50 protein-coding genes (1 of these 50 running past the window's edge) are annotated in these 57671 nt (G+C 69.6%); 35 read left to right on the top strand and 15 right to left on the bottom strand.

Annotated features, from left to right (window positions below):
- Positions 1–399, top strand: the end of a protein-coding gene (locus ACFO6S_RS16545) for an ABC transporter permease (protein WP_378418822.1). The gene continues 441 nt to the left of window position 1, outside the view; 399 of the gene's 840 nt are visible here — the last part of the coding sequence; the start codon falls outside the window, past its left edge; its stop codon occupies positions 397–399.
- A gap of 63 nt (positions 400–462) precedes the next feature.
- Here ACFO6S_RS16545 and ACFO6S_RS16540 read toward each other — a convergent pair whose 3' ends face one another.
- Positions 463–1341, bottom strand: coding sequence for a class I SAM-dependent methyltransferase (locus ACFO6S_RS16540; RefSeq protein ID WP_378418820.1), 879 nt, complete (start codon positions 1339–1341; stop codon positions 463–465).
- 357 nt (positions 1342–1698) lie between these two features.
- Between ACFO6S_RS16540 and rpsA the strand changes: the two genes are divergently transcribed.
- Positions 1699–3180, top strand: coding sequence for a 30S ribosomal protein S1 (gene rpsA, locus ACFO6S_RS16535; protein ID WP_378418818.1), 1482 nt, complete (start codon positions 1699–1701; stop codon positions 3178–3180).
- A 215-nt stretch (positions 3181–3395) separates the two neighbouring features.
- Here the strand turns inward: rpsA and ACFO6S_RS16530 are convergent, their stop codons facing one another.
- Positions 3396–3581 carry a hypothetical protein gene (locus ACFO6S_RS16530; RefSeq protein ID WP_378418816.1) on the bottom strand — a complete coding sequence of 62 codons (186 nt, stop codon included), beginning with the start codon at positions 3579–3581 and terminating at the stop codon, positions 3396–3398.
- 161 nt (positions 3582–3742) lie between these two features.
- On the opposite strand from ACFO6S_RS16530, the gene coaE reads away from it, so the two are divergent.
- On the top strand, positions 3743–4960 hold the full coding sequence (coaE, locus tag ACFO6S_RS16525; RefSeq protein ID WP_378418814.1) for a dephospho-CoA kinase: 1218 nt from the start codon (positions 3743–3745) through the stop codon (positions 4958–4960).
- Between the two features lie 2 nt (positions 4961–4962).
- On the opposite strand, the gene ACFO6S_RS16520 is transcribed toward coaE, so the two are convergent.
- Entirely contained in the window at positions 4963–5472 is a 510-nt protein-coding gene (locus ACFO6S_RS16520; RefSeq protein WP_378418813.1) for a ribonuclease FAU-1 family protein, read from the bottom strand.
- A gap of 80 nt (positions 5473–5552) precedes the next feature.
- Between ACFO6S_RS16520 and uvrB the strand changes: the two genes are divergently transcribed.
- Positions 5553–7715, top strand: a complete 2163-nt coding sequence (gene uvrB / locus ACFO6S_RS16515; protein ID WP_378418811.1) for an excinuclease ABC subunit UvrB — start codon at positions 5553–5555, stop codon at positions 7713–7715.
- A 20-nt stretch (positions 7716–7735) separates the two neighbouring features.
- Complete coding sequence (locus ACFO6S_RS16510) at positions 7736–8602, top strand: SCO6745 family protein (RefSeq protein ID WP_378418809.1); 867 nt, start codon at positions 7736–7738, stop codon at positions 8600–8602.
- Positions 8603–8605: 3 nt separating this feature from the next.
- On the opposite strand, the gene ACFO6S_RS16505 is transcribed toward ACFO6S_RS16510, so the two are convergent.
- Positions 8606–9487, bottom strand: a complete 882-nt coding sequence (locus ACFO6S_RS16505; protein WP_378418808.1) for an ABC transporter permease — start codon at positions 9485–9487, stop codon at positions 8606–8608.
- The gene (locus tag ACFO6S_RS16500) at positions 9484–12291 is read right to left on the bottom strand and encodes an alpha/beta fold hydrolase (protein ID WP_378418806.1); all 2808 of its coding nucleotides are present in this window, start codon (positions 12289–12291) and stop codon (positions 9484–9486) included. The genes ACFO6S_RS16505 and ACFO6S_RS16500 overlap by 4 nt, the downstream gene beginning before the upstream one ends.
- 205 nt (positions 12292–12496) lie before the next feature.
- Between ACFO6S_RS16500 and ACFO6S_RS16495 the strand changes: the two genes are divergently transcribed.
- Positions 12497–12949, top strand: coding sequence for a universal stress protein (locus tag ACFO6S_RS16495; protein ID WP_378418804.1), 453 nt, complete (start codon positions 12497–12499; stop codon positions 12947–12949).
- 64 nt (positions 12950–13013) lie between these two features.
- Here the strand turns inward: ACFO6S_RS16495 and ACFO6S_RS16490 are convergent, their stop codons facing one another.
- The 3 genes from ACFO6S_RS16490 to ACFO6S_RS16480 form a co-directional block, all read right to left on the bottom strand.
- On the bottom strand, positions 13014–15242 hold the full coding sequence (locus ACFO6S_RS16490) for a HelD family protein (RefSeq protein ID WP_378418993.1): 2229 nt from the start codon (positions 15240–15242) through the stop codon (positions 13014–13016).
- 2507 nt (positions 15243–17749) lie between these two features.
- Positions 17750–18868, bottom strand: a complete 1119-nt coding sequence (locus ACFO6S_RS16485; protein WP_378418802.1) for a trypsin-like serine peptidase — start codon at positions 18866–18868, stop codon at positions 17750–17752.
- Positions 18869–19523: 655 nt separating this feature from the next.
- Positions 19524–20213, bottom strand: coding sequence for an MBL fold metallo-hydrolase (locus ACFO6S_RS16480; protein ID WP_378418800.1), 690 nt, complete (start codon positions 20211–20213; stop codon positions 19524–19526).
- A gap of 137 nt (positions 20214–20350) precedes the next feature.
- On the opposite strand from ACFO6S_RS16480, the gene uvrA reads away from it, so the two are divergent.
- Positions 20351–23314 carry an excinuclease ABC subunit UvrA gene (gene uvrA / locus ACFO6S_RS16475; protein ID WP_378418798.1) on the top strand — a complete coding sequence of 988 codons (2964 nt, stop codon included), beginning with the start codon at positions 20351–20353 and terminating at the stop codon, positions 23312–23314.
- A 112-nt stretch (positions 23315–23426) separates the two neighbouring features.
- Here uvrA and ACFO6S_RS16470 read toward each other — a convergent pair whose 3' ends face one another.
- Both ACFO6S_RS16470 and ACFO6S_RS16465 read right to left on the bottom strand, forming a co-directional pair.
- Positions 23427–23558: a hypothetical protein gene (locus tag ACFO6S_RS16470; protein WP_378418796.1), complete on the bottom strand. Its 132-nt coding sequence runs from the start codon at positions 23556–23558 to the stop codon at positions 23427–23429.
- A 265-nt stretch (positions 23559–23823) separates the two neighbouring features.
- Positions 23824–24168 (bottom strand): DUF1844 domain-containing protein, encoded by a 345-nt coding sequence (locus ACFO6S_RS16465; RefSeq protein WP_378418794.1) that lies wholly within the window; start codon positions 24166–24168, stop codon positions 23824–23826.
- A 337-nt stretch (positions 24169–24505) separates the two neighbouring features.
- Between ACFO6S_RS16465 and infC the strand changes: the two genes are divergently transcribed.
- From infC to ACFO6S_RS16425, 8 genes are all read left to right on the top strand, one after another.
- Positions 24506–25174, top strand: a complete 669-nt coding sequence (gene infC, locus ACFO6S_RS16460; protein WP_378418992.1) for a translation initiation factor IF-3 — start codon at positions 24506–24508, stop codon at positions 25172–25174.
- 68 nt (positions 25175–25242) lie between these two features.
- Positions 25243–25437 (top strand): 50S ribosomal protein L35, encoded by a 195-nt coding sequence (gene rpmI, locus ACFO6S_RS16455; RefSeq protein WP_378418792.1) that lies wholly within the window; start codon positions 25243–25245, stop codon positions 25435–25437.
- Positions 25438–25504: 67 nt separating this feature from the next.
- A complete protein-coding gene (gene rplT / locus ACFO6S_RS16450) occupies positions 25505–25894 on the top strand; it encodes a 50S ribosomal protein L20 (protein ID WP_378418790.1) in 390 nt (129 codons plus the stop codon).
- Between the two features lie 23 nt (positions 25895–25917).
- Positions 25918–26730 carry a TrmH family RNA methyltransferase gene (locus ACFO6S_RS16445; protein ID WP_378418989.1) on the top strand — a complete coding sequence of 271 codons (813 nt, stop codon included), beginning with the start codon at positions 25918–25920 and terminating at the stop codon, positions 26728–26730.
- Between the two features lie 71 nt (positions 26731–26801).
- Positions 26802–27872: a phenylalanine--tRNA ligase subunit alpha gene (pheS, locus tag ACFO6S_RS16440; RefSeq protein WP_378418788.1), complete on the top strand. Its 1071-nt coding sequence runs from the start codon at positions 26802–26804 to the stop codon at positions 27870–27872.
- A gap of 28 nt (positions 27873–27900) precedes the next feature.
- Complete coding sequence (gene pheT, locus ACFO6S_RS16435; RefSeq protein WP_378418787.1) at positions 27901–30387, top strand: phenylalanine--tRNA ligase subunit beta; 2487 nt, start codon at positions 27901–27903, stop codon at positions 30385–30387.
- Between the two features lie 160 nt (positions 30388–30547).
- Positions 30548–30853, top strand: a complete 306-nt coding sequence (locus tag ACFO6S_RS16430; RefSeq protein ID WP_378418785.1) for a hypothetical protein — start codon at positions 30548–30550, stop codon at positions 30851–30853.
- Positions 30854–30904: 51 nt separating this feature from the next.
- Complete coding sequence (locus ACFO6S_RS16425; RefSeq protein ID WP_378418783.1) at positions 30905–31075, top strand: hypothetical protein; 171 nt, start codon at positions 30905–30907, stop codon at positions 31073–31075.
- Positions 31076–31136: 61 nt separating this feature from the next.
- Here ACFO6S_RS16425 and ACFO6S_RS16420 read toward each other — a convergent pair whose 3' ends face one another.
- Both ACFO6S_RS16420 and ACFO6S_RS16415 read right to left on the bottom strand, forming a co-directional pair.
- A complete protein-coding gene (locus tag ACFO6S_RS16420) occupies positions 31137–32801 on the bottom strand; it encodes an acyl-CoA dehydrogenase family protein (RefSeq protein ID WP_378418781.1) in 1665 nt (554 codons plus the stop codon).
- Positions 32802–32840: 39 nt separating this feature from the next.
- Complete coding sequence (locus ACFO6S_RS16415) at positions 32841–33461, bottom strand: TetR/AcrR family transcriptional regulator (RefSeq protein ID WP_378418780.1); 621 nt, start codon at positions 33459–33461, stop codon at positions 32841–32843.
- Positions 33462–33585: 124 nt separating this feature from the next.
- Here ACFO6S_RS16415 and ACFO6S_RS16410 point away from each other — a divergent pair, with 124 nt between their 5' ends.
- The 18 genes from ACFO6S_RS16410 (at position 33586) to ACFO6S_RS16325 (ending at position 52932) form a co-directional block, all read left to right on the top strand.
- On the top strand, positions 33586–35109 hold the full coding sequence (locus tag ACFO6S_RS16410) for a class I adenylate-forming enzyme family protein (protein ID WP_378418778.1): 1524 nt from the start codon (positions 33586–33588) through the stop codon (positions 35107–35109).
- A 267-nt stretch (positions 35110–35376) separates the two neighbouring features.
- Positions 35377–35769, top strand: coding sequence for an STAS domain-containing protein (locus ACFO6S_RS16405; RefSeq protein WP_378418776.1), 393 nt, complete (start codon positions 35377–35379; stop codon positions 35767–35769).
- Between the two features lie 69 nt (positions 35770–35838).
- Positions 35839–36495 carry an STAS domain-containing protein gene (locus ACFO6S_RS16400; protein ID WP_378418774.1) on the top strand — a complete coding sequence of 219 codons (657 nt, stop codon included), beginning with the start codon at positions 35839–35841 and terminating at the stop codon, positions 36493–36495.
- A gap of 125 nt (positions 36496–36620) precedes the next feature.
- Complete coding sequence (locus ACFO6S_RS16395) at positions 36621–37328, top strand: GAF and ANTAR domain-containing protein (RefSeq protein WP_378418772.1); 708 nt, start codon at positions 36621–36623, stop codon at positions 37326–37328.
- Positions 37329–37621: 293 nt separating this feature from the next.
- Positions 37622–38122, top strand: coding sequence for a DUF420 domain-containing protein (locus ACFO6S_RS16390; protein WP_378418770.1), 501 nt, complete (start codon positions 37622–37624; stop codon positions 38120–38122).
- A 66-nt stretch (positions 38123–38188) separates the two neighbouring features.
- Positions 38189–39262 carry an N-acetyl-gamma-glutamyl-phosphate reductase gene (argC, locus tag ACFO6S_RS16385; protein WP_378418768.1) on the top strand — a complete coding sequence of 358 codons (1074 nt, stop codon included), beginning with the start codon at positions 38189–38191 and terminating at the stop codon, positions 39260–39262.
- Entirely contained in the window at positions 39259–40497 is a 1239-nt protein-coding gene (gene argJ / locus ACFO6S_RS16380) for a bifunctional glutamate N-acetyltransferase/amino-acid acetyltransferase ArgJ (RefSeq protein ID WP_378418766.1), read from the top strand. The genes argC and argJ overlap by 4 nt, the downstream gene beginning before the upstream one ends.
- Positions 40494–41408 carry an acetylglutamate kinase gene (argB, locus tag ACFO6S_RS16375; RefSeq protein WP_378418764.1) on the top strand — a complete coding sequence of 305 codons (915 nt, stop codon included), beginning with the start codon at positions 40494–40496 and terminating at the stop codon, positions 41406–41408. Before argJ ends, argB begins: the two co-directional genes overlap by 4 nt.
- Positions 41405–42610, top strand: coding sequence for an acetylornithine transaminase (locus ACFO6S_RS16370; protein WP_378418762.1), 1206 nt, complete (start codon positions 41405–41407; stop codon positions 42608–42610). The genes argB and ACFO6S_RS16370 overlap by 4 nt, the downstream gene beginning before the upstream one ends.
- On the top strand, positions 42607–43575 hold the full coding sequence (gene argF / locus ACFO6S_RS16365) for an ornithine carbamoyltransferase (RefSeq protein ID WP_378418760.1): 969 nt from the start codon (positions 42607–42609) through the stop codon (positions 43573–43575). Before ACFO6S_RS16370 ends, argF begins: the two co-directional genes overlap by 4 nt.
- On the top strand, positions 43572–44081 hold the full coding sequence (locus ACFO6S_RS16360) for an arginine repressor (RefSeq protein WP_378418987.1): 510 nt from the start codon (positions 43572–43574) through the stop codon (positions 44079–44081). The genes argF and ACFO6S_RS16360 overlap by 4 nt, the downstream gene beginning before the upstream one ends.
- 84 nt (positions 44082–44165) lie before the next feature.
- Positions 44166–45365, top strand: a complete 1200-nt coding sequence (locus ACFO6S_RS16355; protein ID WP_378418758.1) for an argininosuccinate synthase — start codon at positions 44166–44168, stop codon at positions 45363–45365.
- 3 nt (positions 45366–45368) lie between these two features.
- Entirely contained in the window at positions 45369–46805 is a 1437-nt protein-coding gene (argH, locus tag ACFO6S_RS16350) for an argininosuccinate lyase (RefSeq protein ID WP_378418756.1), read from the top strand.
- A 65-nt stretch (positions 46806–46870) separates the two neighbouring features.
- Positions 46871–49846 (top strand): AMP-binding protein, encoded by a 2976-nt coding sequence (locus ACFO6S_RS16345; protein WP_378418754.1) that lies wholly within the window; start codon positions 46871–46873, stop codon positions 49844–49846.
- A 140-nt stretch (positions 49847–49986) separates the two neighbouring features.
- Positions 49987–50826 carry a hypothetical protein gene (locus ACFO6S_RS16340; RefSeq protein ID WP_378418752.1) on the top strand — a complete coding sequence of 280 codons (840 nt, stop codon included), beginning with the start codon at positions 49987–49989 and terminating at the stop codon, positions 50824–50826.
- 100 nt (positions 50827–50926) lie between these two features.
- A complete protein-coding gene (locus tag ACFO6S_RS16335; RefSeq protein WP_378418750.1) occupies positions 50927–52309 on the top strand; it encodes an MFS transporter in 1383 nt (460 codons plus the stop codon).
- Between the two features lie 13 nt (positions 52310–52322).
- Positions 52323–52493, top strand: a complete 171-nt coding sequence (locus ACFO6S_RS16330; RefSeq protein WP_378418748.1) for a hypothetical protein — start codon at positions 52323–52325, stop codon at positions 52491–52493.
- 220 nt (positions 52494–52713) lie between these two features.
- Complete coding sequence (locus tag ACFO6S_RS16325) at positions 52714–52932, top strand: Trm112 family protein (RefSeq protein WP_378418746.1); 219 nt, start codon at positions 52714–52716, stop codon at positions 52930–52932.
- A 25-nt stretch (positions 52933–52957) separates the two neighbouring features.
- Here the strand turns inward: ACFO6S_RS16325 and ACFO6S_RS16320 are convergent, their stop codons facing one another.
- The 3 genes from ACFO6S_RS16320 to ACFO6S_RS16310 are packed head-to-tail and all read right to left on the bottom strand — an operon-like array spanning position 52958 to position 55118.
- Positions 52958–53596: a TetR/AcrR family transcriptional regulator gene (locus ACFO6S_RS16320; protein WP_378418744.1), complete on the bottom strand. Its 639-nt coding sequence runs from the start codon at positions 53594–53596 to the stop codon at positions 52958–52960.
- The gene (locus ACFO6S_RS16315; protein ID WP_378418743.1) at positions 53593–54348 is read right to left on the bottom strand and encodes an ABC transporter permease; all 756 of its coding nucleotides are present in this window, start codon (positions 54346–54348) and stop codon (positions 53593–53595) included. Before ACFO6S_RS16315 ends, ACFO6S_RS16320 begins: the two co-directional genes overlap by 4 nt.
- Positions 54345–55118: an ABC transporter ATP-binding protein gene (locus tag ACFO6S_RS16310; RefSeq protein WP_378418742.1), complete on the bottom strand. Its 774-nt coding sequence runs from the start codon at positions 55116–55118 to the stop codon at positions 54345–54347. Before ACFO6S_RS16310 ends, ACFO6S_RS16315 begins: the two co-directional genes overlap by 4 nt.
- Before the next feature lie 163 nt (positions 55119–55281).
- Here ACFO6S_RS16310 and ACFO6S_RS16305 point away from each other — a divergent pair, with 163 nt between their 5' ends.
- Both ACFO6S_RS16305 and tyrS read left to right on the top strand, forming a co-directional pair.
- Positions 55282–55914, top strand: coding sequence for a DNA-3-methyladenine glycosylase (locus ACFO6S_RS16305; RefSeq protein ID WP_378418741.1), 633 nt, complete (start codon positions 55282–55284; stop codon positions 55912–55914).
- A gap of 8 nt (positions 55915–55922) precedes the next feature.
- Positions 55923–57197, top strand: coding sequence for a tyrosine--tRNA ligase (tyrS, locus tag ACFO6S_RS16300; RefSeq protein WP_378418740.1), 1275 nt, complete (start codon positions 55923–55925; stop codon positions 57195–57197).
- The last annotated feature ends 474 nt before the right edge of the window (positions 57198–57671 follow it).

The raw sequence follows: 57671 nt of genomic DNA, 5'->3' as shown, positions 1-57671 counted from the left end.
GCGTTCGCGATGGGCTACCGTCCCGACGCCGGAGCGCTCGACTGGCTCGCACTGCTGGGGCTGTTCGTGCTCCTGGGGCTCGCCCTCAGCTGGCTGTGCGTCGCCATGGGGCTGAACGCGCGGAGCGTGGAGACGGCCAGCAACACGCCGATGATCCTGCTGCTCCTGCCGTTCCTGGGCAGCGGCTTCGTGCCGGTGGAGACCATGCCGACCGCGGTGCGCTGGTTCGCGGAGTACCAGCCGTTCACGCCGATCATCGAGACCGTGCGCGGCCTGCTCGCCGGTGGTGTGGGGCTCGAGGTCGCGGTGGTGGCACAGGCCGTCGGCTGGTGCCTGGCGCTCGGCCTTGCCGGCTACGCCTGGGCACGCTCGCTCTACCGGCGCGAGCGTCGCCTCTGAGCGGCGCGTCGCACGGGGCGACCGGACGGCAGCAACCTGCCGCCCGGTCGCCCCCGCGTCGAATCAGCAGGCAGCGGGCCGGTCGGGCTTGCGGCAGACGAAGATCGCGGTACCCGGGAACAGCTGTCCACGCAGCGGACTCCACTGGCCCCACTCTCGGTCCAGCCACTCCGGCCAGTCCGGCTCGACGATGTCCTGGAGCTCCAGGCCGGCGGCCACGATCTCCCGTACCCGGTCGCCGATCGTGCGGTGGTGCTCGACGTAGGTCGGCACCCCGTCGGTGTCGACCTCGACGTAGGGAGTGCGGTCGAAGTAGGGGATCGTCGCGGTCAGGCCCTTCGGACCGGGGTCGTCGGGGAAGATCCAGCGCATCGGGTGGTTCACCGAGAACACCCAGAGGCCGCCGGGCCGCAGCACCCGGGCCACCTCGCGCATCACCAGTGCGGAGTCGGCGACGAACGGGACACCGCCGAACGCCGAGCAGGCGATGTCGAAGCTCGCGTCGGCGAACGGCAGCGACTCGGCGCCTGCCTGCACCAGCGGGACCCGCGGTCCGCCCGCGGCCATCGCGTCGAGCCCGCGCGCGAGCATCCCCTTGGACAGGTCCAGGCCCACCGCCCGGGCGCCCTGGCCGGCCAGCCAGCGCGCGCAGGGTGCCGAGCCGCAGCCGATCTCGAGCACGTCCTTGCCCGCGACGTCGCCGAGGAGGTGCACGTCGCCCTCGTGCAGGCCCTCCGGGCACCAGACGAACTCGCCGCCTGCGGACCCGACGCCGAGGAAGTCGCCGTGGGTCCGGTGGTAGTCGTCCGCGTCGGCGTCCCACCAGGCGCGACTGGCGCGCTCGCTGTCGGCGGAGCCGACCCGGGCGCGGCTGACCCCGGAGGTGCCGAGGGCGGCGTTGGCGGCGGCGTGCCGGTCGTCGGGTACGGGTGTCTCGCTCATGTGGTCAGCCCCTGGCAGGTGTGCGGTGGTCGGGAACATCATCCAACGGCGCGACGCCGCGGCCACCACCGCCCGGTCGTCGCGGGTGCGGCCCGGCCGCAGGGCCGCCCATGCTGTGAGATCGGACACATCGGACGGGGTGGTGGGGGGGTGCGGAACCGCGGGGTTTGCCCCTCGGTGACGGGCCGTGGGATGGCCCGCATCCGGGCCAGGTTTGCCCAGCTAGCCACCGGCCGCGTACCCTAATCCACGCGAGTGTCCGCGGTGGCGCACCGAACCTGGAGCGCAATCGCAAATCTCGTTAGTCCGACAGAACACCATCAACCGACTGCCTATCCCTCCGGAGCAACCCACCAAATGCCCACAACCACTCATACCTCGCCGCAGGTAGCCATTAATGACATTGGCTCCGCCGAGGATTTCCTCGCCGCCATCGATGCCACGATCAAGTACTTCAACGATGGCGACATCGTTGAGGGCACCATCGTCAAGGTCGACCGCGACGAGGTGCTTCTCGACATCGGTTACAAGACCGAAGGTGTCATCCCTTCTCGTGAGCTCTCCATCAAGCACGACGTCGACCCCAACGAGGTCGTCTCCGTGGGAGATGCGGTTGAGGCTCTCGTCCTCACCAAGGAGGACAAAGAAGGCCGACTGATCCTGTCGAAGAAGCGCGCACAGTACGAGCGCGCCTGGGGCACCATCGAGGAGCTCAAGGAGAAGGACGAGGCCGTCAAGGGCACCGTCATCGAGGTCGTCAAGGGTGGTCTCATCCTGGACATCGGTCTCCGTGGCTTCCTCCCCGCCTCGCTCGTCGAGATGCGTCGGGTCCGCGACCTCCAGCCGTACGTCGGCAAGGAGATCGAGGCCAAGATCATCGAGCTCGACAAGAACCGCAACAACGTGGTCCTGTCGCGTCGCGCATGGCTCGAGCAGACCCAGTCCGAGGTCCGCAGCGAGTTCCTGCACCAGCTCCAGAAGGGCCAGGTCCGCAAGGGCGTCGTGTCCTCCATCGTCAACTTCGGTGCCTTCGTGGACCTGGGTGGCGTCGACGGCCTGGTGCACGTCTCCGAGCTGTCCTGGAAGCACATCGACCACCCGTCCGAGGTTGTCGAGGTCGGCACCGAGGTCACCGTCGAGGTTCTCGACGTCGACCTGGACCGCGAGCGTGTCTCCCTCTCGCTCAAGGCGACGCAGGAAGACCCGTGGCGTCAGTTCGCCCGCACCCACGCGATCGGCCAGATCGTCCCGGGCAAGGTCACGAAGCTGGTTCCGTTCGGTGCCTTCGTGCGCGTCGAAGAGGGAATCGAAGGCCTCGTCCACATCTCCGAGCTGGCCGAGCGCCACGTGGAGGTTCCGGACCAGGTTGTCGGCGTCGGCGACGATGCCCTCGTCAAGGTCATCGACATCGACCTCGAGCGTCGTCGTATCTCCCTGTCGCTGAAGCAGGCGAACGAGGACTACAGCGCCGAGTTCGATCCGTCCAAGTACGGCATGGCGGACTCCTACGACGAGGCCGGGAACTACATCTTCCCGGAGGGCTTCGACTCGGAGACCAACGAGTGGCTCGAGGGCTTCGACAAGCAGCGTGAAGAGTGGGAGTCCCGGTACGCCGAGGCTGAGCGTCGCCACAAGATGCACACCGCTCAGATGGAGAAGACGGCTGCCGACGAGGCCGCCGAGGCTGTTGCCGGCGCCGCCGGTACCAACTACTCCTCCGAGACCGGTGCCGCGGACGAGGGCGACGAGGTTGTCGCCTCCTCGACCGAGGCGAGCGGATCCCTGGCCAGCGATGCACAGCTCGCTGCGCTGCGGGAGAAGCTGTCCGGCAACGCGTAACCTGACGACCCGCTAGTCGGGTCCGACACGAGAGCCCCGGTCCTACTACAGGACCGGGGCTCTTGTCTGTCATCTGTCGTCGGCGGGGGGTCACCGTCGAGGCGCCGGACAGCACAGCAAGGCCCCGCCCGATCTCGGGCGGGGCCTTGCTGTGTTTGACGGTGTCGGCCGGTGCGAGTCGGCTCAGTCGGCCGCGGCTTCCGGTCGGGTCGGGGTCAGCTTGCCGCGGCCACGGTGCCGGAGACGGGGGACCAGGAACTCTGCCGCTCGGCGGAACGCTTGCGCATGCCGGCAATGCTGTGCCGCGCGGGACTGAGCATCTGGGCGAACCAGCCGCGGCGCTGCTCGGTCAGTGCGAGCGCGACCTCCGGGATCAGGATGCAGTGAACGCCGTCGACCATGCCAAGTCGGTGCCGACCGTGGGAAGTGAGGCTGCTACGCATGGCGGTCCTTTGTGTAGAGAAGAGGCCTGGTCGTCGTCGTCGAAGATATCCCGAAAGCTTCGAAAGCCGACGTATTTGGCCTGGATGTGCATGGGCGTGTTTGGTGACAGACTGTGGCGGTGTTGCGAATCGGCCTCACTGGAGGCATTGGAGCAGGAAAGTCCACCGTGTCGAGGATTCTCGGCGAGCTCGGGGCGGTGGTCGTCGACGCGGATCTTATCGCACGTGAGGTCGTGGAACCCGGGACCCCCGGATTAGCCGCTCTGGCAGCGGAATTCGGCGACGGAATTGTCAATTCGGACGGTTCGCTCGACCGTCCGGCGTTGGCTGCCAAGGCTTTTGGTGACGACGAGGCCCGGGCCCGGCTGAACGCCGTCATGCACCCGCTGGTGGGCGCGCGTACCGCGGAGGTCGTCGACGCGGCTCCGGCGGATGCCGTCGTGCTGCAGGACATTCCGTTGCTCGTCGAGGGCGGCATGGGCGCGCTGTTCCACCTCGTCGTGGTGGTGGACGTGGATGCGGAGGAACGGATCCGACGCCTCGTCGAGTTGCGCGGCATGCCGGAGGCCGACGCCCGCGCGCGGATGGCGGCCCAGGCCACCGACGAGCAGCGTCGGGCCGCGGCGGACGTGCTGCTCGACAACAACGGCCCGCAGGGCCGACTGGACGCCGAGGTCAGGGCGCTGTGGGACCGGCTGACGCGGTACGCGGAGAACGTCAGGACCGCGACAGTGGTCCGCACGCCGCCGGTACTGGTGTCGGCGGATCCGTCGTGGCCGGACCAGGCCCGGCGGCTGACCGCCCGGCTGCGGACCGTCTGCGGGGCGTCGGCACTGCGCGTCGACCACATCGGGTCGACCGCGGTCCCCGGCCTCGAGGCCAAGGACGTGCTCGATGTCCAGGTGACGGTGCCCAGCCTCGCGGTCGCCGACGAGCTGGCCGGGGTGCTGGCCGCGGCAGGCTTCCCACGCGTCGAGTCGGTGACCCGGGACGACCCGAGGCCGGCCTACGATATCGGTGGCGAGGCGGATCCGGCCCTGTGGGACAAGCGGTTCCATGCCGCCGCCGATCCCGGACGGCCCGCGAACGTCCACCTGCGGGTGGACGGCTGGCCGGGCCAGCGATTCGCGTTGGTGTTCCGCGACTGGTTGATCGCGGACGAGCAGGCGCGTGCGGAGTACGTCGAGGTGAAGCGCGCGGCCGCCGCCGAGGTGGCGGGCGAGGCCGACATCGAGACGGCCGTCGAGCGGTATGCGGCGGCCAAGACGCCGTGGTTCGACGGCGCCGCGGTGCGGGCCGAGCAGTGGGCCGAGCGGACCGGCTGGCGGGCCGGCTGAGTTCAGCGCCAGTCGACGGCCATGCCCAGCGACGCCAGCCAGGCGTCGAGGTCGTGGCCGTGGGCGGCGATGCCGTCGACGGCCACCGCGGCGCGGCTGATGGCGCGTTCGGTGGTGGCCGAGTCCAGCAGGCCGGCGGCGTGCGCGGCCACCAGCTCGTCCACGTCGAGCAGTTCGGTGTCCCGGCCGGTGCGGACCACCAGGTCCAGGTAGTGGTCCTGGGAGCGCCACAGTCGCCCGGCGTCGGTGAACTCGCCGACGTCGACGTAGCGGTCCTGGTCGCGGTCGTGGAACGGGTGGTAGTGGAAGATCGAGGCCCGCAGCCCGAGCGTCGGCAGCAGCCAGGACTCCAGGTAGTGGAAGCGCGGGTGGTCCGCCGGGCGGGCCATGTACAGGCCCCAGGACTCGACCCGGTAGTGGTCCACGGGCCGGACGTACCCCTTCGGGTCGGTGTTGGTCCGGTCGTCGAGGTTGAACGACTCGACCTTCGGGGGGTGCACCGCGTTGTCCATAGCTGCTGAAGCTACCAACGGAGGCCACCGGGCCGTGGTTCGTCGGCGAACATGTCGGACCCCCGGCCTACCCTGGTGCCATGGCGTTTGCATCCGAACATCCCGTGGTGGCGCACTCCGAGTTCCGTCCCGTCGGTGAGATCGAACGATCCGACGGTCGGTTCGAGGTGGTCAGTGAGCACGTGCCGGCGGGCGATCAGCCCGCCGCCATCGCGGACCTGGAACGACGGATCCGGGCGGGGGAGCAGAACGTGGTGCTGCTGGGCGCCACCGGCACCGGAAAGTCGGCGACGACGGCCTGGCTGATCGAGAAGCTGCAGCGGCCGACGCTGCTGATGGCACCGAACAAGACGCTCGCCGCGCAGCTGGCGAACGAGCTGCGGGAGATGCTCCCGAACAACGCGGTTGAGTACTTCGTCTCCTACTACGACTACTACCAACCCGAGGCGTACATCGCCCAGACGGACACCTACATCGAGAAGGACTCGTCGGTCAACGACGACGTCGAGCGCCTGCGGCACTCCGCGACCTCGAGCCTGCTCTCGCGCCGCGACGTGGTGGTGGTCGCGTCCGTGTCGTGCATCTACGGCCTCGGCACCCCGCAGTCCTACCTGGACCGCTCCATCCAGCTCGACGTGGGCGTGGAGGTGCCGCGCGACGCGTTGCTCCGCCTGCTCGTCGACGTCCAGTACAACCGCAACGACGTGGCGTTCACCCGCGGTTCGTTCCGGGTCCGGGGCGACACCGTCGAGATCATCCCGTCCTACGAGGAGCTCGCCGTCCGGATCGAGTTCTTCGGCGACGAGATCGAGGCCCTGTACTACCTGCACCCGCTGACCGGTGAGGTGGTCCGGCAGGTGGACTCGGTGCGGATCTTCCCGGCCACCCACTACGTCGCCGGGCCGGAGCGGATGGAACGCGCGGTCACGGACATCGAGGCCGAGCTCGAGGCGCGGCTGGCGGAGCTGGAGGGGCGGGGCAAGCTGCTCGAGGCGCAGCGCCTGCGGATGCGGACCAACTACGACCTCGAGATGATCAAGCAGGTCGGCTTCTGCTCCGGGATCGAGAACTACTCGCGCCACATCGACGGCCGCGGACCCGGAACCGCCCCGGCCACCCTGATCGACTACTTCCCCGAGGACTTCCTGCTGGTCATCGACGAGTCGCACGTGACCGTCCCGCAGATCGGCGCCATGTACGAGGGCGACATGTCGCGCAAGCGCAACCTGGTGGAGTTCGGGTTCCGGCTGCCCTCGGCCACCGACAACCGGCCGTTGACGTGGGAGGAGTTCACCCAGCGGATCGGGCAGACCGTCTACCTCTCGGCCACCCCGGGCAAGTACGAGCTCGGTCAGTCCGGCGGTGAGTTCGTCGAGCAGGTCATCCGGCCCACCGGACTGGTGGACCCGGAGGTGATCGTCAAGCCGACCAAGGGGCAGATCGACGACCTGATCCACGAGATCCGGGAGCGCACCGCGAAGGACGAGCGGGTGCTGGTCACCACCCTGACCAAGAAGATGGCCGAGGACCTCACCGACTACCTGCTCGAGCTGGGCATCCGGGTGCGCTACCTGCACTCGGACATCGACACGCTGCGCCGGGTGGAGTTGCTGCGTCAGCTCCGGCTCGGCGAGTACGACGTGCTGGTCGGCATCAACCTGCTGCGCGAGGGACTCGACCTGCCGGAGGTGTCGTTGGTGGCGATCCTGGACGCGGACAAGGAGGGCTTCCTGCGCAGCTCCACCAGCCTCATCCAGACCATCGGCCGCGCGGCCCGAAACGTCTCCGGCCAGGTGCACATGTACGCGGACCGGATCACCGACTCGATGCAGCACGCCATCGAGGAGACCGACCGTCGCCGCGAGAAGCAGATCGCCTACAACAAGGAGCGGGGCGTCGACCCTCAGCCGCTGCGCAAGAAGATCGCCGACATCCTGGACCAGGTGTACGAGGAGGCCGAGGACACCGCCGCCGGGGTGGAGGTCGGCGGATCCGGCCGCAACGCCAGCCGCGGCAGGCGGGCACAGGGCGAGGCCGGCCGGGCCGTCAGCGCGGGCGTCTACGAGGGCCGCGACGTCAAGTCCATGCCCAGGGCCGAATTGGCCGACCTGGTCAAGGAACTGACCGATCAGATGATGAACGCGGCCCGCGATCTGCAGTTCGAGCTGGCCGGCCGGCTGCGCGACGAGATTCAGGACCTGAAGAAGGAGCTGCGGGGGATGGACGCGGCGGGACTGAAGTAGCCGCCCGCTACGGTTGGGGCATGGACGCCCCCACCGCAGGCCGGAACGCGAAGATGTTCGAGCCGATCCACAGCATGAGCTACTTCGCACCGGAGGTCTCCGAGCACCTGGTGGCCGTGGGCCTCGAGGTCGGCGGGATGACCTACTTCGCGGGACGGTCCGCCGCGATGGGTGCGGTCGCACCGTCGGTGGTCGCGGCGACGTTCTACACCTTCAACCCGGAGGTGGTGGCCGGCTACCTGCCGCGGGCCTGGGAGCTGGCGAGTCCGGAGGCGATCGTCGCGGCGCGCTACGCGGGTGCGGGTGCGGCGCTGCGCCGACTGCTCGGCGATGCCGTCGTCGGGTCGGTCGAGATGGCGGAGGCGGCGGACATCGCGGCCATCGCCGCCCGCGCGACGCGCCCCGAGGGGCGGCCGCTGTTCGCCGCGCACGCCGCCGTCGAGCAGCCGGCCGAGCCGCACCTGTCGCTGTGGCACTCGTTGACGCTGCTGCGGGAGTACCGCGGCGACGGTCACATCGTGGCGCTGCAGGCGGCCGGGCTGTCCGGGATCGAGGCCCTGATCACGCACACCGCGACCGGCGCCGGCTTCACCGAGAAGGCGGCCCTCTCGCGTCGCGGCTGGAGCCGCGAGCAGTGGGATGCCGCCAGCAACGACCTGCGCGACCGCGGCCTGCTCGCCGACAACGGAACCCTCACCGAGCTCGGCACCGAGATCCGGGAGGTGACGGAGGACGTCACCGACGACCTGGCCTTCGCGCCGTGGGCCGAGCTGGGCGACGCCGGGCTCGACCGGCTCACCGAGCTGCTCACGCCGATGCGGGCCGCGATCGTCGACGCGGGCACCTACCCGCCGAACCTCTTCGGCCCGCGCTGGGGCAAGTGGTGAGCCTCAGCTGGTGATGTCCTTGACCGCGAACCGCTGCCAGGCCAGCACGCCGAACACCGCCGCGTAGGCCAGCGCGGAGAACGACCCGACCACGATGTCGTGCCAGTCGACGGTCGGCGCGAGCAGCCGCGTCCAGGCGAACGAGAAGTGGCCGGGCAGCAGGTCCCGCCAGCCGCCCAGCGCGGTGATCTGGTCGAGGATCTGCACGAGGATCGAGACCATCACCGTGCCGCCGACCGCGCCGAGCGGCGCGTCGGTCAGGACCGAGAGCAGCAGGGCCAGCCCGGCCACCCAGGTCAGGTTCACCGCGATGTACCCCAGCGCCAGCGCCAGCCGCCCGACGGCCTCGCCGTAGCCGAGCGAGTCGCCGAACGGGGTCACCAGCGGGCCGGTCCCGTACAGCGCGGTGCCCAGGGCCAGCCCGACGCCGAACAGCAGCAGCAGGGCCAGCAGCGACAGCGCCGCCGACACGATCGCCTTCTGCCGCAGCAGTCGGCCGCGGGGCACCGGGATGGCCAGCAGGTACCGCAGCGACGACCACGAGGCCTCGCTGGCCACGGAGTCGCCGAAGAACAGCGCGACCACCACGATCAGCAGGAAACCGACGGACATGAACAGGCAGAAGACGGTGAAGTTCGCGCCGCCGCTGGTGCCCAGGTCGATCAGGTCCACCGCGCCGGGCGACGACGCCCCGGAACTGCCGACCGCGAACGCCGTCGAGAGGATCACCGGCAGCAACGCCAGCAGTCCCAGCGCCAGGTGGGTGCGCCTGCGCCGGAACTGGCGGACGAGTTCGGTGCGCAGCGGCAGGGTCCCGCCGGGTCGGTAGCCCGCCGCCCGGCCGTCGGCGGGCATCGCCCCGCGGCCTCGATCCGTCGCGGTCACGGCGCCTCCACCTGCTCGTTGTTCGAACTCGACCGGTCGCGGTGGTCGGAGACGTGCACCAACCGCAGGAACACGTCCTCGAGCCGGGTGGTGCCGGACAGCCCGCGGACCGCGATGCCGGCCTCGACCAGGGTGCGGACCACCACGGCGGAGTCGGTGCCTGCGAGGTCGAGGCGGACCGTGGGCGGATCGCCCTCGGCCACGTGCACGCCGGTCGGGCCGTCGAGCCCGGCGAGCACCGCGACGGCCCGTGCCGCGTCGTCGACCCGCAGTTCGGTGGCGCCCTCCGCCGAGGTGAGCTCCTCGACGGTGCCCGCGGCGATCACCCGTCCGTGGTTCATCACCACCACGTCGGTGCAGGTCTGTTCCACCTCGGCGAGCAGGTGGCTCGAGACCAGCACGGTCCGCCCGGTGCGTGCGTACCCGACGAGGACCTCACGCATGGTCCGGATCTGCGGCGGGTCCAGGCCGTTGGTGGGCTCGTCGAGCACCATCAGGTCCGGCAGGCCGAGCATCGCCTGCGCGAGGGCCAGCCGCTGACGCATCCCCTGACTGTAGGAGCGGACCTTCCGGTGCACGGCGTCACCGAGGTCGGCGATCTCGAGTGCCTCGTCCATCCGGGCGTCGGCGGCGGGCCGGCCGGTGGCCTCCCAGTACAGCCGCAGGTTGTCCAGCCCGCTCAGGTGCGGCAGCAGCCCGGAGCCCTCGACGAAGGAGCCCAGCCGGGAGAGCACCGGCGCGCCGGGTGTCACCAGGTGCCCGAACACCCGCATCTGGCCGCCTGACGGCGTGATCAGACCCATCAGCATGCGCAGTGTGGTGGTCTTGCCCGCGCCGTTGGGGCCCAGGAGCCCGAGCACCTGGCCGCGGTGCACGGTGAAGCTGACGCCGTCGACCGCGCGGAAGCCGTTGGCGTAGGACTTGTGCAGGTCGGTGACCACCAGCGGGGTGTCGAGCAGCGCCGGGTCCACCGCGGCTACCGCGCGCCGCCGCGACCGGACGACGCCGACGACGCCGAGCACGGCCACCGCGGCGAGGATCGCGACGATGCCGACCAGCGGCGCCACCGGGAGGGCCCGGCTGTTCGTCGTCGCGGGGACACTCGGGACGGTGAGGGTCGGGTCGGTGAGCCCGACGGTGAACCTGGCCGGGGAGACCGGGTTCGCGTAGGCCTGGTCGGTGGCGGCCAGCACCAGTTCGAGGTGGTGTCCCTCGGGCACCTGGTGGGCAATCCCGGGAAGCGTGACCGAGATCGGAACGGCTTGTCCCGCAGGTGCGTCCGGGATCCTGATCGCCGACACCGCGCCGCCGGGCAGGGTGCGGCTGCCCTGCGGGCTGACGTCGTAGAGCTTGGCGAAGAGCAAGGCCTGGCCGGGCGCGGCCTCGCTGGACACCTCGAGATTGACCGTGCTGGTGCCGGTGACGGTCAGCGGGTGGGCGACCGGGGCGGTGGCGAACCGGGCGGACTGGCCCGGGGGATCGGCTGCCAGGTCCAGCGCGGCGCCGGCTGCGGCGCCAAGGGCCGCAGCCGCGGAGCCGAGTCCGGGCACGGAGGAGATCCCCGCCGGTGACGCGCCCGGCGGACGGAAGAGGGTCTGGACGGGCCCGAACAGCGGCATCGACTCGGTTGGTGTCGGCGTGGCCGTCGCGCCCAGGCCCGGGTACGACGGCGCGGTCATCCGACGTTGGGACACCCGACCCTGGTCGCCGGGCGCACCGGCCAGGGTGAAGACGAACCGCTGGTCCGGCTCGTCACCGCGCAGGCGGTCGGACAGGAACGACGCGACCGCGCGATGGCCGGACGCGGACTCCCCGCCGGCGTCGTGACCGCCGGGAAACCAGCGGACCTGCACCGGTGTGCCCGCGGCCGCGATCTGGCGGGCGTTCGCGTCGGCCTGGTCGAGGCCGAAGAGGGTGTCCTGCTCGCCCTGGAGCAGCAGGGTGGGCGCGGTGATGTCGGCGGCGACCGCGGCGGGGGAATGTGCGGTCAGCATGGCCAGCAGGTCCGGGCCGGGGATACCGGTCTCCGCTGCGGCGGCGTAGGCCCGGCAGATCTCGGGGGAGAACCGGCCGCAGGCCCCCGACTTGCTCGCGGTCTCGGGTCCGACCGGCATGCCGCCGGCGCCGACCCCGAAGAAGATGCCCGCCCAGCCCCGTTTGAGCACACCGGGCCCGCCGTAGCCGGCCGCGGCGGGCGTGGTCCGGTCCACCGGTTGCGTGGTCCCGAAATTGGGGAAGAGCGCCTGGCCCAGGTCGTTCCAGGTGATCGAGGCGGCGACGGCGTCGACGCGGTCATCGGTACCGGCGAGCATCAGCGCCAGCGCCCCGCCGTAGGACCCGCCCGTGACCCCGACCCGGGGGTCGTCGGGGCAGTCCAGAGCGACCTCGGCGCGCCCGGCCAGCCAGTCCACCAGGCCGCGGGCGTCGGCGACCTCCCGGTCCGGGTCGTTCAGGGTGATCGACCCGGTGCTGCGGCCGAATCCGCGGGCGCTGTAGGCGAGCACCACGAAGCCGTCCGCGGCGAGATCGTTTGCCTGCGCCGCGACGGTGTCCTTGTCGCCGCCGAACCCGTGGGCCAACAGCACCGCCGGGGCCGGGAGTCGATCCGGAAGGTAAAGGCGGGCATCGATTTCCACGCGCGCATCCGAACCGGGGTTCTCCGGCAGCGTGATCTGGACCTCGTCGGCGGACACCGTCTGCGTGGCCCTGGACGTCCACGTCACGAGGGCAGCCGTGACGAGCAGGATCGCCACCGTCACGAGGGCGATCCAGGCGCGGGTACTGCGCGGCCGCGGCAGATGCATGAGACTCAATCTAGTCAGAAACCGCGCATGTGCGTTGTGCCGCAATTCCCACAACCCCGGTGCTCGCCGGACTAGGGTTTCGCTCAGTGGCCGGGGTTTCAGGTGTGGGATTCCGTGCGTGCCCCGGTGATCGAGACAATGCATGACGACGCTCGCTGTAACGAAATACCATGCACCACCACCCGTATGCATTTTGGAGGAAGAAATGACCGCCTACCGCACCATCGTCGTCGGAACCGATGGCTCGGATTCGTCTCTCAAGGCAGTGGAGAAGGCCGCGGCGTTGGCGAAGGACGCCGGCGCCCAGTTGGTCCTCGCCTGCGCCTACTACCCGTCCGACCCCAAGGACATCGAGGTTGCGTCGGACACCCTCCGTGAGGACGCGTACCAGATCACCGGCTCCGCACCGACCTACGACATCCTGCGGACCGCCCGTGAGCACGCGCAGGCGAAGGGTGCGACCGACATCGTCGAACGGGCGATCGTCGGCGCCCCCGTCGACTCGCTCCTCACGCTGATCGAGGAGGTCTCCGCGGACCTGCTGGTGATCGGCAACCGTGGCCTGAACACGCTGACCGGTCGACTGCTCGGTTCGGTGCCCTCGGACGCCGCCCGCAAGTCCACCACCGACGTTCTGATCGTCCACACGGTCCGCTGATGTCCGCGACTGCCCCGGCCGTGTTCCCACCCGGCCGGGGCAGTGCTGTCTGTGGGGTGCGAATCTAGCTGGTGGGGACCAGTTTCGAGAGCACAGCCGGCAGCGGGCGGGCGTGGACCACACCGAGTCGCTGGGTGGCGCGGGTGAGCGCGACGTAGAGGTCGTTCAGTCCGCGCGGTGACTCGTCGAGGATCCGCTGCGGCTCCACGATGAGCACCGAGTCGAACTCCAGTCCCTTCACGTCCCGGACGGCGAGCACGCTCACCGAGTCCGACGCCAGGTCTGCGAACTCGGCGACGGTGTCCTCTGCCGTGATCACCACGGTGAGCCCGGGCCCGGTCTCGTCGGCCACCCGCCGGCGCAGCTCGTCCGCTACCTCGGACTCCGAAACCCGATGTGCCCAGGGCTCGTTCCCGCTGTCGCGGACCGATCGGGGCACCGTCTGCTCGGGGTCGATCGCCGCCAGCACGTCCTGGGCGACGGCCATGATCTCCGACGGCGTGCGGTAGTTCACGGTCAGCTCGGTCAGCTTCCACCGTTGCGCGACATACGGTTCGAGCACTGTCTGCCAGGACGAGGTGCCCGCCGGGTCGCCGGTCTGCGCGGTGTCGCCGACGAGCGTCATCCACCGGTTGGGGATGCGGCGCATCAGCATTCGCCAGGCCATCGCCGAGAGTTCCTGCGCCTCGTCGACGATCACGTGACCGTAGGTCCAGGTGCGGTCGGCGGCGGCGCGCTCCGCCGCGGTGCGCCGTTCACCCAGGTCCTGGCGTTGGGCCAGCTGATCGGCGTCGATCAGGTCGTAGGCCATCAGGATCTCGGGGTCGAGGTCGTCCTCGAGGTCCTGCGGCGCGGAGCCGGTGAGGATGTCCAGGGCGCCCTGCGCGTCGGCGATCTGAGCTCGCCACTCCCGTTGTGCGCGTTCGCGTTCCGCCTCGTCGTCGACTCCGAGGAGCTCGGCCAGCTCGTCCAGCAGGGGCGCGTCGGCGTCGCTGAACCCGGTCATCCGCGAGCGGTGCAGCAGCCCGCGCCTGCCCTCGGTGAGGGATCGGGCCGCGGCGTCCAGCCGGTCGGTCGAGGTCAGCAGGTCCGCGAGTACCCGCTGCGGGGTCAGCTGCGGCCACAGCCCGTCGATGGCGGACATCAGGTCGGGGTCCTCGCGCAGCTCGTCACGGATGTCGGCGACGTCGTCACGGCTGAGCAGGTTTGCGCCGCCGAGCACGTTGGACCCGAGCCGCGCCGCGAACTGGTCGGCGAGGGACTCGATCACCGCGGAGACGAAGATCGGCCGGGCCAGGTTGTGCGGACGTCGCGAGGACCGCGCCCGGCCACGGGCGCGGGTCACGGTCTTGCGGTCCAGGGTGATCGGGTAGGTGTCGAAGGTGACGGTGATCGGCTCCGACGGGGTGAGCTGACGGTCCCGCACCGCCTGCTTGAGCACCTCGACCATCTCGAGGGAGCCCTTCACCTCGCCGCACTCCAGCGAATCGTGTTCGGTGGCAGTGACCCCGGGGTAGAGGTCGCCGATCGTCGAGAGCAGCACCCCGGTCTCGCCGAGGGAGGGCAGCACCTGGCCGATGTAGTCGAGGAAGGTGGCGTTGGGGCCGATGATCAGGACGCCGCTCTTCGCGAGCTGCTGGCGGTAGGTGTAGAGCAGGTATGCCGCGCGGTGCAGGGCGACGGCCGTCTTCCCGGTGCCGGGCCCGCCCTGCACCACCATCACCGACTTGTGGGTGGACCGGATGATCGCGTCCTGCTCGTGCTGGATGGTTTCGACGATGTCGTTCATCTGACCGGTCCGAGCCGCGTTCAACGCGGTGAGCAGGGCACTCTCGCCTGCGACGCCACCGGCGCCGTCCGTCACGCCGGCCTGTTCGGCGGCGGCGAGGTCGAGGTACTCGTCGGCGATGCCGGTGACCCGGCGACTGCGGCTGCGGATGTGCCGTCGCCGCGTGACGCCCTCGGGTGCGGCGGGGGTGGCGAGGTAGAACGGCCGGGCCAGCGGGGCGCGCCAGTCCAGCAGCAGGGTCTCGAAGTCGTTGGCCTCGTCGAGGATCCCGACGCGGCCGATGTAGCGCGGTGTGTCGCCGTCCGCGGACTCGGCGTCGATGTCGATGCGGCCGAAACACAGGCCGTTCTCGGCGGCGTCGTACATCGCGATGTCCTCGGTGTACATCTGACTGAACGACTCGCGCTCCACCCGCGCCTGCGGGGTGCCGCCGGTCTGCAGCAGCACCTTCGCCAGTCGGGTGCTGGCGTACGAACGCAGGTCGTCGAGTCGGTCGTAGAGCATCGACACGTGTTGCTGTTCGCGGTCCAGATCACCGTGCTGACGTGCCTCGTCGGGCAACTCGTTCTCCTAGGCCTGAAAGGGGTCCAAATGGGCCAATCGAGCTTAGTAGCTGGAGGTGACCGTCGCTGAACTCCCAGGTCAGGGAGGTGAGCCCTCGGCTTGTCGAGTCGTGGAGATCGTCGGTTGTCCTTGACGGTGAACACGTAGTGCCCACCGCCGCCGACGATGTAGCCGGCGGCGGAACTCTGACACCGCAGCTCAGTGGATCTCACTCACGACCCTGCCGGGGCTCTTGGGTGGGAGGAGCCCGCCGTCGACGGGTCGGTGCAGGCTCCCGAACGCGAACGGAACCCGCAGGGGCGGGTCCATTTCGTCCGCGTCCTGCAGGTTCCGTCTATTTGTGCTTTTGCGTCCGGTCAGGAACCGGGCGGCGCCGAATGTCGGGAGTCGGCGTCCATCGCTCCGCTGTCGTTCACCTGGTTGTCTTCGTCGTTACTGTCCACTGCTCGCGGCCTGATACAAAGCCAAAGCGCGGCTACCGAAGGTGGAACCAACTATCCAGGGTTTCCCGTCTGCCGGGTTCCATACGGTCGATGAGGTGACGGATCGGATGTATCCGTAACCACTTGCGGGATTGTGGTCCGCCAGCCAGGGACCTCCCGATGCGCCACCACCCATATTGCATCGAAGCCCAAATGGGTCAGGTCCGGCGACTGGGTCATCGCTGATGATCGGTACCGTGGTGGTGGCACCCGAGCATGAAAACTGCACGAGACCGAGGGTCGGGTATGGGACAGTCCCGCCACCGTCCAACGCCTTCTCGGCCGGATAACCGTAGGTATTCACGGGGAACGCAAGGGGGCCGGACGTGCGCAGGCCGTGCCCACCCACACGGTCGCCAAGCGACCGTCCGTTCGAATCGTTAAATGTTGCAACGAAGGCGATATCCGCATCTACCCGAGAAGCGCTGACCTTGGCGGAAACGCCTCTCGCCTTCGCGTCGTCCGATATGTAAAACTGCTTCGCGTACCATTTCCCGGAACTGCTGTTTAGTGCATAGTTAGGTCTGAACATCCAGTTCGTGGAGAAATCCTTCCCTTCCCCTCCGTGTACACAGTGGGCTGCGGTGGCAACCAGGTTCCCCGATGGGCTGTTTACCGCCGCCCCACTGCACTGGTAGCTATTTCCATCACGATTGAAAAAGACCTTTCCGTTAGCTGGCGCTACCCCGCTGGTGGGAAAAGGGGCAAGGCGTGGCTCTACATCAGCTACTGGTGACGCTGCAGGATCCAACGCATTCGTGGCGTGCTCCGCCACGGCGTCCAAGGCGGACCGCCCGGATTGGAGGGCTTGTTCTGTGGGTGCGTCGATGTCGGTACTGGGTGCATCCAAGGGAATTGCTTTTTCCATGCGCTCTGGCGTCCAGTACTCGTCCAGTGCCGTACTCACTCCAGTGGCGTCTACCAGCTTCCCGGCCGGGACATCGAGATCAGAGATTCGAGCCGCTTCGCCCTCGGGTATGAAGATTTGCGGCTGGCCTGCAACGATGCCGTCCGGGACGGATCGTGCAGCAGACCCGGCCGTCGGCCAGGCAAGGCTCTGGGCGTTGGCGGTCGACGGGCCGAGTGCCACAGCGACGGAGGCTATCACCAGCCCCGAGATGAGTGTCGATCTGCTTGATCTGAACATGCGACTCCGTTGGTTTGGGACAGGAACGGTTGCAAGCTATCAGTCACCGGCTGGTGTGACCGAAATTTCAGATCTGTGTAAATCATTGTCCTGTAATAGCTTTCGGTATCGCCATCGATCGCAGTCGGCGGTACGGGCGGGGAAATGTCGCATGATGACGATGTTGCTGTAGTCGGCCAAACGAGAAGGATGACGACGGTTGCGGAGTGTGGCCATCGCCTGAGGTCCGCCGCCGGCGCAGACGGTTATCGTTGCCCCGGTGCCGCAAACCCAGTCGGTGACCTACGACGGAGTTGCCGCGAGCAGCGGCATCGAGGTGACCAGATGACGACCCCGACGGTCTTGCGGCCAGATCTGGTTACGGAGCGGCGGGGATCTGAGTCTGCCGGCGACTTCGGTGGCCGTGATCGTGTGCCGTTCCCGGCGTCCGTGACCACCGCCCAGTGATGAACGACGAGCCGGGAATGTCTTTCCAGGGCAACGCCTTCAATACGTCTCGTAGAGATCGTTGATTGTCCTTGACGGTGAACACGTAGTGTTCACCGTCGCCGACGATGTAGTCGGCGGTGGAACGCTGACACCGCAGCTCAGTGGATCTCACTGACGACTTTGCCGGGGCACTTGGTTGGGAGGAGCCTCGCGTCGACGGGTCGGTGCAGGCTCCCGAACGTGAACGGAACCTGCAGGGGGGTATTTCGTCCGCGTCCTGCAGGTTTCGTCTATTTGTGCTTTTTGCGTCCGGTCAGGGGCCGGGCGGCGCCGAATCCGGAGAGTCGGCGTCCATCGCTCCGCTGTCGTTCACCTGGTTGTCTTCGTAGTTACAGTCCACTGCTCGCGGCCTGATACAGATCCCAAGCGCGGCTATCGAAGCTGGGAGCAAGTATCCAGTTGTTCCCGTCTGATGCCGTTCCGCCCCCTGAGCTGATGGTCCGGATATATCCATAGCCATTCGAGGGATTGTAGTCGGCCAGCCAGGGACCTCCCGATGCGCCAGGACCCATGGAGCAAGGAAGCCCAACATAGTCAAAGCCGTCGAGCTGGTCCGTGCTGGTATCGCCCGAGCATGTGCTCTGCGAGTTGCCGAGGGTCAAGTTATTGACCGGATATCCGAAGATCTTTGCGGGGAACGCAAGGGATCCGGACGTGCGCAGGCCATGCCCACCCACGCGGTCAACAAGCGACTGGCCGTTCGAATCGTTGAATGTTGCAACGAAAGCGACGTCCGAATCCAATACGGCGGCACCCGTATTAGTGTTGACGCCGTTCGTTTTCCAGTACTCGGGGATGTAGAACTGCTTGGGCTGGAATGCGCCGGTACTTATACCCAGTACATAGTTGGGTCTGAACACCCAGTTTCGGTGAAAACCCTTCCCTTTCCCGCCGTGCACACAGTGTGCTGCGGTGGATACCACATTCCCCGACGGGCTGTTCACTGCGGATCCACTGCAGGTGAGTTTCGATCCATCTTCAGTAGTGAAAAAGATCCTGCCGTTGGCTGGCGCTACCCCGTTGCTGGCATAAGGGGCAGGGCGTGGTTCTACATCAGCTACTGGTAACGCTGCAAGATCCAAAAGATCCAACGCATTCGTGGCCTGCTCCGCCACAGCGTCCAAGGCGGACCGCCCGGACTGGGGGGCTCGTTGTGTGGATACGTCGATGTCGGTACTGGGTACGTCCATGGGAATTGCTTCCTCCATGCGCTCTGGCGTCCAGTACTCGTCCAGTGCTGTGCTTACTCCGGTGGCGTCTACCGGCTTCCCTGCCGGGACGTCGAGATCGGAGATTCGAGCCGCTTCGTCCTCGGGTATGAAGATTTGCGGCTGGCCTGCAACGATGCCGTCTGGGGCGGATCGTGCAGCAGACCCGGCCGCCGGCCAGGCAAGGCTCTGGGCGTTGGCGGTCGACGGGCCGAGTGCCACAGCGACGGAGGCGATCACCAGCCCCGAGATGAGTGTCGTTCTACTCGATCTGAACATGCGACTCCGTTGGTTTGGGTTTGGAACGGTTGGAAGCTATCAGTCACCGGCTGGTGTGACCGGATTTTCACAATCTTCAGATCTGTGAAAATCATTGTCCTGTAATGCGTTCCGGCACCATCATCGATCGCAGTCGGCGGGTACGGGCGGGCGGAACGCTGCATGATGACGATGTTGCTGCGTCCGGCCAAGTGGAGAATGCTGACGACGGTGTTTCGGCGTGTGGCCATGACCTGAGGTCCGGCGCTGGTGTGGCCCGACGGTCGGCCTTCGTCGAAGGTGACAGATCGGGATCCAGCGCGCCGGAGCGGCAGGTTTGCAGGACCTGGGTGGCCTGCGGAATCCCAGCGATGGCCACGAGGAGGGAATCTCGTTCCAGGGCAACGCTTTCAATGCGTTTCGTAGAGATCACTCATTGCTCTTGACGGTGAACACATAGTGCCCACCACCGCCGACGATGTAGTCGGCGGTGGAAGGCTGACAGTGTGGAAGGCTGACAGTGCAGTGCACTCCGTTGCCGTGATCGAGTGCAGCGAGCAGGTGTGTCGGGTGCCTGGCGACTATGCCAAGCCTGTGTGGCGGTGCGTAACCCCAGTCGGTTGGACTGGGGTAACTGTCACCAGCCGCGCTCCTGCCACTCCGCGAGGAACGGACGCTCGGCGCCGAGCGTGGTGTCCTTGCCGTGGCCCGGGTAGACGTGGGTGTCGTCGGGGAAGCGCTCGAACAGCTTGGTGGTCACGTCGCGGAGCAGCGAACTGAACTTCTCCGGGTCGGCGGTCTTGCCCACGCCGCCGGGGAAGAGAGAGTCGCCGGTGAACAGGTGCGCCTCCCCGGACGCGGGATCGGTCAGGGCCAGCGCGATGGACCCGGGGGTGTGACCGCTGAGGTGGATGACCTCGAGGGTGAGGTGTCCGACCTCGACCAGGTCGCCGTCGGTGACCGTGCGGTCCGGGGTGACTGGCAGCTTCTCGGCGTCGAGCGGGTGCGCGATGGTCGGAACTCCGGTGAGCTTGACCACCTCCGCCAGCGCGAGCCAGTGGTCGGGGTGCTGGTGGGTGGTGACGATCGAGGCCAGCGACGGCGCGCCGGCCTCGAGCAGTTGCGCCAGCCGGTCGGCCTCGTTCGCCGCGTCGATGAGCAGGGACTCCCCGGTCTGGGTGCACACCACCAGGTAGGCGTTGTTGTCCATCGGTCCGACGGAGATCTTGGTGATGGTGGCGCCGGCGAGGGTGCGGCGTTGCGGGGCGGAGCCCTGCGTCAGCTCGCCGGTGTAGTTGTCGTCGATTGTCAGTTGCTGCCCGTCCATGCCCGGGACGCTACCGTCGAATGGGTGCCCGTGGCGGGTTGGACGCGATCGGGTCGAACAAATGTGTCGGTGCCCCGACATAGCATGTGCACCATCCGGGGACTGTTGCCCCGACACCAGTCGAGAAGGGACATTCAGTGGCGGACCGCCTGATCGTGCGCGGAGCGCGTGAGCACAACCTGCGTGGTATCGACATCGACCTGCCGCGGGACAGTCTCATCGTCTTCACCGGGCTCTCCGGCTCCGGTAAGTCCTCGCTCGCCTTCGACACGATCTTCGCCGAGGGACAACGTCGCTACGTCGAGTCGCTCTCGGCCTACGCACGTCAGTTCCTCGGGCAGATGGACAAGCCCGACGTCGACTTCATCGAGGGGCTCTCGCCCGCGGTGTCGATCGACCAGAAGTCGACCAACCGCAACCCGCGTTCGACCGTCGGCACCATCACCGAGGTCTACGACTACCTGCGACTGCTCTACGCCCGCGCCGGCACGCCGCACTGCCCGGTCTGCGGGGAGCAGATCGCCAAGCAGAGCCCGCAGCAGATCGTCGACCAGGTCCTCGCGATGGAGGAGGGCACCCGCTTCCAGGTGCTCGCCCCGGTGGTGCGCACCCGCAAGGGCGAGTTCGTGGACCTGTTCGACCAGCTCAACACCCAGGGCTACGCGCGCGTGCGGGTGGACGGGGTGGTCCACCAGCTCACCGACCCGCCCACGCTGAAGAAGCAGGAGAAGCACGACATCGAGGTGGTGATCGACCGCCTCACCGTCAAGGCCAGCTCCAAGCAGCGTCTGACCGACTCGGTGGAGACCGCACTGCGGCTCGCGGACGGCATCGTGGTCCTCGACTTCGTGGACCGGGATGAGTCCGCTCCCGACCGGGAGCGACGGTTCTCCGAGTCGCTGGCCTGCCCGAACGGTCACGCCCTGTCGGTCGACGATCTCGAACCACGGGCGTTCTCGTTCAACTCGCCGTACGGCGCCTGCCCGGAGTGCACGGGGCTCGGCATCCGCAAGGAGGTCGACGCGGACCTCGTGGTGCCCGATCCCGAGCTGAGCCTCGCGGACGGCGCCATCGCGCCCTGGTCGATGGGGCAGACCTCCGAGTACTTCGGCCGGCTGCTCTCCGGACTGGCCGACATCATGGGCTTCGACATGGCGACGCCCTGGAACGAGCTGCCGGCGAAGGTGCGCAAGGCGGTACTGGAGGGCAGCACCGAGCAGGTGCACGTCAAGTACAAGAACCGGTACGGACGGACCCGGTCCTACTACGCCGAGTTCGAGGGCGTGATGCCCTTCCTGCACCGCCGACTCGACCAGACCGAGTCGGAGCAGATGAAGGAGCGCTACGACGGGTACATGCGGGACGTGCCGTGTCCGGCCTGCAACGGCGCCCGGCTGCGCCCCGAGATCCTGTCGGTGACGATCGCGGGTGCCGCGGGAAAGAAGTCGATCGCCGACGTGGCCGAGCTGTCCATCGCCGACTGCGCCGACTTCCTCAACGGTCTCACCCTGGGCAGCCGCGAGGAGGCCATCGCCGGTCAGGTGCTCAAGGAGGTCCAGGCCCGGCTCGGGTTCCTGCTCGACGTGGGGCTCGAGTACCTCTCGCTCTCGCGCGCGGCGGGCACCCTGTCCGGCGGCGAGGCGCAGCGGATCCGGCTCGCCACCCAGATCGGCTCCGGCCTGGTCGGCGTGCTGTACGTGTTGGACGAGCCGTCGATCGGGCTGCACCAGCGCGACAACCGGCGCCTGATCGAGACGCTGACCCGGCTGCGCGACCTCGGCAACACGCTGATCGTCGTCGAGCACGACGAGGACACCATCCGTACCTCCGACTGGGTGGTCGACATCGGTCCGCTGGCAGGCGAGCACGGCGGCAGGGTGGTGCACAGCGGTCCCTATCAGGAGCTGCTGACCTGCGAGGAGTCCCTGACCGGCGCGTACCTGTCCGGCCGCTCGTCGATTCCCGTGCCGGAGGTCCGTCGGCCGGTCGACAGGAAGCGGCAGGTCACGGTCGTCGGCGCCAAGGAGAACAACCTCGCCGGCATCGACGTGAGCTTCCCGCTGGGCGTGCTGACCGCCGTCACCGGTGTGTCCGGGTCCGGCAAGTCGACGCTGGTGAACGACATCCTCGCGACGGTGATGGCGAACAAGCTCAACGGCGCGCGGCAGGTGCCGGGCAGGCACACCCGGATCAACGGGCTCGACCAGCTGGACAAGCTTGTGCAGGTGGACCAGTCGCCGATCGGCCGCACCCCGCGGTCCAACGCGGCCACCTACACCGGGGTGTTCGACAAGATCCGCACGTTGTTCGCGGCGACCACCGAGGCGAAGGTACGCGGCTACCAGCCGGGCCGCTTCTCGTTCAACGTCAAGGGCGGCCGGTGCGAGGCGTGTTCCGGCGACGGCACCCTCAAGATCGAGATGAACTTCCTGCCCGACGTGTACGTGCCGTGCGAGGTGTGCCACGGCGCCCGGTACAACCGGGAGACGCTCGAGGTGCACTACAAGGGCAAGACCATCGCCGAGGTGCTGGACATGCCGATCGAGGAGGCCGCGGACTTCTTCGAGGCCATCACCTCGATTCACCGCTACCTCAAGACGCTGGTGGAGGTGGGTCTGGGCTACGTCCGGCTGGGGCAGCCGGCACCCACCCTCTCGGGCGGTGAGGCCCAGCGCGTCAAGCTGGCCGCGGAGCTGCAGAAGCGGTCCACCGGCCGCACCGTCTACGTCCTGGACGAGCCGACGACCGGCCTGCACTTCGAGGACATCCGCAAGCTGCTCGGCGTGGTGAACGGTCTGGTGGACAAGGGCAACACCGTGATCGTCATCGAACACAACCTGGACGTCATCAAGACCTCGGACTGGGTGATCGACATGGGGCCCGAGGGCGGCTCGGGTGGCGGCACGGTGGTCGCGCAGGGCGCGCCGGAGCAGATCGCCGCGGTGCCGGAGAGCTACACCGGCAAGTTCCTCCGGGACGTGCTGACCCAGTCTCAGGCCGCTGCCAAGCCGAAGGCGGTCAAGGCGAAAGCAGCCAAGCCGAAGGCAGCGGGGGCGGCCACGGCCAAGGGTGTGAAGCGGAAGGCCGCCGCGCTGGGCTGAGGTGCGCTCGCCCGTCCGTAGGGACGGGCGAGCAGCGTGGTGAATGCAGAACGAGGGCCGGGCCGCGAATGCGGCCCGGCCCTCGCCGAGCTGGAGAAAAGCTCAGTCGTTCTCAGACCTCGGGGGTCGGGGTGACGGTGCCGCCGCCGCCGAGGCCCAGGTCGGAGGAGCCGCCGCCGATCAGGGAGTTGACGATGTTGGCGAGGGCGCCGAAGAAGCTGTCGATGTCGCCGGAGTTAGGCATGATGATCTCCTTGTGTCGAGTGTCGTCGAACGTTCCGGACCGAGTCGGACTTCGGACCGGCGGGAAGCTGGATCGTTCGCCTCGTCCCAGCCTGGCTGACCAGCCTCGGATCGTGACGGAAAGTGTGACCCCCGTAAGCGGTGAGCGTGGTGTCACCCACCGCATCCCGGACCTTGTCTACACGAGCGACCAGTTCGGGTGTCCGGAATTGTGAAATCGATTCACACACACTTCGGTGATGTGAGTCACGGGACGGTCCGCTCGGTCAGTTGACCGGGCCGGTGAACTTCTCGCCCGGGCCCTTGCCCGGCTCGTCCGGGTGCAACGACGCCTCTCGGAAGGCGCGCTGCAGGGCCTGGAGCCCCTCGCGAATCGGGCCGGCGTGCGGCCCCAGGTACTCAACCGACGCGGTGACCAGGCCGGCGAGGGCGGTAATCACCCGGCGGGCCTCGTCCAGGTCGAGATGATCGCTCTCGTCGGGGTTGGGGGAGCCGAGGCCGAGCTTCTCGGCTGCCGAACTCATCAACATCACCGCGGCGCGGCTGATTACCTCGACCGCCGGCACGTCGGCGAGGTCACGAACGTCGCCCGCTTGGGCATCCTCTGTCATGACTGCTAGACTTCCATACACGACCGCCCCCGACGATGTTGGGGGCAGCAAGTGGAGTCCGACTCCCACCGTTCTTCGGCGCCTCAAAACCGCTGGTAGACGGTCCCGGTCGCCGGTCTGTAGCGACGGTGTCCTTGCACTTGTGCAGGAATGCCCGCAACGGTCCGGCTCTCTCTTTGATGAGGGGGTGTGGCAGCGAGGTGATCGCGGCGACATCGTACCGGTCGACATCGGACCCCGCATGGTGCAACCACCGTCGCGGGGTTCTTTTGTTGGGGTAAGCGGGCAACGGGCTGCCGGCGGTCACGACGACCTGCCGCTCTACCTAGGAGGCCCCATCAGCACTGAGACCCGCATCAACGATCGCATCCGCGTACCCGAGGTCCGTCTCGTCGGACCTGGCGGTGAGCAGGTCGGGATCGTGCGTGTTGAAGATGCACTCCGCTTGGCGCTCGAAGCCGATCTCGACCTGGTCGAGGTGGCGCCCGACGCCCGCCCGCCGGTGTGCAAGATCATGGACTACGGCAAGTTCAAGTACGAGAACGCACAGAAGGCGCGTGAGTCGCGCAAGAACCAGCAGCTGACCGTGATCAAGGAGCAGAAGCTCCGCCCCAAGATCGACGCCCACGACTACGAGACCAAGAAGCGCAACGTTGTTCGCTTCCTCGAGGCCGGCTCCAAGGTGAAGGTCACGATCATGTTCCGCGGTCGCGAGCAGTCGCGTCCCGAGCTGGGCTTCCGTCTCCTGCAGCGCCTGGGCGCCGATGTCGCGGATCTCGGCTTCATCGAGACCTCGGCCAAGCAGGACGGCCGCAACATGACGATGGTCCTCGCCCCCCACAAGGGCGCGAAGACCCGAGTCAAGGCGCAGGAGACCGCGCAGGCACCGGCCGTCGTGGTTCCGAGGTCCGCCTCGGCTCCGCCGCTGGCCGAGCCCACGCCGGCCGCTCCGGCTGCGCCCGCTCCCGAGGCGCCTGCCACGGGCAGCGCGCCCGAGGCGAGCTAGTCGAGCCACGGCTCACCCGATCAGTACGACCGTACGCAGCACACGAAGAACACAGAACTGAGGACTCCATGCCCAAGATGAAGACCCACAGCGGCGCCTCGAAGCGATTCAAGGTCTCCGGCAGCGGCAAGATCATGCGCCAGAAGGCCGGTCGCCGCCACCTGCTCGAGCACAAGTCCAGCCGGGTCACCCGTCGCCTCGACGGTGTCGCCGTCGTCAACAAGGCGGACGTTCCCCGCATCAAGCGCCTTCTCGGCATCTGATCGTTGACCTGCACTATTTGACCAACCAGGGGTGCCCGGCGCACCCCGAGATCGACAGGATTTCCCAGTGGCACGCGTAAAGAGGGCAGTCAACGCCCAGAAGAAGCGCCGTTCAATCCTCGAAGCCTCCAGCGGCTACCGGGGACAGCGCTCGCGGCTCTACCGCAAGGCCAAGGAGCAGCAGCTCCACTCGCTCACCTACGCATACCGCGACCGTCGGCAGCGCAAGGGTGACTTCCGTCGTCTGTGGATCACGCGTATCAACGCTGCGGCGCGTCTCAACGACATCACGTACAACCGCCTGATCCAGGGCCTGCGTCTGGCCGAGGTCGAGGTCGACCGCAAGATCCTCGCCGAGCTGGCCGTCTCCGACGCCGAGGCGTTTGCCGGCCTGGTTGCCGTCGCGAAGGCCGCACTGCCGGCCGACGTGAACGCGCCTGCCGGGGAAGCAGCCTGAGCAAGTTGTTCCAGGAACGACCCGTGGACCCGTTCTCCGAACGGACCCCACGGGTCGTTTCTGCTGTCAAGCTGCTGCGGGGTGCCGAGCGCAGGAAGACCGGCAGGTTCCTCGCGGAGGGCTCCAACTCGGTGGCCGAGGCGCTGGCGACGGGTCGGGCGCTGGAGCTGTTCGTCACCGAGGACGCGGCGACCCGGTACGGCGACCTGTTGGCCGCCGCGGCGGCCGCTGGTGTCCGCACCTCGCCGATCACCGAGCGTGCCGCCCGCGCGCTCAGCGACACCGTCACCCCGCCCGGGCTGGTCGCGGTCTGCGGGCTGCTCGACGTGCCGCTGGAGGTCGCACTCGGACCGAACCCGCGGCTGCTGGCCGTGCCGGTCGCGGTCTCGGAGCCGGGCAACGCCGGCACCGTGATCCGGGTCGCGGACGCGGTCGGCGCGGACGCGGCGATCCTGGCCGGCGACAGCGTGGACCCGCACAACGGCAAGTGTGTGCGCTCGTCCGCGGGCAGCGTGTTCCACCTGCCGATCGCCCGCGAGCGTGACGTCGAGCGGGTGCTCGACGCGGTCACGGCGGCAGGCGTGCAGATCCTGGCGACAGCGGCCGACGGCGAGGTCGACCTCGACGCCGCGGACGAGCTGCTGGCGCGTCCGACGGCCTGGCTGTTCGGCAACGAGGCGCACGGCCTGGACCCGGCGATCGCGGCACGGGCCGACCACCGCGTCCGGATCCCCATCCGCGGTCGAGCCGAGAGCCTGAACCTGGCGACCGCCGCGGCGATCTGCCTGTACGCGAGCGCCCGGGTGCAGCATCGCACCATCGGACCCGCCACCTAGGATTGTGGCAATCCGCGACGCGTTCGACCCATCGACGACGCACTGACCATCGACGAGGAGACCCACCAGCCGTGGCTATGAACGAGGCCGACAGTCCAGCGACCATCGACGCCGAGATCCTGACCGAGGCGTCGCTCGACGCGTCGGCGACGCAGGCCGAGCAGGGGTTCGCCGCCGCCGCGGACCTCGACGCGCTGGCCCAGGCCAAGATCGACCACCTCGGCGACAAGGCGCCGCTCTCGCTGGTGCGCCGGGCGCTCGGGTCGCTGCCGGGCAAGGAGAAGGCCGAGGCGGGCAAGCGCGTCAACGCCGCCCGGACCCGGGCCACCGCCGCGTACGACGCCCGTCGCGAGGTGCTGCTGGCCGAGCGTGACGCGGCGGTGCTGGTCGCCGAGGCGATCGACGTGACGCTGCCGGCCGGCCGCCGCACGGTCGGCGCCCGCCACCCGATCACCATCATCTCCGAGCAGGTCGAGGACGTGTTCGTGGCGATGGGCTGGGAGGTCGCCAACGGCCCGGAGGTCGAGACCGAGCACTTCAACTTCGACGCGTTGAACTTCCTGCCGGACCACCCGGCCCGCACCATGCAGGACACCTTCCACATCGCACCGGAGGGTTCGCGGCAGGTGCTGCGCACTCACACCTCGCCGGTCCAGGTGCGGACGATGCTCTCGCGTGAGGTGCCGATCTACGTCGTGTGCCCGGGCCGGACCTTCCGGACCGACGAGCTCGACTCCACCCACACCCCGGTCTTCTCCCAGGTGGAGGGCCTGGCGGTGGACAAGGGCCTGACCATGGCGAACCTGCGCGGCACCCTCGACGCCTTCGCCCGTGCGCTGTTCGGCCCGGACACCCGGACCCGGATGCGCCCCAACTACTTCCCGTTCACCGAGCCGTCCGCCGAGGTGGACGTCTGGTTCCCCGGCAAGAAGGGTGGCGCCGGCTGGGTCGAGTGGGGCGGCTGCGGAATGGTCAACCCGAAGGTGCTGCGCGCCAGCGGAATCGACCCCGACGTGTACTCGGGCTTCGCCTTCGGTATGGGGCTCGAGCGCACCCTGCAGTTCCGCAACGGCATCCCCGACATGCGGGACATCGTCGAGGGCGACGTGCGCTTCACGCTGCCCTTCGGTGTCCAGGCCTGATCGACGAGAACGAGAGAGCTGAGTAGACGTGCGAGTAGCGCAATCGTGGCTGACCGAGATCCTGCAGCGGGCGACCCCCGGCTGGGAGGTGAGCGCCGAGGAACTGGACGCCGGATTCGTCCGTGTCGGCCTCGAGGTCGAGGAGGTCGACGTCCTGCACAAGGTGCCCGGGCCGCTGGTGGTCGGTCGGGTCGTCTCGATCACCGAACTCACCGAGTTCAAGAAGCCGATCCGGATGTGCCAGGTCGACGTGGGGGAGGCCGAGCCCCGCGGCATCGTCTGCGGCGCCCGCAACTTCGCCGAGGGTGACCTGATCGTCGCGGCACTGCCCGGCGCGGTGCTGCCCGGCGACTTCAAGATCGCCGCCCGCAAGACCTACGGCCAGGTCTCCGACGGCATGATCTGCTCGGTCGCCGAGCTGGGCATCGGAAAGGACCACTCCGGCATCCTGGTGCTCGAGCCCGGGACCGCGGAGCCCGGCACCGACGCCAACGAGTTGCTCGGCCTCGGTGACACGATCATCGAGCTGAACATCACCCCGGACCGTGGCTACTGCTTCTCGCTGCGCGGCCTGACCCGCGAGCTGGCGTGCGGATTCGACCTCGACTTCGCCGACCCGGCGGTGCAGGTGCCGCACGGGGCGACGGGCGCGGCGTGGCCGTTGACGGTGCAGCCGGAGTCCGGCTGCACGCGATTCGCGTTGCGCCGCGTGACCGGGGTGAACCCGGCCGCGGTCACCCCGTGGTGGATGCAGCGTCGACTGCTGCTGTCCGGGGTGCGGCCGATCTCGCCCGCCGTGGACGTCACCAACTACGTGATGCTCGAACTCGGCCACCCGTTGCACGCCTTCGACGCCGCGAAGGTCGACGGCGCGCTGCTGGTCCGCCGGGCGGCTGCGGGCGAGAAGCTGACCACGCTGGACGGCGTGGAACGCACCCTCGACGCCGAGGACGTGGTGATCTGCGACGACACCGGGGCGATCTCGCTGGCCGGTGTCATGGGCGGCGCCAGCACGGAGGTCGGCACGGAGACCACCGAGGTGCTGCTCGAGGCCGCGATCTGGAGCCCGCTCGCGGTGTTCAAGACCTCCCGCAGGCACAAGCTGATCAGCGAGGCCAGCAAGCGTTACGAGCGGGTGGTGGACCCGGCCCTGTCGGCCGCCGTCCTGGACCGGGCCGCCGGACTGCTCGCCGAGATCGCGGGCGGCGTGGTCGAGCCGGTGCTGACCGACGTCGGCGGCGTGGCCGCGACGGATCCGATCGTGATGGACGTCGACCTGCCGGATCGGGTGGCCGGTGTCGCGTACCCGAACGGGACCGCGACGCGTCGACTCACCCAGGTGGGATGCACCGTCGAGGTCGGCGCCAGCGAGGCCGGCCACGCCCAGCTCGTGGTCAGCCCGCCGTCCTGGCGTCCGGACCTGACCGGTCCCGCGGACCTGGTCGAGGAGGTACTGCGGCTCGAGGGCCTCGAGCAGATTCCCTCCGTGCTGCCCGCCGCCCCCGCCGGTCGCGGCCTGACCGCCGAGCAGCGTCGTCGTCGTGCCGTGGGCAAGGCGCTCGCGTTCGACGGCTACGCCGAGGTGCTGCCGACGGTCTTCCTGCCGACCGGGGTCTTCGACGCCTGGGGCCTGGACGCCGACGACCCGCGCCGGCACACCAGCCGGGTGCTCAACCCGCTCGAGTCGGATCGGCCCGAGCTGGCCACCACGCTGCTGCCTGCACTGTTGGAGGTCTTGGCCCGCAACACTTCTCGTGGTCAGCGCGATTTGGCGCTGTTCGGGATCGCGCAGGTCGTCCAGCCCGGACCGGACACCAAGCCGGTCGCCGCGCTGCCGGTGGACCGTCGTCCGACCGACGACGAGATCGCGAACCTGCTCGCATCGCTGCCCGCGCAGCCGGTCCACGTGGCCACGGTGCTGACCGGTCAGCGGGACCCGAGCGGGCCCTGGGGCCCGGGCCGGCCGGCCGACGCCACCGATGCCTTCGCGGCCGCGCAGACCATTGCCGACGCGGCCGGTGTGGTGCTCGAGCGGCGGGCCGCCCAGTACCTGCCGTGGCATCCCGGTCGGTGCGCCGAGCTGCTGGTCGACGGCGTGGTCGTCGGGCACGCCGGCGAGCTGCACCCCGCCGTGCTCGAGCGCGCCGGGCTGCCCCCGCGCACCTGCGCCGTCGAGCTGAACCTCACGGCCTTGCCGATCTCCGAGTCGCTGCCTGCGCCGCGGGTCTCGCCCTTCCCGGCGGTCCTGCAGGACGTCGCCGTGGTGGTCGACGCCACGGTGCCCGCGGCCGCGGTGGAGTCCGCGCTGCGGGCCGGCGCCGGTGAGCTGCTCGAGGGCATCAGGCTCTTCGACGTGTTCGAGGGCGAGCAGGTTGGGGCGGGACGCAAGTCGCTCGCGTTCGCGCTGCGGGTCCGGGCCGCCGACCGCACACTCACCGAGGACGAGGCGAGTGCCGTGCGCGACGCGGCGGTCGCGGCGGCGTCCGCGGCGGTGGGTGCGCAGCTGCGCTCCTGAGCGGCGCGCGACGGCGCGAAAGTCTGTAGACCGGGGACGGACGGGCCATTGGGCCCGTCCGTCCCCGTCTGCGTGTCCGCCACGCCCGTGGCTCGATCGAGGCGCGCGGGCGCGTGGCCGCATAGGGTTGGGGGACCAGCCGAAGAGGGAATGAGGCGTGATGAGCGAATCCCACCGGGACCCGGCCGCCGAGGAACCGACCGTGCACGACGCCGAGATCGTCGAGGATCCGACGGTCGGTGCGTCGGTCCCGGTCGCGGTGCCGAGCCCGGACTACACCGACGCCGGAGTTCCCACCTTCGACGCGGTGCGGGACAAGATCGAGTCCCTCGCCGGGCGCGCGATCGGCAACCGCGAACTGGACGCCCAGACGCCCGCCGGGCGCGCTCTCGACGAGCAGTGGGAGGACCGACAGCGGGCCGCCCGCGACAAGCTCGACGAGATCCGCAAGGCGATGGACGACTGACAATCCCGCCCGCGTAATCTGGGGGTTAGTCCAAACTCTCGGAGGTTCTCGATGGAAATTCTTGTCGCCCTGGCCTACGTGATCGTGTTCCTCACGATTGCCGTCGTCGTGATCGGCTGCCTGCTGCTGTTCATCTTCTCGATCAACGGCCACTTCGGGCAGGGCAAGCCGAAGGCCGGTTCCGCCACCGACCTGGCGGCCAGCCACGGCAAGGCCTCCTGACGGAAGTTCTCGCACAAACGGCCGGGCCCCTGCTGGGGCCCGGCCGGTTTGTCTCTGTCGCTCAGTGCCGGTCGAGGATCGCGGCGAAGTCGGTGCCGGCAGGCAGGCTGCCGTACTCGAGGTCGCGCTCGGGTCCGAGGCGGGCGGCGAGGAAGGCCTCGGCGACCGCCGTCGGGGCGGTGCGCAGCAGCAGCGAACCCTGCAGGCCCAGGGCCATCGAGGCGGCGACCGACCGCGCCCGCAGCTGAGCCTGCGCGGGGGCGAGGGTGGCCAGTTCCGCCAGCGAGCGCCGCATCCCGTCGTGGTGGGCGTCGAAGATCGTCGACGCGCCGCGGGCCAGCGAGAGCTCGGCGTCGAACGCGGCCACCGACTCGGGCTCGCGGGTCATCGCGCGCAGCACGTCGAGGGCGATGACGTTGCCGGAGCCCTCCCACACCGCCATCACCGGCTGCTCGCGATAGCGCCGGGCCAGCGGGAACGCCTCGGTGTAGCCGTTTCCGCCCAGGCACTCGAGGGCCTCGTAGGCGTGGTGCGGGCCGCGCTTGCAGATCCAGTACTTGCTCACCGCCGTCGCGAGCCGGCGGAACGCCTTCTCGGACTCCGACGCGTCGTCGTCGTGGGCACGGGCGAGACGCAGCGAGGTCGCGGTCGCCGCCTCGGACTCGAGCGCCAGGTCCGCGGCGACCGCGGTCATCGCGGGCTGGTCGATCAGCGTGGCGCCGAACGCGGCGCGGCCCCGGACGTGCCAGAGCGCCTCGGCCACCGACTGGCGCATGCCTGCGGTGGAGCCGTACACGCAGTCCAGTCGGGTGCGGGCCACCATCTCGATGATGGTGCGCACGCCGCGGCCGGGCTCGCCGACCAGGTGGCCGACGGTGCCGTCGAGTTCGATCTCGGACGAGGCGTTGGACTTGTTGCCGAGCTTGTCCTTGAGCCGCTGGATCCGGAAGACGTTGCGGGTGCCGTCCTCGAGCACCCGGGGCACCAGGAAGCAGGAGAGCGACTCGGCGCCGTCCTGCACCGTCTGCGCCAGGATCAGGAAGCCGTCGGACATCGGCGCCGAGCAGAACCACTTGTGCCCGTTGAGCACGTAGTCGCGCCCGCCGATCGGGGTCGCGGTGGTGGTGTTGGCGCGCACGTCCGAGCCGCCCTGCTTCTCGGTCATCGCCATGCCGAACAGCACGCCGGGCTTGTCGCCGGGGGCGCGCAGGGCGCCGTCGTAGCCGCGGGCGTACAGGCGGGGCAGCCACACCTGCGCGAGCTCGGGCTGCAGTTCCAGCGCCGGGACCACCGAGTGGGTCATCGAGACCGGGCAGGAGTGTCCGGGCTCGATCTGGGCGAACATCATGAACGTCGCGGCGCGGGCCACGTTCGCGCCCGCGCGCGGCTCGGCCCAGGCGCTGGTGTGCGCGCCGTGCTCGACGGCGGACGAGATGATGCGGTGGTACGCGGGGTGGTATTCGACCTCGTCGATGCGGTTGCCGTGCCTGTCGTGGCTGTGCAGGCGTGGGATCTCGGTGTTCGCGAGTTCCGCGTCGTGGATGAAGCTCTCGGTCCCGACCAGCGCCCCGACGTCGGTCAGGTGCGACTGCGCCCAGTCCGCGTCGTACCGGCGCACGCCCTCGACGAGCGGGATGTTCGAGGTGTACTCGTTGACGTCCACCCGCGGCGGCGCCTGGTTGAAGACCTCGTGGGTGTGGTGTCCCTGCGCTACGACGTTGGTCATGGTGCGTCCCTTCGGGATTCGGTGGCGGGGTGGGGTAGTTCAGGATTCGAGCGGCTCGGCGCCGACCGCGCGCAGGCAGAGCCCGAGGATGGCGTCGACGATGTCGGCGTCGGACGACGACTCCGTCGGCACCGGTGACAGCCGGCCGGCGAGGGACTCGCTGATGGCGCCGATCAGGGCGGCGGCGGCGATGTCGACGTGCTGCGCGGGGAACTCCCCGGCGGCGATGCCGTCGTGCAGGATCCCCGCGGTCATTTCCACGTACGAGCGGCGGTAGACCAGGCGTTCCTCGTCGACCCGCGGGTCGACCGGCTCGAACAGCAGCGACCAGGCCATCTGGCGGCCGCGGAGGGCGCGCCAGGCGAAGGTGCGGACGACGGCCTGCAGTCGGTCGGTCGCGCTCTCGCACGCCTCGACGGCCTTGCGGACCTCGGCCAGTTCCTGGTCGGCGCCGCGTCGGAACACCGCGGCCAGCAGGTCGGCGTGACCGGCGAAGTGCGAGTACACCGACCCGACGCTCATGCCGCAGGCGTCGGCGATGACCTTGACCGGTGCGGCCGCGAACCCGCCGTCGGCAATCAGCCTCTCGGCGGTGGTCAGCAGCAGCTCCCGGCGCTGCGCCTGCGCGGCGCGGGTCTTGTCTGTCGCTCGGTACGCCATCGGTCACCACCTTTCCCGAAGCTATGAATCATGGTTCAATTCTTACGAGAACTGACTCTAGAACGAATCGGTGAACACGGCAATCCCCGACCCGGAGACAACCGGGACGTCCCAAGGAGAATTCATGAACCTGACGACGATGCTCGAGAGCACCTGCCGGAAGTTCCCCGACAAGGAAGCGGTGGTGTACGGGGCCGAGCGCATCACCTACCGGGAGCTGCTGGCCGCCTCCCGCCGCGCCGCCGAGGTGTTCCGGGCCCGCGGGGTCGGCCGCGGCGACCGGGTCGCGGTGATGACGTTCAACACGCCCGGATTCGTGATCGCCGCGTTCGGGGCCTGGCGGGCCGGTGCGGCGGTCGTGCCGGTCAACCACAAGCTCGCGGCGCCGGAGGTCGAGTACCTGTTGCGGCACAGCGGGGCCACGGTGGGTGTCGCGGCGGCCGAACTGCGGCCGGTGACCGAAGCCGGTGCGCCGCAGGTCGACTGGCTGTTCACCGAGGGCGGACCGGAGGCCGGCCGGGACTTCGACGCGCTCGTCGACGCCGCCGACGAGTGGGACGGCGTCGACCTCGACGAGACCGACATCGCCCAGGTGCTCTACACGTCGGGGACCACCAGCGCCCCCAAGGGCTGCCTGCACACCCATCGCTCGATCACCACCGTCGCGCCGTACATCGCGACCACCCTCGGGCTGGACCGCGACGAGCGGGTGCTGATCGCGATGCCGATCTGGCACGCGGCCCCGCTCAACGTCTGGTTCGTCCCGACCATGTTCCTGGGCGGCACGGTCGTGCTGATGCGCGAGTACGCGCCGCTGCCGTTCCTCGAGATCATCGGCGCGGAGAAGGTCACCGCCTTCTTCGGTGCCCCGATCGCCTACCTGGCGCCGCTGCAGGCGGCCCGGGCTGCCGGCATCGACCTGTCCGCCTACGACTTCTCGACCATGCGGCGGTGGACCTACGGCGGCGCCCCGATCGGCGCGGAGGTCGCCCGGCAGCTGCAGCAGGCGTACCGGTCCGAGGACTTCTACCAGGTGTACGGCATGAGTGAGATGGGCCCGACCGGCACCGCGCTGTACCCGCACGAGCAGATCGCGAAGGCCGGGTCGATCGGGCGCGGCGGCATGCCCGGCGTCGACCTGCGAGTGGTTCGGCCCGACGGCGGCGACGCCGCGCCGGGGGAGACCGGCGAGATCTGGCTCAGCGGGGACACCCGGATGCTCGGGTACCTGAACAACGACGAGGCCACCGCGGAGGTGTTCGAGGGCCGCTGGTACCGGACCGGCGACGTCGCCCGGCTGGACGAGGACGGCTACCTGTACATCGTCGACCGCACCAAGGACATCATCATCACCGGCGGCGAGAACGTCTACTCCCAGGAGGTGGAGGAGGCGATCCGGCCGCGCGAGGACGTCCTCGACGTGGCGGTGATCGGCCGACCGCACCGCGAGTGGGGAGAGACCGTGGTCGCGGTCGTCGTGCCGGCGCCGGGGTGCGAACTCGAGCTCGGGGAACTGCGCGAGTACCTGTCGGGCAAGCTCGCCCGCTACAAGGTCCCGCGCGAGCTGGTGCTGGTGGAGTCGTTGCCGCGCAACCCCTCCGGCAAGCTGACCAAGCACGTGGTGCGCGAGAGCGTGTTCGGCGGCTGACACCCGCAGCTGGGGCGGGTTCACTTCTTGTCACCAGTACGAAGTCAGGGCGCCGACGCGGTGCGGAGCCCGAGCGCGACCGTGCAGCCTGGACCTGGGGCGCTGCGGGTGATAGACAGTAGGTGGTTGAGACAACAGCCTGCGTGCCTGCCCCTTGTGCGGCGGTCGTGGACTGTTCGAGGCCCCGGCAGGCATTTCCCCTTTCCTGCCGCGGAGGTTCCAGCTGTGTCTGCCTTCCTTTCGTCCTGCTCCCGTCCTGGCTTCGGTATGCGTGTCCGCCGACTGCCGCACGCCGGTCGCCGGGGCCTGGTGTTGCTCACGCTGTCCGGCGAATTGGACCAGAACTCGCTGTGTGACTTCGAGGCGGCGCTGCGCGGTGGCCCGGACGTGGGGCAGACGGCGGTGATCGTGGACCTGCGTGGGTTGACGTTCCTCAGTGTCGGTGGCCTGTCGTTGCTGACGGTCGTGAACGCAGACGGGCACGGCATCGAGATCAGTGTGGTCGCACCGCCGCGTGGTGTGCGGCGTGGTCTCGCGGTCGCCGGATTGACCGAGCAGGTGCCGGTCTTCGACACCGTCGAGGAAGCGATCGTGTGGCACGAGCGTTCGCGAACGGGGTGTCCTCGTCGGCGGGACCGAAGCAGCAGTCGGAGTACGTGATTCGTGCCCGAACCAGTGACCGATCCGGTGCCCCCGACGAATCCCAGCTCACGAGGAACGGAGATCTCGATGACGCACACCGCAAGCATTCCCACCAGGTCCCCGGACTCCGACGATGCCGCGAAGGTGGCGGCGCTCACCGCGGTAGTGGCGGAGATCGACCGCCGGCTGGCTCGAACGGGGGACGAGAACCCCGACCGTCGGACAGTGCTTCGTGACCGGGACCGCGCCACGTTGTATCTCGCTGCTACGCGTGCCGGCCGGGCGGAACTGATCCCGGAGGTCCTCTACCGGGGTCTTCTTGCCCGCAATTCGTCCACTGCGTCGAGTCCGGGGGCGGTCGCCACCGTGCTCGAACGACGGCTCGCGGCACCGCATCCCGATCGGCCGTCGTATCGGGTACCGGATCGCGGCGGATGCTGCCACACCACGGTGGTGACGGTGTGTGGTGATCTCGAGTCCTCGACCCTGCCCGAGTTCCGTCGGGTGCTCGACCACGCACTGTCCACGAGCTACCACGGTGTGGTGGTCGACCTCGCGGCGACGACGTTCGTCGGTATCGCGGTCACCCGCGAGCTGGCCGACGCGACGCGGCGGGCCGACCGCAACCGGCTCGATCTGCGCCTGGTCACCGGTTCTCCCCACGTCAGACTCATGCTGACCACCACCGGTACGCTCCCGCCGTCCCGCTGGTACGACTCGTTGCCCTCGGCATTGGGGAGGTAACCCTCGATGTTGTCGGATGGGCTGCCGGGTCGAGGGCACTCGACGTGCCCGAGGGTTACGGTGACAACGACACTTGACGTCGCACCTTGGCGACGCATCTGGTCCGCGTGTGGGAGGAGGGTTCGATGGAGAACGCCCCGGTGTCGGAGCCGGTCAGTCCTGCCGCGGTGTTCGCCGCGTTGGCGGAGATCGTCTACCGCCCGTCCAGCGACGGCGAGGTGTACGAGGCGATCTGTGCCGCCGCGATCCTGCTGGTGCCGGGCTGTGATCACGCCAGCGTGATGATCCGAAACGGGGGCGACTATGTCACCGTCGCGGCCAGTGACGAGATCGCCCGCCAGGTCGACGATCTCGAGCGGGTCGTGGGCGAAGGGCCCTGCCTCGATGCCATCGAGGACGAGGCCGCTCAGTTGGACCCGGATCTGTGCACCGCGCCGCAGTGGCCGGGGTTGGCGGCTCGGGTGGTCGCGGCGACCCCGGTTCGTGGTGCGATGGGGTTCCGGTTGCGCGTCGACGGTCGCAAGGTCGGTGCCCTGAATCTGTTCACCGACACCGCGGGGGTCTTCACCGACACCGCCGCCGAGCAGGCGGCGATCCTGGCGGCGTTCGCCGCGGTCACCGCGTCCGCGGTGATCGGAGGCGGTGAGGTGAGCACCCTGCGTGCCGGGCTGGTCAGCAACCGGGAGATAGGCAAGGCGGTCGGTCTGCTGATGGCCCTGCATCGCATCTCCGACGACGACGCCTTCGACCTGTTGCGGCGTACCTCGCAGCAGATGAACGTCAAGATCGCCGAACTGGCCCGCCGGGTGATCGACCAACACCACGGCGCCTGAGCCGGGGAGCGCGGAACGCCTCGAAGGTGGCCGTCCCGTCGTGACCCGGGGTATCCCGTCGCCGTAGTGCGGACCACGCCCGCAGATTCGGGGCCTTCCGCCGTCGCCGGGCCTCGGAACGCCTGCTCGGGCCCTACCGACTGACGCCCGTGCCACCTCGGATCGGCTCCTCGTCGGGAGGGTGTTAACGTCCGCGTGGCGGTTTTGCTGACACTGTGTCGGTAAAGCCGTCGGCAACGCGCGACGGCGGCATCGAAGGACGGTGCCTGCCGGGCATCCGACGACGAATAGGCATGGGCTCTGTGATGGACGACTTCAGCGGGATCGACGGGTTCTTCGGTACGAGGGCCTCCCTGATGATGGACCTGATGGTCCTCGTCATGGCTCTGGTGACCGTCGTCCTGGCGTGGAGCGTGTACCAGGTGAAGGTCCGGCGCCGGTTCGGCCTGCATCGGCGGGTGCAGATCCCGCTGGGCCTCGGCCTGCTGGTGGCCGTGGTGCTCTTCGAGTTGGACGTGCGCCTCAACGGCTGGGAGGAGCGCGCGGCCGGCGTCGTCGGTGGCGAGGCGTCCGGCGTGGTGTGGACGGCCCTGGCCGTCCACCTCGTGTTCGCCGTATTCTCGGTGCTGTTGTGGCCGGTGGTGATCGTCCGGGCGATGCGCAACTTCGGCAGTCCGCCGCAGCCGGGTGGGCACTCCGCGTGGCATCGCCGGTGGGCCCCGGTGGCCGCGGTCGGCATGGTCCTCACCGCCGTGACGAGTTGGGTGTTCTACGCGGTCGCCTTCGTGGGCTGAGGCGGCCAGGGAAGGTTGGGGCGGCCGTGCGTGCATGAGATTGCACGATGATGCATAATCAATCGTATGGTGAATTCTGCAGGTTCCTCAGGCACGGCGTCCGCGCCGATCCGGGTCGCGATCGCAGGGGCGAGCGGCTACGCGGGCGGTGAGATCCTCCGACTGCTGCTCGGGCACCCCGCCTACGCGGACGGCACGCTGACCATCGGTGCGCTCACCGCGGGCGGCAACGCAGGCAGCACCCTCGGCGAACACCACCCGCACCTGCTGCCGCTGGCCGACCGGGTTCTCGAGCCCACCGAGATCTCCCGCCTCGAGGGCCACGACGTGGTGTTCCTCGGCCTGCCGCACGGCAATTCGGCCGCGATCGCGAACCAGCTGCCCGCCGAGACCGTCATCATCGACTGCGGCGCCGACTTCCGGCTGAGCAGCGCAGCGGAGTGGGAGCGGTACTACCACAGCGAGCACGCCGGGACCTGGCCGTACGGGCTGCCCGAGCTGCCCGGTAACCGGGAGGTGCTGGCCAAGGCCACCCGGATCGCGGTGCCCGGCTGCTACCCGACCTCGGCCAGCCTCGCGCTGGCGCCGGCGGTCGCCGCCGGGATCGTCGAGCCTAAGGTCACCGTGGTCGCGGTCAGCGGCACCTCCGGCGCCGGCCGGGCGCCCAAGGCGGACCTGCTCGGCTCGGAGGTGATGGGCTCGGCGCGGGCCTACGGCGTCGGCGGCGTGCACCGGCACACCCCGGAGATCACCCAGAACCTCTCCGCGCTCGCCGGTACCACGGTGTCCGTCTCCTTCACCCCGGTGCTGGTGCCGATGCCGCGCGGCATCCTCGCCACCTGCACCGCGGCCACCACGGCCACCGAGGAGCAGGCCCGCGCGGTGTACGAGAAGGCCTACGCCGACGAGCCTTTCGTGCACGTGCTGCCGCACAACGTCTTTCCGCAGACCGGCGCGGTGCTCGGCTCGAACGCCGCCCAGATCGGCGTCACCGTCGACGAGGCCGCCGGCCTGCTCGTGGTGATCTGCGCGATCGACAACCTGACCAAGGGCACCGCAGGCGGTGCCGTCCAGTCCATGAACCTCGCCCTTGGCCTGCCCGAGACCGCAGGCCTCTCGACCGTGGGAGTTGCCCCGTGAACGCCGTCCCCGTCATCCCCGACTCCGTCCCCGTCGCGGGCGGTCAGCTGATCCGCACCCAGGGCGTCACCGCGCCGGCCGGGTTCCGCGGCGCAGGCATCGCCGCAGGCATCAAGGTCAGCGGCCGTCAGGACCTGGCGCTGGTGTTCAACGAGGGGCCCGAGACCGCCGCGGCCGGTGTGTTCACCGCCAACAAGGTCAAGGCCGCACCGGTGCTGTGGTCCCAGCAGGTGCTCGGCACCGGCCGGCTGCGCGCGGTCGTCCTCAACTCCGGCGGCGCCAACGCCTGCACCGGTGCGCCCGGATTCCAGGACGCCCACCGCACCGCCGAGCACGTCGCCGCCACGCTCAGCGACTGGGGCACCGAGACCGGTGCCATCGAGGTCGCGGTCTGCTCGACCGGACTGATCGGCGACCGGCTGCCGATGGACAAGCTGCTCGCCGGTGTCACCGAGATCGTGCACGAGCTGGCCGGTGGCATCTCGGGTGGCACCGACGCCGCGTACGCGATCATGACCACCGACACCGTTCCCAAGCAGGCCGCCCTGCACCACGACGGCAAGTGGAACGTCGGCGGCATGGCCAAGGGCGCGGGCATGCTCGCGCCGTCGCTGGCCACCATGCTCTGCGTGGTCACCACCGACGCCGTCGCCACCGCCGAGCAGCTCGACGAGGCCCTGCGCAACGCCACCCGGCAGTCCTTCGACCGCCTCGACGTGGACGGCGCCACCTCGACCAACGACACGGTGCTGCTGCTGGCCTCCGGCGCCAGCAGCGTCACCCCCACCCAGGACGAGCTCAACGCCGCGGTGCTCGCGGTCTGCGACGACCTCGCGGACCAGCTGATGGCCGACGCCGAGGGCGTCACCAAGCGGGTCACCGTCACCGTGGCAGGCGCGGCGTCCGAGCAGGACGCGCTGGTCGGTGCCCGCACCGTCGCCCGGGACAGCCTGGTCAAGACCGCACTGTTCGGCTCCGACCCGAACTGGGGCCGGGTGCTGGCCGCGATCGGCATCGCCCCGATCGAGCTGAACCCCGACACCATCTCGGTGTCCTTCAACGGCAACCCGGTGTGCATCGACGGCGTCGGCGCGCCCGGCGCCCGCGAGGTCGACCTCTCCGACATCGACATCGCGCTGCGTATCGAGCTCGGGGTCGGCGACGCGGAGGTCTCCATCCGCACCACCGACCTCTCGCACGCGTACGTGGAAGAGAATTCGGCGTACTCGTCGTGAGTGCCGCCGTCACACATCTCGACGACACCGCCCGGGCGCAGGTGCTGGCCGAGGCGCTGCCCTGGCTGCAGCGCTTCCACGGCAAGATCGTGGTGGTCAAGTACGGCGGCAACGCGATGGTCGACGACGCGCTCAAGAGTGCGTTCGCCGCCGACATGGCGTTCCTGCGGACCGTCGGCATGCACCCGGTCGTGGTGCACGGCGGTGGCCCGCAGATCAACGCGATGCTGGCGCGCCTCGGCATGGAGGGCGAGTTCCGCGGCGGCTTCCGGGTCACCACGCCCGAGGTCATGGACGTGGTCCGGATGGTGCTCTTCGGGCAGGTCGGCCGCGAGCTGGTCGGGCTGATCAACGCGCACGGGCCATACGCCGTCGGGATCTCGGGGGAGGACGCGCACCTGTTCACCGCCACCCGCCGCACCGTGCAGGTCGACGGGCAGGCCACCGACATCGGCCTGGTCGGCGACGTCACCACCGTCAACCCCGATGCGGTGCTCGATCTCATTGCGGCCGGACGCATCCCGGTGGTCTCGACCATCGCTCCGGACGCGGAGGGCGTCGTGCACAACATCAACGCCGACACCGCCGCCGCCGCACTGGCGGAGGCGATCGGCGCCGAGCGACTGGTGATGCTCACCGACGTCGAGGGCCTCTACACGGACTGGCCGGACCGGTCGTCGCTGGCCAGCGAGATCGACTCCGCCACACTGGAAGCACTGCTGCCGAGCCTCGACGCCGGCATGGTCCCGAAGATGGAGGCCTGCCTGCGTGCGGTGCACGGCGGCGTTCCCTCCGCGCACGTGATCGACGGTCGCGTCGCGCACTCGGTACTGCTCGAACTGCTCACCGGCACGGGTATCGGCACCATGGTCACCCCCGCCGCCACTGCGAACCTCGAAGGACAGTCATGACAGAACCGCTGCAGCAGCGCTGGTCGCACGCGCTGATGAACACCTACGGCGTGCCGCGGGTGGCGCTGGTCCGCGGTGAGGGCGCGGTGGTCACCGACGCCGACGGCAAGCAGTACCTGGACCTGCTCGGCGGCATCGCGGTCAACATCCTCGGGCACGCGCACCCGGCGATCATCGACGCCGTGACGGCCCAGCTGTCCACCCTCGGGCACACCTCGAACCTCTACGCCACCGAGCCGGGGATCGCGCTCGCCGAGCAGCTGCTGGCCCACCTCGGTGCGGGCGACGGCGGCGCCGTCACCGGCCGGGTGTTCCTGTGCAACTCCGGCACCGAGGCCAACGAGGCCGCGTTCAAGATCGCCCGGTTGACCGGCCGCCGCAAGATCATCGCCGCGGAGCGGGCGTTCCACGGCCGCACCATGGGTGCGTTGGCGCTGACCGGCCAGCCCGACAAGCGGGCCCCCTTCGAGCCGATGCCTGCCGGCGTCGAGCACGTCCCGTACGGCGACATCGCCGCGCTCGACGCCGCCGTCGACGAGGACACCGCCGCGGTGTTCCTGGAGCCGATGATGGGCGAGAGCGGCGTCGTGGTGCCGCCCGCGGGTTACCTGGTGGAGGCGCGCCGGATCACCGCCGAGCGCGGTGCCCTGCTGGTCCTCGACGAGGTGCAGACCGGCATCGGTCGCACCGGCTGGTTCTACGCCCACCAGTCGGTCGGCATCGTGCCGGACGTGATGACGCTCGCGAAGGGGCTCGGCGGCGGTCTGCCGATCGGTGCCTGCATTGCCACCGGCGCGGCCGCGGAGCTGCTCAGTCCCGGCAAGCACGGCACCACGTTCGGCGGCAACCCGGTCAGTGCGGCCGCCGCGCTCGCGGTGCTGCGCACGATCGCCGACGAGGACCTCGTCAGTCACGCGGACAGCCTCGGCAAGCACCTCGCCCACGGAATCGAGGCGCTCGGGCACCCGCTCGTGGACCGCGTCCGCGGCTCCGGGCTGCTGCTCGGCGTGGTGCTCACCGACACCCTTGCCCCGGCGGTGGAGAATGAGGCCAGGGCGGCCGGCTTCCTGGTCAATGCCGCACAGCCCGACGTGGTGCGGTTGGCGCCCCCGCTCATCCTCACCGAGGCGCAGGCGGACGGCTTCATCGCCGCGCTGCCCGCCATCCTCGATGCGGCCCAGTCCCAGAAGGTGAGCCAGTGAGCGAGAACAACCAGAACGCCGGGGGAGCGCCGGTCCGGCACTTCCTGCGTGACGACGACCTGACCCCGGCCGAGCAGGCCGAGGTGCTGGCGCTGGCGGCGGAGCTGAAGAAGGCGCCGACCACCCGCCAGCCGCTGGCCGGTCCGCGCGGTGTCGGTGTGATCTTCGAGAAGAACTCCACCCGCACCCGGTTCTCCTTCGAGATGGGCATCGCCCAGCTCGGCGGGCACGCGGTGGTGGTCGACGGCCGCAACACCCAGTTGGGTCGCGAGGAGACGCTGCAGGACACCGGACGGGTGCTCTCGCGCTACGTCGACGCCGTGGTGTGGCGCACCTTCGGCCAGGACCGCCTCGAGCAGATGGCGGAGGGCGCCACCGTGCCCATCGTCAACGCGCTCTCCGACGAGTTCCACCCGTGCCAGGTGCTCGCGGACCTGCAGACCCTGGTCGAGCGCAAGGGCGAGCTGACGGGGCTGCGGCTGACCTACCTCGGTGACGGCGCCAACAACATGGCGCACTCGCTGTTGCTCGGCGGCGTCACCGCCGGGATGCACGTGACCGTCGCGGCACCCGCGGGATTCGCGCCTGCGCAGTGGGTGCTCGACGCGGCCCGGGCCCGGGCCGCGGAGACCGGTGGCAGCGTCACCGTCACCGACGACCCGCAGGCCGGCTCGGTCGGCGCGGACGCGCTGGTCACCGACGCGTGGACCTCGATGGGTCAGGAGAACGACGGACTCGACCGGGTCGGGCCGTTCCGGCCCTTCCAGATCAACTCCGCCCTCCTCGCGAAGGCCGCTCCGGACGCGGTGGTGCTGCACTGCCTGCCCGCACACCGCGGCGAGGAGATCACCGACGAGGTCCTCGACGGACCGCAGTCGGCGGTGTGGGACGAGGCGGAGAACCGGCTGCACGCGCAGAAGGCGTTGCTGGTGTGGCTGCTCGAGCAGAACGCCGCGCGGCCGTGACCGTCACCCGGGACTCGGCGCGGTCGCAGACCGTCGCCCACACCCGGGCCGGTCGGCAGTCCCGGATCACCGCGCTGCTCGCCACCCACGAGGTGCGCAGCCAGCCGGAACTGGCCGCGTTGCTCGCCGCGGAGGGCATCGAGGTCTCCAACGCGACGCTCTCCCGGGACCTCGAGGAGCTCGGCGCCGTGAAGCTGCGGGCCGCCGACGGCGGTGCCGGGGTGTACGTGGTGCCCGAGGACGGCAGCCCCGTGCGCGGCGTCTCGGGCGGCACCGACCGGCTGTCCCGGCTGCTGGGGGAGCTGCTGGTGTCCACCGATGCCAGCGGAAACCTGGCGGTCCTGCGCACGCCGCCGGGCGCCGCGCACTACCTGGCGAGCGCCCTCGACCGGGCTTCACTGCCGGAGGTTGTGGGAACCATCGCCGGGGATGACACCATTCTTGTCATCGCCCGCGAACCGCGCACCGGCGCGCAGCTCGCCGACATGATCGAAAAGCTGGCCTGACGGGGTCGAGACTCGACCCGACAACTTCATCATCTCTTCTCACGAACCCGGTGAGAGATTCCAACCATAAGGAGCACACACACCATGGCTGAACGCGTCGTACTCGCCTACTCGGGCGGGCTTGACACCTCAGTGGCCATCAGCTGGATCGGCAAGGAGACGGGCCAGGAAGTGGTCGCCGTCGCCATCGATCTCGGTCAGGGCGGCGAGGACATGGAGGTCGTGCGTCAGCGCGCCCTGGACTGCGGTGCAGTCGAGTCGATCGTGGTGGACGCCCGCGACGAGTTCGCGGACGAGTACTGCCTGCCGACCATCCAGGCCAATGCCCTCTACATGGACCGGTACCCGCTGGTCTCGGCCATCAGCCGGCCGCTGATCGTCAAGCACATCGTCGAGGCCGCCCGCGCGCACGGCGGCACCGTCGTCTCGCACGGCTGCACCGGCAAGGGCAACGACCAGGTCCGCTTCGAGGTCGGCTTCGGCGCCCTGGCGCCCGACCTCGAGGTCATCGCACCGGTCCGCGACTACGCCTGGACCCGCGAGAAGGCGATCAAGTTCGCCGAAGAGAACGCCATCCCGATCAACGTCTCCAAGAAGTCGCCGTTCTCCATCGACCAGAACGTGTGGGGCCGCGCCGTGGAGACCGGGTTCCTCGAGGACCTGTGGAACGCGCCGACCAAGGACGTCTACGACTACACCCAGGACCCGACGGTCAACTGGAACGCCCCCGACGAGCTGATCATCAGCTTCGAGGCAGGCAAGCCGACCGCGATCGACGGCCGCCCGGTCACCGTGCTCGAGGCCATCCAGGAGCTCAACACCCGCGCCGGCGCCCAGGGCGTCGGCCGCCTCGACGTTGTCGAGGACCGCCTCGTCGGCATCAAGAGCCGGGAGATCTACGAGGCGCCCGGTGCCATGGTGCTGATCACCGCGCACCAGGAGCTCGAGCACGTCACCCTCGAGCGTGAGCTCGGCCGCTACAAGCGGCAGATGGAGCAGCGCTGGTCCGAGCTGGTCTACGACGGCCTGTGGTTCTCCCCGCTCAAGGACGCGCTGGACACCTTCGTCGCCAAGACGCAGGAGCGCGTCACCGGCGACATCCGGCTCCAGCTGCACGGCGGCGCCATCATCGTCAACGGCCGCCGCAGCCCGCAGTCGCTGTACGACTTCAACCTCGCCACCTACGACGAGGGCGACAGCTTCAACCAGGCCGCCTCGAAGGGCTTCGTGGAGATCCACGGCCTGTCCTCGAAGGTCGCCGCCAAGCGGGACCTGGGTCTGTAAGTCATGACTGCACAGGGCACTCCGACCCATGGCACCAACGAGGGTGCCCTGTGGGGCGGCCGGTTCGAGTCGGGACCGGCCGCCGCCATGGCGGCACTGAGCAAGTCGACGCACTTCGACTGGGTGCTCGCGCCGTACGACGCGCGCGCCTCGATGGCACACGCGAAGGTCCTGCACGCCGCGGGACTGCTCGGTGACGCCGACCTCGCGACGATGCTCGACGGGCTCGAGCGGCTGGCGGCCGACGTCGCCAGCGGCGCGTTCGCCCCGAGCGCGTCCGACGAGGACGTCCACGGCGCGCTCGAGCGCGGCCTGATCGAGCGCGTCGGCCCCGAGGTCGGCGGGCGGCTGCGGGCAGGCCGGTCCCGCAACGACCAGGTGGCCACGCTGTTCCGGATGTGGCTGCGCGACGCGGTCCGCCGGGTCGCCGCCGGCGTCCTGGACGTCGTCGACGCGCTGGCCACCCAGGCCGCGGCCCACCCGGCCGCGGTGATGCCGGGCAAGACGCACCTGCAGGCGGCCCAGCCGGTCCTGCTGGCGCACCACCTGCTCGCGCACGCGCACCCGCTGCTGCGGGACGTGCAGCGGATCGTCGACTTCGACAAGCGGGCCGCGATCTCGCCCTACGGGTCGGGCGCGCTGGCAGGCTCGTCGCTCGGGCTCAACCCGGACGCGATCGCCGCGGAGCTGAACTTCGACGCGGCGGCGGACAACTCGATCGACGCGACCTCCTCCCGCGACTTCGCGGCGGAGGCGGCCTTCGTGCTCGCGATGATCGGCGTGGACCTGTCCCGGATGGCCGAAGAGGTGATCATCTGGAGCACCCCGGAGTTCGGGTACATCACGCTCGCCGACGCCTGGTCGACCGGATCGTCGATCATGCCGCAGAAGAAGAACCCGGACGTCTCGGAGCTCACCCGCGGCAAGTCCGGACGGCTGATCGGCAACCTCACCGGGCTGCTCGCCACGCTCAAGGCGCAGCCGCTGGCCTACAACCGGGACCTGCAGGAGGACAAGGAGCCGGTCTTCGACTCGGTGGCCCAGCTCGAACTGCTGTTGCCTGCGATCACCGGACTGGTCTCCACCCTCGAGTTCCACACCGAGCGGATGGCGGAGCTGGCCCCGGCCGGCTTCACGCTGGCCACCGACATCGCGGAATGGATGGTGCGCCAGGGCGTGCCGTTCCGGGTCGCGCACGAGGCGGCAGGCGCGTGCGTCCGGGTCGCGGAGGCGCGCGGCGTCGGGCTCGAGGACCTCACCGACGCGGAGCTGGCGGGCGTCGACCCGGCGCTGACGCCGGGGGTGCGCGAGGTGCTCACCGTCGAGGGCTCGATCGCCTCGCGGGACGCTCGCGGCGGTACCGCGGGGGTCCAGGTCGCGCGGCAGCTCGACGGCGTGCGTGAGTCGCTGGACACATTGCGGGGCTGGCTCGCGCATTGATCGTCCCTGCGTAGCGGTGCGGAATATAGTGACCCCAGCGTGATCGTCGAGTCATTGGGGGCACAGTGGGTTGGTATCCGGAGATTCTGAACGGTTCCGTGCGGCGGGTCGTCGCCACCGCGCAGAACGGTCTCGAGGTCATGCGGCTCGGTGGCCTCGAGACCGAGGCGCAGCCGTCGGAGTTCCGGGTCGTCGAACGTGAGCCGATGTATCGGCTGCGCCGGTACTTCGCCGACGAGACCGCGGACCTCGCGCGGCCGCCGATCGTGCTCGTGCCCCCGATGATGATGTCCGCGGACGTCTACGACGTCACCCAGGAGCAGGGCGCGGTCGGCGTGCTGCACCGGATGGGCCTCGATCCGTGGGTGGTCGACTTCGGTTCGCCCGCAACGGAAGCCGGGGGCTGGGACCGTACCCTCGCAGACCACATCCTGGCGATCGACGACATCATCGACCGGGTGCACGCGCACACCGGCCGGGACGTGCACCTGGCCGGGTACTCGCAGGGCGGCATGTTCTGCTACCAGGCGGCGGCGTACCGGCAGTGCCGGAACATCGCCAGCCTGATCACCTTCGGTGCACCGGTGGACACCCTGGCCGCCCTCCCGTTCGGGATCCCCGGGGACATCGCGGCGCCGGCGGCGGACTTCCTCGCCGATCACGTCTTCACCCGGCTGTCGATCGCCGGCTGGATGGCCCGCACCGGATTCCAGCTGCTGGATCCGGTGAAGACGGCCAAGTCCCGGCTGGACTTCCTGCGTCAGCTGCACGACCGGGAGGCGTTGCTGCCGCGCGAGCAGCAGCGCCGATTCCTGGCGACCGAGGGTTGGGTGGCCTGGTCCGGCCCGGCCGTCGCGGAACTGCTCAAGCAGTTCGTCGTGCACAACCGGATGATGTCGGGCGGTTTCGTGATCGGGGACCGGATGGTCACCCTCGCGGAGCTGACCTGCCCGATCCTGGCCTTCGTCGGCGAGGTCGACGACATCGGACAGCCGGTGGCGGTACGCGGCATCCGCAAGGCGGCGCCCAAGGCCGAGATCTTCGAATCCACCTTGCGGGCCGGGCATTTCGGATTGGTGGTCGGGTCTCACGCGGCCTCGCACACCTGGCCCACCACCGGGGAGTGGGTGCGCTGGCGGGACGGGCTCGGCCCGCGACCGGCATCGGTCGAGGAGATGTCCTGCGTGGAACAGCCCGCGGACGAGACCGGCGTCTCGGTCAGCGACCGGATTCTGCACACCGGCGCGTCCATCGCCGAGGTCGGGGTCGGCATCGCCAGGGGAGTCCTGGACGTCACCGCCCAGACGGTGCGCGGCACCCGGGAGCTGTCCGCGGAGGCCGCGCGCGCCCTGCCCCGGCTGGCCCGACTCGGCCAGATCCAGATGCAGACCACCATCTCGATGGGCCGGTTGCTGGCGGAGGCAGGCGCCAAGTCGCCGAACGCCGAGTGCTTCCTGTTCGACGACCGCGCGCACACCAACGCGGCGGTCAACACCCGGATCGACAACGTGGTGCGGGGCCTGATCGTGTCGGGCATCCGACCGGCCGCTCGGGTGGGTGTGCTGATGGAGACCCGGCCCAGTGCGCTGACGGCGATCGCCGCGCTGTCCCGGCTCGGTGCGGTCGCCGCGCTGCTGCCGCCGACCGAGGAACTGGCCGAGGCGGTCCGGCTCAGCGGTGTCGGCACGGTCATCTGCGACCCCGACAACCTGGCGGCCGCGGAGAGCCTCGGCATCCGGGTGCTGGTCCTCGGCGGCGGCGAGTCCCGGCTGCTGAACACCGAACCCGACTCCGGCACGATCGACCTCGAGCAGATCGAGCCGTCCGAGGTGCGACTGCCCGCGTGGTACCAGCCCAACCCGGGTCGCGCGAACGAGCTCGCCTTCATCCTGTTCGGCCGCTCCGGCGGCCGCATGGAGGCCAAGCGGGTCACCAACTACCGCTGGGCGCTGTCCGCCTTCGGTACCGCGACCGCGGCCAACCTCGGGCGCGGCGACACTGTGTACTCGATTGCGCCGCTTTACCATTCGTCGGTCCTGCTGGCCACGCTCGGCGGCGCGATCGCGGGCGGCGCGCGGATCGCCCTGTCCCGGGGGCTGGACCCCGAGCGGTTCGAGGCGGAGGTGCACCGGTACGGCGTCACCGTCGTCGCCTACACCTGGACGATGATGCGTGAACTGGTCGACAACCCGGACTTCGGGCTGGCCGGCGCCCACTCGATCCGGCTCTTCGTCGGCTCCGGCATGCCCGTCGGCCTGTGGCAGCGCACCATGAAGCGGTTCGCGCCGGCGCAGGTGCTCGAGTTCTACGCCTCCACGGAGGGCGCCGTGGTGCTGGCGAACGTCTCGGGCGCCAAGCCCGGCTCGAAGGGGCGCCCGTTGCCGGGCAGCACGCCGGTGCGGATCGCCGCCTTCGACCCGATCGCCGGTACCTACCTCGAGGACGAGCACGGTCTGGTCCGCGAGTGCGGACCCGGCGAGGTCGGCCTGCTCCTCGGCCAGGCCACCTCCACCGAGTCCCTCAACGGTGCGCAGCGCGGGGTGTTCGCGGCGGGTGACGCGTGGGTGCCGACCGAGCACCTGTTCCGACGGGACGGCGACGGCGACTACTGGATGATGGACGACCGGGTGACCGTGGTCCGGGCGGCCCGCGGCCCGGTGTTCAACCAGCCGATCGTCGACGCGCTCGGCCGTCTCGACCAGGTGGACGTGTCGTTGGCCTACAGCGTGCCGATCGGTACGGAGGAGCTGTCCGCGGTCGCGGTGCGGCTGCTGCCGGGCGCCTCGCTCACCGCGGTGGACCTCGCCGACGCGTTCGCCGAGCTCGGGTCCGGGCAGCGCCCGGACCTGGTGCACGTGCGCGCGGACATCCCGATCAGCAACTCGTACCGGCTGCGGCGCACCGAGATCAGGACCGCCGGTCTGCCGAAGCCCGGGCCCCGGTCCTGGTACTACGACGCGGAGACCGACAAGTACCGGAGGCTGACCCGGGCCATGGTCACCGAACTGACCGCGCGCGGCAGCGCCGCGTTGACCGGCTGAGCCGGACTTTCTGCTGCACCGGGTACGGGAACCGTCGATCCGACGGTTCCCGTACGCACGTCACATCGACGGGCCTTGCACATACCCCCAGGGGGTATTACCTTGGTGACTGGAACAACACCACGAGGAGAGGTCGAGAAATGAGCACCACCGTGCACGCCCACCATGCAACCGCCCACGCCGATCACCGCGGCCATCTCGAGGCCGCGGCTCACGCCGGCCACTCCTCGGCGGCAGGGCATGCCCCCGGCGTGAGCGCACCGGGAGGTCTCCAGATCACCCAGGACGGCTACACGCTGGACCTGGCCGAGACCATCGTCCGCCCGGGCGACCTCGACTTCCGATTCCGCATCCTCGGCCCGGACGGGCAACCGGTCACCGGCTACACCCCGATCCACGGCCGGGACCTGCACCTGATCGTGGTGCAGCGTGAGCTGACCGGCTTCTGGCACGTACACCCCGAGCTCGCGGCCGACGGCACCTGGTCCGTCCGCCTGAACCTGCCCGAGGCGGGCGCATACCGTGTGTTCACCGACATCGCGCCCACGAGCCTCGGACGAACGATCACCCTCGGCGCCGACCTCGCCGCCGCGGGCTCCTACGATCCGCAACCGACGCCGAGCCCGGCTCGCACCGCACTCGTCGACGGATACGAAGTGACCCTCGGCGGGAATCTCGTTCCCGGAGAGGGAGATCTGCTGACGTTCACCGTGCGCAAGGACGGCCGCCCGATCACCGATCTGCAGCCCTACCTGGCCGCCTTCGGTCACCTGGTGGTGCTCCGGGCCGGCGACCTGGCCTACGTGCATGTCCATCCGAACGGCGAACCCGGCGACGGGGTCACGGCTCCCGGCCCCGACGTCACCTTCCACACTGCCGTGCCCGGTGCCGGAACCTACCGGCTCTTCCTCGATTTCAAGCACGGTGACACGGTCCGCACCGCGGCGTTCACCCTCGCCGCCGCCGTCCACCAGCACTGACGCCACCGCACCCCGAAGGAACCCCATGTGCCCCTGCCGCTGTCCGCGATCCCGTGGCCCACCCGTACCCGTCTCCACGCATTCGAAGGAAGCGCACGCGATGTCCAACACGACCTTTACCTCACTGTTCGCCCACCGCGACTACCTACGACTTTTCACCGCCCAGGTGTCGGCGCTGTTCGGCACCGGATTGACCACCGTCGCACTGGGACTGCTCGCCTACGAGCTGGCCGGCGCCGACGCGGCCGTGGTACTCGGCACCGCGCTGACTATCAAGATGGTCGTCTACGTCACGGTTGCCCCGGTCGTTGCCGCATACGCGGACCGGTTCCCACGCCGAAACTTCCTGGTCGGGCTCAACGTGATCCGCGCCGCGATGGTGCTGACGTTGCCGTTCATCGACCAGATCTGGCAGATCTACCTGCTGATCGCGGTGCTGCAAACCGCCTCGGCCGCGTATACGCCGACCTACCAGGCCGTCATCCCCGACATCCTGCCCGACGAGCGCGAGTACACCAGGGCGCTGTCCGCGACGCAGCTGGCCGCGACGATGGAAACCCTGCTGAGCCCGATGCTGGCGGCGGTGGCGCTGACCCTGGTCAGTTTCCACTGGTTGTTTGTCGGCACCGCCATCGGATTCGTGGTCTCGGCCGTCCTGGTGATCGCGACCCGTATTCCCGACGCCGGCACCACCGCGGAGGGCTCCTTCCGGGATCGGATCGCGGTGGGCATGCGGATCTTCGCCGCCACGCCGCGGCTGCGCGGTCTGCTCGGCCTGAACCTCGTGGTCGCGGCCGCGGGCTCGGTGATCATGGTCAATACCGTCAACTACGTCCGTGACACGCTTGGCGGAACCCAGTCCGGCGTGGCACTGCTGTTGGCCGCCAACGGGTTCGGCACGATGCTCGTCGCACTGTCGGTGCCGCGGGTTCTGGACCGGCTCGGCGCCCGACCGTTGATGTTGTCCGGTGGCGCCACCCTGATCGTCGGACTCGGGTCGGCGGTCGCCCTGTCTGTCGCCGACGGGGGCGACTGGCGCTGGGGCGCAGCGATCGCGGTGTGGGCCGTTGTTGGCGCGGGCACGGCGGCGGTGCTCACCCCGACCGGCCAGGTACTGCGGCGCTCGTCACAACCCGCCGACCGGCCGGCCCTCTTTGCCGCCCAGTTCTCGTTGTCGCACCTGGCCTGGCTGCTCACCTATCCGATCGCGGGGTGGCTGTCGACTGCCGGTCTCACCACCACCTGGACGACGCTGACCGTGATCGCCGTTGCCGGAGTCGCCGTGGCGGTGAGGTTGTGGCCGCGTCACGACCCGGCGGAGATCACGCACCTGCACGAGGCCGAGCCCGTCGACGCCGCCTGGCTGGTAGACGCCGACCGCGTGGGCGATCGCCTCTACCGGCACACCCACGTGTTCGTCATCGACGCCGAACACCGGCGCTGGCCGACCCGGGCTGCGCGGGAACGGGCTCTGGTCGGCTGACCGACTGGTCACGTTGCAGAAGGTGGCGAAGGAAGATCGCTTCTGGTTCGCGCCAGTCGATGTGACGGTTGACCTCGGGGGCGACGATGCCGCGGAACGCACCCCACCTGCCGAGGAGGTCCTCGAGGAGGTCGTCGTCGGCCGGCAGTTGACCGATCCTGCATTCGCGGGCCTCGGCGTATGACGATGGCGGGTAGCGCACCGTCGTACTAGCGGGATCCCCCGGGAAACAAGTTCTGTGTCGTCCACGCTGCGTAGCGGCGCCCAGCCGGGACCGCCGGGCTGAGGAGCCCATGGATGCGACGGCAGTCCCTTTGCCGGCACCTGCCGGCGGGCCGGGTAGCGTGGGCGCCGCGGGATCGCCCGCGACGACACGACATTTCCGGCGACGAGAGGGACCTTCCGTGGCGCTTGACCCCACCCTGCTGAGCATCCTGGCCTGCCCGCAGGACAAGGGCCCGCTCCTGCTGGTCGCCGACGAACTGCTCTACAACCCTCGGCTGCGGCGTGCGTACCCGATCGAGGACGGCATCCCGGTGTTGCTCGTCGACGAGGCCCGGGACGTCACCGAGGACGAGCACCAGGCGATCCTGGCCCGCGCGGAATCCGCACCCGAGAAGTAGCCGGACCCGACGGCAGGCACTGCCGCTAGCGGGCGCGGTCGTCGAGGTCACCGGTCAGGTAGTGCTGCAGCACGGGGCCGACCAGCCGCACCAGTCGGTCGACGGGCAGCCCGGCCACCGGTTCGATCCGCAGCAGGTAGCGGGACAGGATCACCCCGCTCATCTGGGTGGCCACCAACCCGGTGCGCAGTGCCGCGGTGCCTGGCGGCGTGTCCACCCGGCCGGCGATCTCGCTGAGCACCACCTCGGTGACAAAGGCTCCGATCAGGCCCTCCGACTCGCCCGCCACCGCGGTGCGGAAGGCCGCGAGCAGGGCCTCGCCCTGCGGCGAGTCCCAGAGCGAGAGCACCACCCGCAGCAGCCGCTCGCCGAGTTCGTCGGTCGGCGCGTCGCGCAGTGCCGCCAGCACCACCTGCGGGTCCACGGGTATCGCGACGGCCGTCAGGAAGAGCTCGCGCTTGGTGCGGAAGTAGTGGTGCACCAGCGCCGGGTCCACCTCGGCCGCCGCGGCGATCGACCGCACCGAGGTCCTGTCGAAGCCGTGCTCGGCGAACCGGCTGCGGGCAGCGGACAGGATGTGGTCCCGAGTGGCGGGGCTGCCCGGCCGGCGGCCGCTGCGGCCACCCGCGGTCGCGGTCCCGGCAGGGGCGGTGCCCGCGCTCACGGCGTCCGCCGTCGCAAGGTCGCGGCCGCCAGGCACAGCGCCACGACGACGAAGCCGACCACCACGGCCAGGTCGCGCCACATCTGCGCGGTCGCACCGGGGTGGGCGGCCACCTGCTGCAGCGCGTCGACCGCGTAGCTCAACGGCAGCACGTTGGAGATCCACTCGAGCCACTGCGGCAGCTGATCGCGCGGCACCAGCAGCCCGCACAGGAACAGCTGCGGTATCACCACCACCGGCATGAACTGCACGGCCTGGAACTCGGTGCGGGCGAAGGCGCTGCACAGCAGCCCCAGCGCGACGCCGAGGACCGCGTCGAGCACGGCGATCAGCACCACCCACCCGACGCTGCCCGCGATGGTGAGGCCCAACAGTCCGAAGCTCACCAGGCAGGCGACGGCGGCCTGCGCCGCGGCGGCGAGCGAGAAGGCGGTGCCGTAGCCGCCGAGCAGGTCCAGCTTGGACATCGGGGTGGTCAGCAGCCGCTCGAGGGTGCCGGAGCTGCGTTCCCGCTGCATCGCGATCGAGGTGATCAGGAACATCACCACGAACGGCAGGATGCCGAGCATCGTGACCGCGATCCGGTCGAACAGCGGCGGCTGGCCCGGGGGCGTGGGCACGTTCACGTACAGGAAGTAGAGCAGGGTCATCAGCAGCGCCGGGACCAGCAGGATCATCGCCACGGTGCGGTGGTCGCCGCGCAGCTGTCGCAGGATGCGCCCGGTGCTGGACGCGTAGATGCCGACGTTCACGACCGGACCTCCGCCGCGCGCGCCCTGATCAGGCTCAGGAAGGCGTGTTCGAGACTCGTCTCGTGGGTCTGCTCGAGCAGTTGCGCCGGCGTGAGCTGTGCCAGCAACAACCCGTCGCGCATCAGCAGCAGTTCGCCGCAGTGCTCGGCCTCGTCCATCACGTGACTGGAGACGAGCAGCGTGGTGCCGGCCGCGGCCAGGTCTGCAAAGCGCTCCCACAGTTCGGCGCGCAGCACCGGGTCCAGGCCGACGGTCGGTTCGTCGAGGACCAGCAGTTCCGGCTCGGCGACCAGCGCGCACGCCAGCGACACCCGGCCGAGTTCGCCGCCGGACAGGTCGCGCGCCAGCCGGGTGGTGTGCTCGGTGAGGCCGACGGCCCCGATCGTCTCGGTGGCCTCGCGCGCGGACCTGCCGTAGAGCGAGGCGAAGTAGCGGACGTTGTCGCGGACGGACAGGTCCAGGTAGACGGTGGGGGACTGGGTGACGTAGCCGACCCGGCTGCGCAGTGGCCGCGACCCGGCGGGCAGGCCGAGGACGGTCACGGTGCCGGACTCCACGACCTGGGTGCCCACGATCGCGCGCATCAGCGTGGTCTTTCCGCAGCCCGACGGGCCGAGCAGCCCGGTGATCGTGCCGCGCCCGACGCGCAACGTCAGGTCCCGGAGGGCGAGCTTGCCGCCGCGTCGGACCACCAGGTCGCGGATGTCGAGGGCCGCGTCGGCAGGGCCGGTACCGGTCTCGACCGGCCGTTGGTGTGCTGGTCCGAACATCGCCGCCTCGAATCTTCGGTCCGTGTCATGACGTCCATTACCCGATGAGAATCGCCGCCCGATGACGTCCCGGTGAGGAAATCATCGTCTGATGAATTCTGCGCCGGTCGGAACGCGTCGTCAACGGTCCCGGGGAACGACGCCTGCGGGGCACAATCGCGTGGTGTCCGAAACTGCGCAGCAGTCCCAACGTGAACTCGCGGCCGCGGACCCGCTGACCGCGGCGCACCTGGTGCTCGGCGCCCGGCTGAGCGTCGGGACGGTGACGCTGCGGATAGTCGAGGTGGAGGCCTACGGCGGGGACGAGGCCGGGCCGTGGCCGGACCCGGCGGCTCATTCGTATCCGGGTCCGACGCCACGCAATGCGGTGATGTTCGGCCCCGCCGGCCGGCTCTACGTGTACCTCAGTCACGGCATTCACCACTGCCTGAACGTCACCTGTGCGGATGCCGGGGTCGCGGGAGCGGTGCTGCTGCGGGGCGCGGAGGTGATCGACGGCGTCGACGTCGTGGTGAGCAGGCGGGGCGCCGACCGACGGCCCCGCGACCTGGCGCGTGGACCGGGCAACCTCGGGCAGGCCCTCGGGATCACCCTGGCGGACAACGGATCCGAGCTGCTGACCGGGCGGTCCCGAGTCCGGCTGGAGCTCGACCCCGCGCCGCGCGTGGCGGCCGGGCCGAGGGTGGGCATCGCCCGGGCCGCCGAACGCCCCTGGCGGCTGTGGGTGCCGGGCTCGGACGCGGTCTCGGCGTACCGCCGCAGCCCGCGTGCGCCGCTGGTGCCCGATACGGGATGATCGGGGGCGTGACTGCGAACATTATCGACGAACTGCACTGGCGCGGACTGATCGCGCAATCCACCGATCTCGACGCACTGCGACGCGACGTCGATGGCGGTCCGGTCACCCTCTATGCCGGCTTCGACCCCACCGGGCCGAGTCTGCACGCGGGGCACCTGGTTCCGCTGCTGGCTCTCAAGCGCTTTCAGATGGCCGGTCACCGGCCGATCGTGCTCGCCGGTGGGGCGACCGGCCTGATCGGTGATCCCCGGGACGTGGGGGAGCGGACGATGAACTCCGCCGACACCGTCGCCGAGTGGGCCGGCCGGATCCGTGCCCAGCTCGAGCGCTTCGTCGACTTCGACGGTCCGGGTGCCGCGATCATCGAGAACAACATGAACTGGACCGGACAGCTCTCGGCCATCGACTTCCTGCGCGACGTCGGCAAGCACTTCTCCGTGAACGTGATGCTGGCCCGGGACACCGTCAAGCGCCGGCTCGAGTCCGACGGGATGTCCTACACCGAGTTCAGCTACATGCTCCTGCAGGCGAACGACTACCTGCAGCTGCGGCGCGAGCACGGCTGCACGCTGCAGGTCGGCGGTTCCGACCAGTGGGGCAACATCATCGCCGGCGTCGAGCTGAACCGTCGGGTCGACGGTGAGTCGGTGCACGCGCTCACCGTTCCGCTGGTCACCTCCTCGGACGGCAAGAAGTTCGGCAAGTCCACCGGCGGCGGCAGTCTCTGGCTCGACCCGGAGATGACCAGCCCGTACGCCTGGTACCAGTACTTCGTGAACACCGGCGACGCCGACGTGGTCAAGTACCTGCGCTGGTTCACCTTCCTCGACGAGGCCGAGCTGGCCGAGCTGGAGGCGGAGACGGCCGAGCGCCCGCAGGCCCGGACCGCGCAGAAGCGACTCGCCGCGGAGATGACGACGCTGGTGCACGGTGCCCACAACACCGCGGCGGTCGAGCTGGCCAGCCAGGCGCTGTTCGGGCGTGCCGAGCTGACCGACCTCGACGAGCCGACCCTGGCCGCGGCGCTGCGTGAGGCGTCGGTCGCGCAGGTTCGCCCGGGCGACGCCCGCACCATCGTCGACCTGCTGGTCGCGAGCGGTCTGTCCGAGAGCAAGGGCGCGGCCCGCCGGGCGATCAAGGAGGGCGGCGCCTCGGTGAACAACGCCCGGATCAGCGCGGAGGACTGGGAGCCGCAGGCCACCGACCTGCTGCACGGGCAGTGGCTGGTGATCCGCCGCGGCAAGCGGAACTTTGCCGGCATTCAGGTCCTGCCGGCCTGATCGACGGCCCGGGTGGTGCGAGTCACATCGATGTCATTCGGTCGATGCCGCACCATCCGGGCGCCGCTCGTCGTCTCTACCTGCGGACATGTCGAGAGACCAGGGTGTGACCAGGCGATTTGCTCCGGCGTCCACGGTCACGTAACTTTTGTCGAGTCAGAGCGACACGGACACCGACCCGCACCGAGAGGTACGGGACACGAGGTTGGACGAGAAAAGCCTGACAAGAACCCCTTTCAGCCAAGATCATCCAGCCGGTTTGCGCCGGCGACAGTGATGAGTTAGGCTGGAAAAGTTGCCCCGGAGCGCCGAGAACGAGTTTCTCGGAGGTGAAGGTGTGTGCGTGTTCTTTGAGAACTCAACAGTGTGCCGATGAATGTCAGTGCCAAATTATTTGGTACTCCACAGCATCCTTAGTGATGGTGTGGGTATTGCTGGCCTTCTCATTCTTCCGTCTGAGAGGGTCAGTCTTTT

This window comes from Rhodococcus kronopolitis (assembly GCF_042654025.1).
GTDB classification, from domain to species: domain Bacteria; phylum Actinomycetota; class Actinomycetes; order Mycobacteriales; family Mycobacteriaceae; genus Rhodococcus_G; species Rhodococcus_G kronopolitis.
Note: the sequence above shows the minus strand (reverse complement) of the source record. Positions and strands in the feature narration are given on the sequence as shown.

Bases quoted from the DNA above. Each gene is read 5' to 3' on its own strand.
- ACFO6S_RS16470 (WP_378418796.1), bottom strand. From the start codon at position 23,558: ATGCCTAACTCCGGCGACATCGACAGCTTCTTCGGCGCCCTCGCCAAC.
- ACFO6S_RS16495 (WP_378418804.1), top strand. From the start codon at position 12,497: ATGACCGCCTACCGCACCATCGTCGTCGGAACCGATGGCTCGGATTCG.
- uvrB (WP_378418811.1), top strand. From the start codon at position 5,553: ATGGCGTTTGCATCCGAACATCCCGTGGTGGCGCACTCCGAGTTCCGT.
- ACFO6S_RS16500 (WP_378418806.1), bottom strand. From the start codon at position 12,291: ATGCATCTGCCGCGGCCGCGCAGTACCCGCGCCTGGATCGCCCTCGTG.
- ACFO6S_RS16540 (WP_378418820.1), bottom strand. From the start codon at position 1,341: ATGAGCGAGACACCCGTACCCGACGACCGGCACGCCGCCGCCAACGCC.
- ACFO6S_RS16415 (WP_378418780.1), bottom strand. From the start codon at position 33,461: ATGGCGTACCGAGCGACAGACAAGACCCGCGCCGCGCAGGCGCAGCGC.
- ACFO6S_RS16420 (WP_378418781.1), bottom strand. From the start codon at position 32,801: ATGACCAACGTCGTAGCGCAGGGACACCACACCCACGAGGTCTTCAAC.
- ACFO6S_RS16430 (WP_378418785.1), top strand. From the start codon at position 30,548: ATGAGCGAATCCCACCGGGACCCGGCCGCCGAGGAACCGACCGTGCAC.
- ACFO6S_RS16395 (WP_378418772.1), top strand. From the start codon at position 36,621: ATGGAGAACGCCCCGGTGTCGGAGCCGGTCAGTCCTGCCGCGGTGTTC.
- ACFO6S_RS16335 (WP_378418750.1), top strand. From the start codon at position 50,927: ATGTCCAACACGACCTTTACCTCACTGTTCGCCCACCGCGACTACCTA.
- ACFO6S_RS16405 (WP_378418776.1), top strand. From the start codon at position 35,377: ATGCGTGTCCGCCGACTGCCGCACGCCGGTCGCCGGGGCCTGGTGTTG.
- ACFO6S_RS16390 (WP_378418770.1), top strand. From the start codon at position 37,622: ATGGGCTCTGTGATGGACGACTTCAGCGGGATCGACGGGTTCTTCGGT.
- ACFO6S_RS16425 (WP_378418783.1), top strand. From the start codon at position 30,905: ATGGAAATTCTTGTCGCCCTGGCCTACGTGATCGTGTTCCTCACGATT.
- ACFO6S_RS16400 (WP_378418774.1), top strand. From the start codon at position 35,839: ATGACGCACACCGCAAGCATTCCCACCAGGTCCCCGGACTCCGACGAT.
- rpmI (WP_378418792.1), top strand. From the start codon at position 25,243: ATGCCCAAGATGAAGACCCACAGCGGCGCCTCGAAGCGATTCAAGGTC.
- argC (WP_378418768.1), top strand. From the start codon at position 38,189: ATGGTGAATTCTGCAGGTTCCTCAGGCACGGCGTCCGCGCCGATCCGG.
- argH (WP_378418756.1), top strand. From the start codon at position 45,369: ATGACTGCACAGGGCACTCCGACCCATGGCACCAACGAGGGTGCCCTG.
- ACFO6S_RS16510 (WP_378418809.1), top strand. From the start codon at position 7,736: ATGGACGCCCCCACCGCAGGCCGGAACGCGAAGATGTTCGAGCCGATC.
- ACFO6S_RS16370 (WP_378418762.1), top strand. From the start codon at position 41,405: ATGACAGAACCGCTGCAGCAGCGCTGGTCGCACGCGCTGATGAACACC.
- ACFO6S_RS16310 (WP_378418742.1), bottom strand. From the start codon at position 55,118: ATGTTCGGACCAGCACACCAACGGCCGGTCGAGACCGGTACCGGCCCT.
- ACFO6S_RS16340 (WP_378418752.1), top strand. From the start codon at position 49,987: ATGAGCACCACCGTGCACGCCCACCATGCAACCGCCCACGCCGATCAC.
- ACFO6S_RS16410 (WP_378418778.1), top strand. From the start codon at position 33,586: ATGAACCTGACGACGATGCTCGAGAGCACCTGCCGGAAGTTCCCCGAC.
- ACFO6S_RS16530 (WP_378418816.1), bottom strand. From the start codon at position 3,581: ATGGTCGACGGCGTTCACTGCATCCTGATCCCGGAGGTCGCGCTCGCA.
- ACFO6S_RS16355 (WP_378418758.1), top strand. From the start codon at position 44,166: ATGGCTGAACGCGTCGTACTCGCCTACTCGGGCGGGCTTGACACCTCA.
- ACFO6S_RS16480 (WP_378418800.1), bottom strand. From the start codon at position 20,213: ATGGACGGGCAGCAACTGACAATCGACGACAACTACACCGGCGAGCTG.
- ACFO6S_RS16465 (WP_378418794.1), bottom strand. From the start codon at position 24,168: ATGACAGAGGATGCCCAAGCGGGCGACGTTCGTGACCTCGCCGACGTG.
- ACFO6S_RS16490 (WP_378418993.1), bottom strand. From the start codon at position 15,242: ATGCTCTACGACCGACTCGACGACCTGCGTTCGTACGCCAGCACCCGA.
- ACFO6S_RS16520 (WP_378418813.1), bottom strand. From the start codon at position 5,472: ATGGACAACGCGGTGCACCCCCCGAAGGTCGAGTCGTTCAACCTCGAC.
- rpsA (WP_378418818.1), top strand. From the start codon at position 1,699: ATGCCCACAACCACTCATACCTCGCCGCAGGTAGCCATTAATGACATT.